The following is a 57231-nucleotide window of genomic DNA, read 5'->3' as shown; positions in this document are numbered from 1 at the left end:
CACGAAGCCGCCGGCATCGAGAATCAGCACCTGTTTCTGAACGTTGCCAGACGTTGGGATATTGAGTTTCTTGGTGACGCCGGCGCGGCCGAAGGCGACGTTGACGAAATATTCGCCGGGTACCAGATTGAAATGGGCCGAGCCGCCCTCGGAGCTTGCCAGCATCGGCAATTTGCCGTCAGCGCCGGGAATGGGGCTGAAAACGCGCCAGGACAGGCCTTCTTTCACCGCCTCGCCTTCGCTCGTCAGCTTGGCTTCCATGGCGATATCGCGGGCGGTGCTTGCGGGGGCATTGGGTGCGGAAGGGGCGGTGAAAGCGTTGAGTTTCGGCATTTTCGGCGTGCCGCCGAGTTGCTTGAAGTCTTTAAAGGCATCCTGCGAAAAAGCGGCCTGTGATAAAAGACCAAGCGCAGCACATGCAATGGCCAGACGTGCCGCGATTTTGATTGCCGACATTTTCGATACCGATTGACTTCTTGATTTTCCCGCATCACTTCAAAACCAATGCCATGGCTATTTCAAGGCCCATGTTTCGCGATGACAGCAGAATGGAAGATTTTTGATCATGACAAGTGATATCAAGCTCCTCGATTATCTCAAGGCTCGCCGCTCTACGCCGGCCCTGCAACTTGCCGAGCCGGGACCTTCGAAGGGGCAAATCGAGGAAATCCTGCGCCTTGCCGTGCGCGTGCCTGACCATGGCAAGCTCGCGCCGTGGCGTTTCGTGGTTTATCGCGGCGAGGAGCGTGTGCGTCTCGGTGAAACGGCGCTCAGGATCGCGCTTGAAAAGAACCCGGAACTGGACCTGCAACAGCAGGAAGCGGAGCGCACGCGCTTCACCCGCGCGCCCGTCGTTATCGCCGTCATCAGCACCGCCAAGCCGCATTTCAAGATCCCGGAATGGGAGCAGGTCATGTCCGCCGGCGCGGTGTGCCTCAACGTCATCTTCGCGGCCAATGCCAGCGGTTTTGCCGCGAACTGGCTGACGGAATGGCTTGCTTTCGATCCGGCATTCCTTGCTGAGACCGGCGTCGGCGGGGAAGAGAAGGTCGCGGGCTATATCCACATCGGCTCAACGACATTCCCGCCGGTGGAGCGGCCGCGGCCGGAGCTTGCCGATGTCGTCACCTGGGTCGGGGACGTCTGATGTTCTACACCACGGACACCAACCAGCATGGCCTGCCGCATGATCCGTTCAAGGCGATCGTCGCACCGCGGCCGATCGGCTGGATTGGCTCGAAGGGCAGGGACGGTTCCATGAACCTCTCGCCCTATTCCTTCTTCAACGCGATCTCGGACCGGCCGAAGCTGGTCATGTTCTCGTCCAGCGGCAGGAAGGACAGCCTGCGCAATGTCGAGGAAACCGGCGTCTTCACCGCCAATCTCGTCAGCCGCCACCTGGTGGACCGGATGAATGCGTCTTCTGCGCCTGTCGCTTATGACGTCGACGAATTCGCCCTTGCCGGCCTTACCGCCGTCGACGGGCGGGTGGTGGACGCGCCTTTCGTCGGCGAAGCCCTGGCTGTTCTGGAATGCCGGGTGACGCAGATACAGCAACTCGGGGATGTCGACGGCAAGCCGACGGATTCGTGGATGGTGATCGGGCAGGTCATGGCGATCCATATCGATGAAACGATCATTCGTGATGGTCGCATCGATATGGGGCTGTCGCGCCCCGTGGCGCGCATGGGCTATATGGATTACTGCGATGGCGGCAGCGATGTATTCCAGCTGCAGCGCCCCTCTACTGCGCCGTAAATATAGTCCTTCTTCGGATGCGGTTAATTTTTATGGTGAACCAAACGTAAACCATTTGCGCCTAGAGTTTTATACATGGTGGCGGCGATGATGCCGCCATCCATTGTATGAATGTGTTTCGAGGCTCAGGTGATCGTACAGGCATTTCTTCGCTGGTCTGAAAAGGCTGGATCGACCGAGCGGGCGAAAGCTGCCAATGCGCTCGGCCGTGCCTATCTGCAGTCCGACATGGCGCGGGAAAACCGCGATGCCGCCTATATGGCGATGACCTATCTTCTCGATGACCCTTCACCGCGTGTGCGGCTGGCGCTCGCCGAAGCGCTGGCGGATGCCCAAGACGCACCGCGCGCCATTCTCGTTTCACTTGCCGAAGACCAGCCGGAAATCGCCTGCACGGTGATTGCCCGCTCGCCGGTTCTCGGCGAGGCCGACCTGGTTGATCTCGCCGGGCGCGGCGAAAGCCTGACGCGCGCGCTCATTGCCGCAAGGCCCGGTCTGCCGCGCGGGGTCTGCGCCGCCCTTGCCGAAGTCGGCGATCTGCCTGAGACCATCATCCTGCTTGAAAACGACGATGCCTTCATCACGCCATTCTCGCTGCGGCGCATTGCCGAGCGCCATGGCTGCGACGCCGATATTCGCGACCTTCTGCTTCGCCGTGAGGCGCTGCCGGCCGATGCGCGCCACCTGTTGATGGGTCGCATCAGCGAGGCGCTCGCCGGCTCGGCGCTGGTTCACGCGATGATCGCGCGCAACCGCGCCGACAGTCTTTTTCGCGAGGCGGAAGATTCCGCCACCATTCTTATCGCATCAAGCGTTTCTTCGCCGGAACTGCCGGCGCTGGTGGAGCATCTGCGCCAGCGGCTGGAACTGACGCCGGCGCTGCTCATCCACGCCGTCTGTTCGGGCCGGCTGGAATTCTTCACGGCGGCGATGGTCAATCTCTCCGGTCTCGATGACCGCAAGGTGCGCGCCATTCTGGCGACGGGGCGGCCGCACGCGCTGAAGGCCCTGTTCCAGTCCGTCGGGCTTTTTGGCGATGTCGTTGACGTTTTCATCGAGGCGACGCTGATGTGGCGCCGTGCCGCCCGCTCGCAGCTTTCTGAGGCGGCGGCCTCCGTCTCGGCCGAGTTGCTGGCGCATTTCCGCGAGGTCAACGGTTCCGAGACATTGTTCGAACTGCTGCATGCCGTGCGCAAGCTGGCCATTGCCGAAGAACGGCAGAAGGCGCGGTATTATGCGGAAGCGCTGACGGTCGAGGCGGCGTAAGGTCCTGGGGGCCTCCAGACGCAATTGCTGCGTTCCCCGCAATTACTTGTCAAACCGCTTGGCGATCCACGAATAGCTGTTTTCGACCATCCTGACCGGCGTTCCCAGGAGGTGCTTTATGCCTTCTGTGGACGGCAGAATGCGGCTGACGCGGCCGATCGCCTGTTTGGTGAGGCTCTCTTCTTCCTTCGGCGTTACCTCTGCGGTCGCCTGCTGCGTTCCGGCAGGTGCCGCCGCGGCGGGAGGCTGCGCGCCGGGCGTATTGCTCGCCGTCTGCGGAGCCTGCTCGCCCGGTGTCTGGCACACGGCCACCACGACCGGGTAGGGCGCATTGGCGTAACGCTCCAGCTCCTTTTCCGACACGGCGTCACATAGCTCGATGCTCGTCCAGCGCTGCTGCGAGGTGGCGATGTAATGGCAATCGGTGGCGCTGTCGTCACAGCCAAGGAAGGTCATGAGAACGAGGGCTGTTTTCATGGGGTGTGTTGCCTCTGTCGGGAATAATGCTCTAGAAACTCATCTATCCCGATTGCAGTGACATTACGACGAAATACGCATTTTTATAGAGAAGGCAGGCATCGCATTGGCCACCGAAATCAAGCTTGAAACACCACGGCAGGACGCGGTTCTGCGCCTCATCGATCTCTCCAATACCTATATGGCGTCGCTTTATCCCGCCGAGAGCAATCATCTGGTCGATATCGGCCAGCTGGAAAAGGACAATGTCTCCTTTTTCGTGGTGCGACACGATGGCCGCGTGGTCGGCTGCGGCGCGCTGGTGGAGGCGGGTGATGGCACGGCGGAGGTCAAGCGCATGTTCGTTGATCCCGAGGCGAGGGGATTGCGGATCGGCAAGCTGATCATGGATACGCTTGTCGCGCGCGGTACCGAACTCGGCCTTTCCGCCATCCGGCTGGAAACCGGGATCAGCCAGCCGGAGGCGATCGGCCTTTACCGCAAGGCGGGGTTTGTGGAGATCGAGGCCTTTGCGCCTTATAAGCCTGACCCGCTCAGCCTGTTCATGGAAAAGGCGCTTTAAGGAGAAGGCACCGATCGGTCGGATGGGCTGGCGATGTGACTGTTTGAGGTATAGCCGCAGCATTCGCCCACGTCACCTCGGACTAGATGCGGGTCCAGCGCGATCAAGTCTTTGATCGCGGAAGACTCTTTCACTGCGCAGATGAGCCATGGCTGATGCCGGTATCCAAGCCCGGCATGACGAAAGAGAGGGAAGCGGCCTTGGCCTGTCGGCTGGCGCTCCACGTCATCGCCGCCCACCGCAGGCTTCACCAGTCAAAAAGCAGCTTTCCGAAATGCCGTCGTTTCCTCGCTATCCTCTTCGAGCGCGGCAACCTCATCAACGGGATCGTCCTCTGTTGGCGGCGGGGGCGGAGCCTCGGTGGTGGTGGCGGCGGACAGTTCCACCTCGCGCACCCATTCGCGCCAGATTGCCACCAGCAGCGCCATCAGCACCGGGCCGATGAAGAGGCCGAGGAAACCCATGGTCTTGACGCCGCCGACAAGGCCGAAAAAGGTGGGCAGGAACGGCAGCTTGATCGGTCCGCCGACGAGTTTCGGCCGGATGGTCTTGTCGACGATGAAGAGTTCGACCGAGCCCCAGACGAAGAGCGCCAGCCCGTGGGCGGGCGATCCACTGGCGACCAGATAGATCGACACCAGCGTAAACGAGAGCGGCGCGCCGCCGGGAATGAGCGCCATGACGCCGGTCAGCACGCCGAGCGTGACGGGCGAGGGCACGCCGGCGATCCAGTAGGCGATGCCGAGGATGATGCCTTCACCGATGGCGATCAGCGTCATGCCGGTTACGGTCGAGCTGATGGTGGCGGGCACGACCCTCGAAATGCGTTCCCACCGTGTCGGCAGGATGCGTTCGCCCACCAGATCGACCTGACGGGTGAAGCCTGCGCCGTTGCGGTAAACGAAGAACAGCGCGATCAGCATGAACAGCAGGGTCAGCACGAGATGGAACGCGCCGTTGCCGGCGGCGAGGATCGCCCGGTAGATATTACCGATATTGGCGCCGCTGACGAGCTGGATGAGCTCGCCGATGGCGCCCGGCGTGCCGATATATTTCACCCATTGTTCGCCGAGCCAGGGGCCGACGGCGGGAAGGGCGGCGATCCAGTCCGGCACGGGGGCGCCCGTCTTGTTGACGTGCACCGCCCAGCCGAACCATTCGCGGATTTCGGTTGCCGTATAGGAGGCGGCGATGAAGATCGGCACCACGAGGAAGGCAATGATGAGGATGATGGCGATGGTGGCACCGAGCGTCGTGTTGCCGCCCACCTGCCGCAGAAGCCGCGTATAGACCGGCCAGCTGGCGAAACCGATGACGAGCGCGGCGAGAACCGGAACCAGAAAGCCGTTGAAGAAATAGATGCCCGCAAGGACGACCAGAAGGAGCAGCCAGCGCGCAGCCGAAATAGGCGGGATCAGGGCGATCCGCGTCGGGCTGGCGGGACCAAGCCATCTCGGTTCGCCACTGGGCTTACGGCTGTCAATGTTACTCACGGCAGGCTCTTTCTCGCATTCTCCCCGCAAGGGGTGCATTCACTCTGTCACACCGATACATATAAGTGCAATATAACCCGATCACATTACCGTTGTGTGTTTATTGCTGAACCTATTGAACGATTTTGGTAAAAATAGAACATCGGTCTTGGCGCGCGCATTGAAATATGACAATTAAACTCCGTTTTTATTGCGGCGTAAGGTTGCCGCGCCCGATCTCCAGGTCATGCCATGCTGCGCCGTTTCTTCGCCTATTACCGTCCCTATCGCGGTCTGTTCATTCTCGATTTTTCCTGCGCGGTTTTGTCGGGCGTACTCGAACTTGGCTTTCCGATGGCCGTGAAGACCTTTGTGGACGTGCTGCTGCCGGGCGGTGAATGGGCCATCATTCTCGCCGCTTCGGTCGGGCTGCTCGTCATCTATGTGCTGAATACCGGGCTGATGGCGACCGTCACCTATTGGGGGCACATGCTCGGCATCAATATCGAGACCGACATGCGGCGTCTGGCCTTTGACCATCTGCAAAAGCTTTCCTTCCGTTATTTCGACAACCAGAAAACAGGCCATCTGGTCGGGCGGCTGACGAAGGATCTGGAAGAGATCGGCGAGGTGGCCCATCACGGCCCCGAAGACCTGTTCATCGCCATCATGACCTTCATCGGCGCCTTCCTGCTGATGCTGTCGGTGAATGTGCCGCTGGCGCTCATTACCGCCGCCGTCGTGCCCGTCACCGCCTGGGTGACCAGCCGTTACGGCGGCCGCATGACGCAGAATTTCCGCGCGCTTTATGGCCGCGTGGGGGATTTCAACGCCCGTATCGAGGAAAATGTCGGCGGCATGCGGGTGGTGCAGGCCTTTGCCAACGAGGACCACGAGCGCGCGCTGTTCGAGAAGGACAACCAGAAATACCGCCGCACGAAGCTCGATGCCTACAAGATCATGGCGGCCAGCACCTCGCTGAGCTACATGAGCATGCGGCTGACGCAGATGATCGTGATGATCTGCGGCGCATGGTTCGTGCTGACGGGCGGTCTCACGGAAGGCGGCTTCGTTGGCTTCCTGCTGCTGGTCGGCGTGTTTTTCCGCCCGGTGGAAAAGATCAATTCGGTCATCGAGACTTATCCGAAGGGCATTGCCGGTTTCCGCCGCTTCACCGAACTTCTCGACACAGCGCCTGACATTGTCGATGCGCCTGATGCGGTGGACGCGCCGCTGCTGCGCGGCGATATCGAATATCGTCATGTCGGTTTCGGTTATGCCGAGGGCAAGCAGGTTCTCACCAATATCGACCTGAAGATCAGCGCCGGCGAGACGGTGGCCTTCGTTGGTCCTTCGGGCGCGGGCAAGACCACGCTCTGCTCGCTTCTGCCGCGATTTTATGACGTTACCAGCGGCGCGATCACCATTGACGGCATCGATATCCGACAAATGAAACTCGCTTCGCTGCGCAACCAGATCGGCATCGTGCAGCAGGATGTCTTCCTGTTCGGCGGCACGATCCGCGAGAACATCGAATATGGACGGCTTGGCGCTTCGGATGCGGACATCATGGAGGCGGCGCGGCGCGCCCGTCTCGATGGCGTCATCGAGGCCATGCCGCTCGGGCTCGACACCGTCATCGGTGAACGCGGCGTCAAATTGTCCGGCGGCCAGAAACAGCGTCTCGCCATTGCCCGAATGTTCCTCAAGAACCCGCCGATCCTCATTCTCGACGAGGCGACCTCCGCGCTCGACACGGAAACCGAGCGCGCCATCCAGCAATCGCTGACCGAGCTTGCCAAGGGGCGCACCACGCTCGTCATCGCCCACCGGCTGGCGACGATCCGCGATGCCTCGCGCATCGTGGTGGTGGACCAGACCGGCATTGCCGAAACCGGCGCCCACGCCGAGCTGCTGGCCGCCAAGGGCCATTACAGCCGCCTGCATGAGGCGCAGTTTAGCGGCCATCTTGCGGGCTTGAGCTGAGAGCGGCGCGTTTGCGCCGCAGCTTACCCGCCGTTCTCCGCTGCCTGTTCCTCCACGATGCCGGGGTTTGGCTCCGGCTTGCCGGGATGGCTGGTGACGAGATAACCCATGGCAACCGCGGCGGCGACGATGAACAGCAGCACGATGCCGCTGATCGTCATCAGCCAGTCGCGCGGCCTTCGATACGCCATGATATATTTCGGCCATCGGCTCGGATGGTTCACCAGGCTGAATTTATGGCCATGTCGCATGAACTTCCCCGGTATTAGAGTGTTCCTGAAATATAAACGCAGACAAGTGCGGCGCTGTTCCGCAAGGGCGGAGCAGGGGCGATGACAAGGCCGTGAGCCCGGCTGGCTGTAGCTCCGTCGTCTACACCTGTCGGCATGGCGGTTTCCGTATTTGCTACCACCCTTTCTCATCCGACCTCCGTCATTCCGGCCCTGAGCCGAATTCAGCAGAGGCGCGTCTGCGCGGCAAGACGAGTCTTTTTAACGGCAGGAACTGGGCTGGGCACTGGCAAGGGTCGGAAGGACGGGAAGGAGGGGTGTCGGCCCCCCAACGGGAACGTGGAGGTGCGCCGGATTGCGTTCAAACCGTACAGGTTCCCCCGGCACCGTCTGCATGGCTGCAAAAACTCCCCTTGTCAGCCGCTATTGCTTATGCGAATGATTTGCAACTGCACCAATTCAACCTTCCCTTTGAAAGCGCATAAAATGGACAAGCCAGTCTTTGGATGGCGACGAAACGGCGACGACCTCTCGTTATCCGACGTTCACAGTTCGATCAGGATCAATCCGAATGCCGGCACGTTTCGCCGGGCGATGGCGTTTTTCGGCCCCGGATATCTCGTTGCCGTCGGTTATATGGATCCCGGGAACTGGGCGACGTCGCTCGCCGGCGGATCCAAATTCGGTTACACGCTGCTGACGGTTGCGCTGGTCTCGAACATCATGGCGATTGTGCTGCAATCGCTCTGCGCGCGTCTTGCGATCGCATCCGGCCGTGATCTTGCACAGGCCTGCCGTGACGCCTATCCGAAACCGGTGGCAATGGTGCTCTGGCTGCTCGCGGAAATCGCCATTATCGCCACCGATATTGCCGAGGTCATCGGCACGGCCATCGGCCTCAACCTCATCTTCGGCATTCCGCTCGAACTCGGCGTCCTCATCACCGCGCTCGATGTGTTTCTGATCCTCTATCTGCAGAAGCTCGGCTTCCGCTGGGTGGAGGCGCTGGTCATCACGCTGCTTGGCGTCATCGCCGTATGTTTCGCCATTCAGGTGGCGCTGGCTGATCCCGACTGGGGGCAGGTGATTCTCGGTTTTGCGCCGACGACTGAGATCGTCACCAATCCTGATATGCTCTATCTGGCGCTCGGTATTCTCGGCGCCACCGTCATGCCGCATAATCTCTATCTGCATTCGGGCATCGTGCAGACCCGCGAAATCGGCGAGACAGTTGCCGAAAAACGCGAGGCGCTGAAATTCGCCACCCTCGATTCCACCATCGCGCTGATGTTCGCCCTGCTCATCAACGCCTCGATCCTCATCCTCGCAGCGGCGACCTTCAACAAGACCGGGCAGACGAATGTCGCCGAACTCGGTGAGGCGCATAATCTGCTCGCGCCGCTGCTCGGCCTTGCCATTGCGCCGACGCTGTTCGGCGTGGCGCTCTTATGCTGCGGCATCAATTCCACCGTCACGGCAACACTCGCCGGCCAGATCGTGATGGAGGGTTTCCTCAAGATGCGGCTCGCCCCCTGGCTGCGCCGCCTCATCACCCGCGCCATCGCCATCATCCCTGCCGCCGGCGTCACCATCTTCTATGGCGACAGCGGCACGGCCGAACTCTTGATCCTGACGCAGGTGGTGCTCAGCCTGCAACTCTCCTTCGCCGTCTTCCCGCTCGTCATGTTCACCGCCGACCGGACGAAGATGGGCGAGCTGCGCTCGCCGCTCTGGCTTTCGGCCTTCGCCTGGCTGATCGCGGTGGTGATTGCGGCGCTGAATGTGAAGCTGCTGTTGGATTTTATGGGATGATAGAGGGGGGCGGGCCGCGCCTTTTCGAGGCGCGGCTGCCACATCCCGTACGACGTTACATAATCGTCTTGTCGGCCTCGATAATCTGCGTTATCCATCGATACAATAATTCAAGGATTGTTGAAATATGGATGAGCGTCAGGCCCTGCTGTCATTTTCGGCTCTCTCTCAGGAGACCCGTCTGTCCATCGTGCGAGCACTTGTTATCGCGGGACCTGAAGGATTGGCCGCGGGCGTGATCGCCGAGCGCATGGGCGTCTCGGCAACGAATGTGTCGTTCCATCTCAAAGAGCTGGAACGGTCTGGTTTGATCTCACAGCGACGCCTGTCGCGATCGATCCTCTATAGCGCGAGCTACGATACTCTGGCGTCCCTCGTGAAATTCCTGATGGAAGACTGCTGCGCCGGGCATCCGGCCGTCCGGGAGGATGTCGAGCGTGGCAACAGCTGCCACCCTGCCGATGGCCGTGCTGAAGAGGGCAACATCGTTGCGTGATTTCAGGGCGTCTGCGGCCACCGTTTCTGCGCTCGGCCTTACACAGATCGTGGGTTATGGCACCCTCTATTATAGTTTCAGCATCCTTGCGCCCGGCATGGCGAAAGATCTGGGCCTGACGCTTTCTCAGGTTTTTGCGGTTTTTTCGGTGTCCCTTTTTATCGGCGGTCTTTCGGCAACCTATATCGGTAGGCAGATGGACCGGATCGGCGCCGCAACCATGATGACAATCGGTTCGTTTCTTGCGGCATTGACACTGGCGCTCTGCGCTTTATCGCCCTCGGTTGCGATCTTTGCCGCTGCGGTCATCCTGCTCGAAATATCCTCCGGTATGGTGCAATATCAGGCGGCGTTTGCGGCTCTGGTGGAAAACAATCCTCGTTCGGCGTCCCGAAACATCACCTATCTCACTCTCATCGGTGGTTTCGCATCGACCATTTTCTGGCCGATCTCGGCTGCGTTAGCCGTCCACCTCGATTGGCGGGAGATCTATCTCGTCTTCGCGGGACTTAATCTTTTTCTTTGTATGCCGCTTCACTTCTGGATTATGCGCGCAGGAAAGACGGGATCGAGTGCCGACACGACGAGCCGCGCGCGCGAGACCGTCGTGGGTGCGCTCCCTTCGCATACGAGACGCCGTGGGATGATCTTGGTCTCCTTCGCTTTCGCGATACTGGGTTTTACTCTCTCCGCCATCCTCGCCCATATGGTGCCGATGCTTGGAACCGTGGGGCTGGGAGCGGCAGCTGTCGTGATCGGCTCTCTTTTCGGTCCGGCCCAGGTTCTCAGTCGCTTGATCAACATGATCTTCGGCAAGAGCCTCCCGCCGCCAGCACTTGCGGTGCTTTCCGCTGTTTTAATCGTGCTGGGCATATTGATCCTGCTGGTGACAGCCAGCTGGCTACCGGGGGCGGTTGCCTTCGCCATCTGCCTTGGTCTGGGCTCAGGCATCAACAGCATCGCACAGGGAAACCTGCCGCTCTATCTATTCGGATCCGAAGGCTATGGGGCAATTACAGGAAAGATGGCAGCCGCTCGGCTTGCGGTGGGTGCCGGCGCGCCGTTCGTCTTTGCGGCGCTTACGGAGAATCTTGGCTTGAGCTTCGCACTGACGCTTAACGCGTGTCTCGGGCTGGTCAGTATTGCCGCATTCGTTGCGGTTGCGGTTTATGCGAAGGCATCTGGAACGCCAACTATTTGATCCAATCGATGTCAGACTAATGGCGCTTCAAGGCCCGTTGCTTCTTAGCCGCTCCGGTGTAGCGGGTCGCAGGTGGCAGGTCATGGTCATTCTAAAAGAAAAATCCGGGCACTTTTCAGTGTCCGGATTTCCATCATTTGCGCGATTGGCCAATTTCAGGTGCCGAGAAACCTTGTTGCCCCTGCTTAGCTGCAACCACTCGTCGCACCGCAGGTATCGCACTTCTCGCAAGTGCCGTTCCGCACCATCGTGAAGTTCTGGCATTCCGAGCACATGTTGCCCGTATAACCCTGTGCAATGGACCGCATGCGGCGTTCGTTTTCCTTCTTCTTGGCTTCCGCCTTGGCCGATGCCGCGTCGGCGGCGGCCTTGTCGGAGAAGAGGGCGGTGGCGGTCTGCTTGGCTTCCTGAACCACGTCGTCGATTACCTCTTCGGCAATCTCTTCCGCCAGTTCCTTGGCGCGTTCTTCATAATCGCGCTTGAAGGAGACGATTTCCGAGGTGGAGATCGCGACTGTCGGTTCCAGCTTGCGGGCGGCTGAGCCTGCAAAGGAAGTGACGTTGGCCGAGGCGCGGGCGGGGGCTGCCGTTGCCGAGCCCTTGGGTTCGGAAGCAGCACGTTCGCCTTCGTTGTTGGAAACCAGCGTCGGCTTGTAACCGCGTGTCCAGCCGGTGGAGAGCAGATTGGTCTTGCCTTCCTGGATACCCTTGCCGAGTGCCGTATTGGAGAAGTCAGACGTATCGACATGAGCGAGGTCGTGGCGGCCGAGATAGGATACGGCGAGTTCGCGGAACACGTAGTCGAGGATCGACGTGGCGTTCTTTATCGCGTCGTTGCCCTGCACCATGCCGGCCGGCTCGAACTTGGTGAAGGTGAAGGCCTCCACATATTCTTCCAGCGGCACGCCATATTGCAGGCCAAGCGAAATGGCGATGGCGAAGTTGTTCATCATCGCACGGAAGGCAGCGCCTTCCTTGTGCATGTCGATGAAGATTTCGCCGATGCGGCCGTCACCGAATTCACCGGTGCGCAGATAGACCTTGTGACCGCCCACCGTTGCCTTCTGGGTGTAACCCTGACGGCGGTTCGGCAGCTTTTCACGCTCGCGCGATACCCGCTCGATGACGCGCTCGACGATCTTTTCGGTGATCGTCACGGCCTGCTGGGCGAGCGGCTGCTGGACCAGTTCCTCGACGAAATCTTCGTCGTCCTCGTCTTCCACCAGCGAGGCGTTGAGCGGCTGGGAAAGCTTGGAACCATCGCGGTAAAGGGCGTTGGCCTTCAGCGCCAGCTTCCAGGACAGCATGTAGGCTGCGCCGCAATCTTCCACCGTCGCGTCATTCGGCATGTTGATCGTCTTGGAGATTGCACCCGAGATGAAGGGCTGTGCCGCCGCCATCATGCGGATGTGCGATTCGACCGAGAGGTAACGCTTGCCGATCTTGCCGCAGGGGTTGGCGCAATCGAAGACCGGCAGGTGCTCGTTCTTCAGGAACGGTGCGCCTTCCAGCGTCATCGCGCCGCAGACGTGAACGTTCGCCGCTTCGATGTCCTTCTTGGCAAAGCCGAGATGCTCCAGCAGGTTGAAGCTCATGTCGGAGAGCTGCTCGTCGGAAACCTTGAGCGTCTCCTTGAGGAAGTCAGCGCCGAGCGTCCACTGGTTGAAGACGAACTTGATGTCGAAGGCGCTCTTCAGCGCAGCGTTGACGGCTTCGATCTTCTCATCGGTGAAGCCCTTGGCCTTCAGCGTGGAGGGGTTGATGGCCGGCGCCTGGTTGAGATTGCCATGGCCGACGGCATAGGCCTCGATCTCGGCGATCTGGCTTTCGGAATAACCGAGCGAACGCAGGGCATCCGGAACCGCGCGGTTGATGATCTTGAAGTAACCGCCGCCGGCGAGCTTCTTGAACTTCACCAGCGCGAAGTCGGGCTCGATGCCGGTCGTGTCGCAATCCATCACGAGGCCGATCGTGCCGGTCGGCGCGATAACTGTCGTCTGGGCGTTGCGGTAGCCGTTCTTTTCGCCAAGTTCCAGCGCCTTGTCCCAGGCGGCTGTCGCATGGGCGATAAGGTCCTGATCCGTGCAATCGGCGTGGATGAGTGCAACCGGGTTGACCGAAAGGCCCTCATAACCATCCGACAGGCCATGGGCGGCGCGGCGGTGGTTGCGAATGACGCGCAGCATGTTGTCGCGGTTCGGCGCAAAGCTCGGGAAGGGGCCAAGCTCGCCGGCCATTTCAGCCGAAGTTGCGTAGGAGACACCGGTCATGATCGCGGTCAGTGCACCGGCAATGGCGCGGCCCTCATCGCTGTCATAGGGAATGCCCGACGACATCAGCAGGCCGCCGATATTGGCGTAACCGAGACCAAGCGTGCGGTATTCATAGGAGCGTTCGGCAATCTGGCGCGACGGGAACTGCGCCATCATCACGGAAACTTCGAGCACAACGGTCCACAGGCGGACGGCATGTTCATAGTCGGCGATGTCGATGCGCTTCGTCGCCTGATCCTTGAACTGCAAGAGGTTCAGCGAGGCAAGGTTGCAGGCCGTGTCGTCGAGGAACATGTATTCCGAGCACGGGTTCGAAGCGCGGATCGGGCCTTCGGCCGGCGAGGTGTGCCAGTCGTTCATGGTGGTGTTGAAGTGCAGGCCGGGATCGGCCGACGCCCAGGCGGCGTGGGAAATCTTTTCCCAGAGGTCGCGGGCCTTCAGCGTCTTCATCACCTTGCCGTCCTTGCGGGCGGTGAGGTTCCAGTCACCGTCATTCTCGACAGCGCGCAGGAAGTCATCCTTCAGCGAGACGGAGTTGTTGGAGTTCTGGCCTGAAACCGTGAGGTAGGCTTCTGAATCCCAATCCGTGTCATAGGTCTTGAACTGGATGTCCTTGTAACCCTGTTCGGCGAACTGGATGACGCGCTTGACGTAGTTTTCCGGCACCATGTCCTTCTTGGCAGCGCGGATCTCACGCTTCAGGGCAGGGTTCTTGGCCGGGTCGAAGCAGTCACCATTGTCAGCTTCGCAATTGACGCAGGCCTTCATGATCGCCTTCAGGTGCTTGGCGACGATCTTGGAGCCGGTGACGAGCGCGGCAACCTTCTGCTCCTCGTTCACCTTCCAGTCGATATAGGCTTCGATATCGGGATGGTCGGCATCAACAACCACCATCTTGGCGGCGCGGCGGGTGGTGCCGCCGGACTTGATGGCGCCGGCTGCGCGATCGCCGATCTTGAGGAAGCTCATCAGGCCGGAGGAGCGGCCGCCGCCGGAAAGCTTTTCGCCTTCGCCGCGCAGATAGGAGAAGTTGGAGCCGGTGCCGGAACCATATTTGAACAGGCGCGCTTCCCGCACCCACAGGTCCATGATGCCGCCTTCGTTGACGAGGTCGTCTTCGACGGACTGGATGAAGCAGGCATGCGGCTGCGGATGTTCGTAAGCGGACTTGGACTTGGTCAGCTTGCCGGTGAAGGGATCGACATAGAAATGGCCCTGGCCGGGGCCATCAATGCCATAGGCCCAGTGCAGGCCGGTGTTGAACCATTGCGGGGAATTCGGCGCAACGCGCTGGGTGGCGAGCATATAGGCAAGCTCGTCGCGGAAGGCGAGGGCATCTTCTTCGGACGAGAAATATTTGCCCTTCCAGCCCCAATAGGCCCAGGTGCCGGCCAGACGGTCGAAAACCTGACGCGCATCGGTCTCGGAGCCGAAACGTTCGGCTTCCGGAACGTCCTTCAACGCCTTTTCATCGGGAACGGAGCGCCACAGGAAGGAAGGAACGTCGTTTTCCTCGACCTTCTTCAGGAACTTCGGCACGCCGGCCTTGCGGAAATATTTCTGCGCCAGAACGTCGGTGGCAACCTGGGAAAACTGCGCGGGAACGTCGATGTCAGCCAGACGGAACACGATCGATCCATCCGGGTTCTTGATTTCACTGACGGCCTTGCGGAAGTCGATTTCCGCGTAAGGCGATTGGCCGGGCTTCGTGAAGCGGCGTTCAATGCGCATGGTTTCTGTCCTCGTCCATTGGGCGCCCGGTGAAGGGCGCAAAAATCCGGTCCAGCCGTGCGATGCCTTCGCGCAGCCGGTTGTTGCCGATCTGTAAGGGATGTTCATCCTTGGATGTCATCCCTGTATCTCGTGGCTTATTCGGCTGCAAGCATGTCATGGAATACTAAATATAGTATCAACAGCTTCCTGCCGCCAGTCCCCGCGTCATGTTTTTGGCGGTTTCCGAAAGGCGCGCAAAAGCCTGCGGCGAACCGCCCCCTCATGGTCGGGACCGCCGTTTGGACATGCGCGCTGAAGATGGAGAGGAACCGGCCTCGTTACTTTCCGGTCCGTTGCCGCCGCAACATAAGTGTCACTTTCCTCTCGCGGCACAGATTCGTCAAGCCATAGATTGAAACCCATTTTTAACCACAAGATATTGTGTGAAGTGCCTGTGGAAAACGGGGATAGGAAAAGCGATTAGAAAAATCAGTGACTTGGCGGGAAAATTTGAAGCTTGCGCGAGACTGGTTTCCGCAACGGAAAGACAAAACCCCGCATTTCCGGGGTGAGGCATAATGGCGACACTGCGGTTTTTCCGTGTTTTTCCGCCGTCATCAAAGAAGGATTTTCTCCCAAAAAAACCGCCCTCGGCGGGGCGGTTTTTCCTGTCCGATTTTTTAATGACGGCCGGCAATCAGCCGCGCGATCCCTTGGCGATCGGCTCCTGATAGGTGAAGCCCATGTCCCAGGGAAAATAAATCCAGGTATCCTGGCTGACTTCGGTGACGAAGGTGTCAATGGTCGGCACGCCCTTCGGCTTGGCGTAAACACAGGCAAAATGCGCCTTCGGCAGCATTTCACGCACTTCCAGCGCCGTCTTGCCGGTGTCGGTCAGATCGTCGACGACGAGCACGCCTTCGCCGCTGTCGGACATCAGCTCCGGCGCTACGCCCTTCAGCAGAACCGTATCGCCCTGGTTGACGTAATCGTGGCGGGTGGCGATGCACACCGTGTCGATCATGCGGATGTTGAGTTCGCGCGAGATGATCGCCGCCGGAACGAGGCCGCCGCGGGTGATGCAGACGATTGCCCGGAACTCTTTGTCGAGACCGGCAAGACGCCAGGCAAGCGCACGGGCGTCGCGGTGGAACTGGTCCCAGGAAACGGGAAAGGCTTTATCGGGAAGGGACATGTCGTCTACCATCTGGTCAAAATTGTCGATGGCTTTGGCTAATAGCCGCAAGACCGGCAAAAAGGCAAGCTTTCCGCATAACAGGCGTTGTTTTGATTGCGAGATCGCGCCTTGTTTCTTCTCCCCGCCGGGAAAAGGTGGCCCGATGGGGGGAACGTTGACTAATATCTCTACCCTTGCCACCTCATCCCGCTGCCGCGGACTTCTCCCCGGCGGGGAGAAGAAACAAGCGGTAGTCGCTCGCTCCATGCGGGATGCCGAGGGAGCTTGCGGCGCTGTTTGCGCCGCATCCATTTTTAACGAGACAGCAGCGTCATCGCCGTCATGGAATCGAGCAGGGTGCGCGTCACGCCGCCGAACAGCAGCTCCCACCAGCGGGAATGGCCATAAGCGCCCATGACCAGAAGGTCGATGCTGTTGTCCGACAGGCGGTTCTCGATGGCGGCCTGCGGCGAGATCCCTGCGATCTTTTCCTGCGAGGTGACGGTGACATTGACGCCGTGGCGGGCGAGGGTGGCGGCCAATTCCGCGCCGGCAAGGCCGGAAGACTGGGTTTCGCTTTCGGCCTGATCGACGGAGAAAATCTCGACACTGTCTGCGGCCTTCAGGAAGGGCAGGGCGTCGAAGGTGGCGCGGGTCGCCTCGCGGGAGCCGTTCCATGCGATCAGGACGCGCTTGATGGGTTTCGCAACGGTCAGCACATGCGGCACGAGGAGAACGGGGCGGCCGCTTTCATAAAGGAAACCGTCAATATCTGAGCGGCTGTCTGAAAGTGCAGAGGAGTTGCTCTGGCGGGCGACGATGAGATCGGCGCAGCGCGCGCTGTCGATCGCCGATGCGGAGGCGTAACCCACCGAGGTGACGAAGCTGCGCCATTCATGCGAGATGCCATTGGCGGACAGGGTGTGCTCGAAAGCGGTTCCCACGTCGGTGGTTTCCTTGTGCGCCACATCCTGCAGCGCCTGCACGGTGGCGGGATCGGGAATTTCCATCGGAGCGACAAGCGGAACGGCGGCCAGCGTTTCCATGTGCAGGCCAATCACATGCGAGGAAAACTGGTCGGCAAGGCTCACCACGAATTCGCCGAGCTTTTGCGTGTTCGCAACATTGTCGACCACTGCCAATATCGTTTTGTAACCCATTTCTCTCTCCTCGGTGACATCTAGTTTCTAGGGGGAGAGTGGCCGTCTTCGCCGATGGCCACCTTGATTTTGGTCAAACCTTTTCGTCTCAGGCCTTTTCCGTTTCAGGCGGTTGCGTCGCCCTGGCTTGCCGCCAGTCTTTTTTCCTGGCCGATGGTTTCGATCATGGCCGCAACCGCTTCGGTTGCCGCCTTCAGCACGCCGGCGTCGCGGGCGCGCACGACGATCTCGGTCGAAAAACGCTGCCCGTCATATTTCGGATAGGAGCCGATGCTGGTTTCGGGATGGGCTTTCTGGATGGCTGTCAGCGGCGTGCCGATATCACCTTCGCCATAGGGCGAACGCACCGCCTGCGACATGACTTTCGCGCCGGTGCGCAGCGTCGGCATGACATTGTCGAGCATGGCCTGGAACACCTGCGGCACGCCGGCCATGACGTGGACATTGCCGATGACGAAGCCGGGGGCGACGGAAACGGGATTGGCGATGTGGGCGGCGCCTCTCGGCATGCGCGCCATGCGCTTGCGCGCCTCGGTGAATTCCATCTCGCGGACGCGATACATGTCACCGAGCAGGCGCAGCGCCTCGGCGTCGTGTTCGCAGGGCAGGCCGAATGCCGCAGATACCGCATCCGCTGTGATGTCGTCATGGGTCGGGCCGATGCCGCCCGAGGTGAAGACATAATCGTAACGGCTGCGCAGCGCGTTCAGCGCTTCCACGATCGCTTCCTCCTCGTCGGCGACGATGCGCACTTCCTTCAGGTCAATTCCGGACATGGTGAGCACATCCGCGAGGTGCCCGATATTCTTGTCCTTGGTGCGGCCCGAAAGCAGTTCGTCGCCGATCGCAAGCATGGCGGCGGTAACAACGGAGGAGGTGGAGGAGGGGTTGGACATGGGTGCACTCGTCATCTGTTTTGTCAGACGTTAACGCCGCGCCAGTGCGAATGCAAAGCGGTTTTAAAGAAACGCAAAACGGGGATTGGTTGACGATGGCATCGAGTGTTCACTCATCGTGAACAGTGCGTATGCCAATCCCCGGCTGGCGAGAGACCGATCCGTCCGCTACGTTTTTGTCATACGGTTTTTACAGGTCAACGCCGATGATCATCGAGTTTTTAAAGAAGCTTGTCGCCGGTACGCCGGAAACAGTTCCAGCAAAGGAAACGAAGAGAATGACGAAGGTTTTGGTACTTTATTACTCCTCTTACGGCCATATCGAGAAAATGGCCTATGCGGTTGCCGAGGGCGTGAAGTCCACCGGCGCGGAAGCCGTGGTCAAGCGCGTTCCCGAACTCGTTCCGGAAGAGGTTGCCAAGTCCTCCCACTTCAAGCTGGACCAGCCGGCTCCGGTGGCGACGGTGGACGAACTGGCGGATTACGATGCGATCATCGTCGGCGCCGGCACGCGTTTCGGCACGGTGGCGTCGCAGATGCGCAATTTCTGGGACCAGACCGGTGGCCTGTGGTTCAGTGGCAAGCTGGTCGGCAAGGTCGGCTCGGCCTTCACCTCGTCCGCCACCCAGCATGGCGGTCAAGAATCCACCATTCTCGGCTTCATCCCCACCTTCCTGCACCACGGCATGGCCGTTGTCGGCCTGCCCTATGCTTTCCAGGGCCAGATGGGCGTTGATGAAATCAAGGGCGGTTCGCCCTATGGCGCCTCCACCATCACCGATGGCGATGGTTCGCGTCAGCCTTCCGAAATCGAGCTGGAAGCCGCTCGTTATCAGGGCGCCCATGTCGCCAAGCTGGCCGCCAAGCTTTCTGCCTGATGTGATGATTTGTTGAAACAGAAATGCGGCCCAAAAGGCCGCATTTTTTATGCCGGAACGTCAAGTCGCCGGTTCTGTCGGAGATAGATTTTTGAGGTGGGTCAAATCGGCAGGTTGACCATGAAAAGGCAGCTTGCGACCACGAAGCCGATCATCGAGATTTCGAGAAAACCGTTCAATCCGTCACGCATTCCAACCCTCCTCCTGTTGAGTGAAAAGAGAACGGTCAAAGTTTATCGCGGTTCCATAACGAAAGAATGAAATTCAGGAAATTCTAAAATCCAGCCTCTCCGCCTTTCGACGGAGGGCGTTTTCACGCTTCAGCCTGTGACGACGAAGGCGACCACGAGGTGGCCGAGAAGGCCGATCGCCAGGCAGGAGAGGAGAAAAATGAACAGGGCTTTTTTCATGTTTCCGGAAGCTTCCATCTGTTGCGATCCATCGAACCTGTCTTGTTGAAAACGTAGCGCTGCAGGCGGCATTTATAGTCTGCGGCCCCAGTTATTGCGCCATCAGGCCTTGATATCGAGGCCCGCTTCGATTGCGGCTGCGATGAAGGCCTTGCGCGCGTCCTCGGGCTTTTTCCGGCCTGCATCGACGGCGGCGCAGATCAGCAGCGCCTTGTCCAGCGCATCACCGTCTTCTATCGGCCAGTCCTCGATCAGCGCCCAGGAGGCGGCCTGCGTGGTTTCGATGCTCGTGTAATCGCCCGGCGTTTCGAAGGCGATCAGGACGGGTTTTTGCCAGCGCGTATTCATCGCCTATCCATCTTGGTTGTTGCGCCCGGCTCTAAACGAACCGGTCAGGATGCGCAATCCCGTTGCGGATGCGTTTCTGCCGGTTGCGGTGCGGTCAGTCGTCGCGCCCGAACAGCCAGTCGCGAATGATGCGCCGGTCGATGAGTTCCAGCGAGCGGTCGGGCGCAATGCGATAGGTTTCCACCGCCCTTGTGCTGCCGTCGATGCGGAATTCATGGCTGAAGGTACTGCCGATCGGCGATTTCGTCAGCTTGGTGCGCGGCTGGCCCCTGTAGATGATGCTGCCGGGGATGGGTTCGACATAGGGCGCGGGGCCTACATAAGCGGTCGGGCCGGCGGTGCATCCGGCAAGTGCCAGTGCAAGCGCGATAGTGGCCGATGATGCGAGCGTTTTCATCCTGTCCTCCGAAGTGCGTCTGTGAAAACGAGATGGAGGCGCGGCGGTTCCCGGCGGGCAAGGGGCCGGAGAGGATTTCCCCGACTATTTGCTTTTCGGATTCTGAATGTCGCGCGCGACCCAGCGAAAGAAAAAGTAGACGAGCAGGCCAAAGATGAAAAGCGGGATGAGGTTCGCAAAACCGGACATATGATTCTCGTTTCTCCCTCCCTGCACGGGGTCTAACCGGACTGAAACCGGCAAGGCAAGGCAAAGGCGTGACACGACCGGTAAAATATCCGTGTGCCTGCAAAGGAGAATTTGAGGGCCTTGGGGAGGGGCGGGAGAGATCTGGCGCACTGCCAGTGATGCCAGATCTCTCTGTCTCCCGCCAGTTTCAGGGTACGGGGGACTGGCCCTTAATATGACGGACAACTGCCGATAGACATAGGCCGAGAAATTACCACGAATAAATCGCTGGTTTGGTGGGTCCGCGTGAAGGCTGGCCTGTCATTCGCATCCCGAGCTTCCCGCCGCGATATAATTAGCCAGAGAATTACTTCAGGAGAGGAGAGAATGGGCCGTATCCTTGAATTGCCGGTGTAACCCGTTGAAACGGAACAGGATGCCCATCTGCAATTATGGTGCCGGACCCGCAGGAAAGGGAACTTTTTGCGCGTTTCATCATTCAATCAGGCAGACACATGCCAACAGCGGAGGGTTAAACATGCTCGGCACCATCCTCGTCATCCTGCTCATTCTTTTCCTGATCGGCGCGCTGCCCAGCTGGGGTTACCATAATTACGGCTACGGCCCCTCAGGTGGTCTCGGACTGGTTCTGGTCATCGTCTTGATCCTGGTCCTGCTTGGACGGATCTGACCGATCGGCATATAAGATGCAGTATTGCCCGCGACGGCGCAAACGCGCCGGATGCGGGCTTTGTTTTCTTCCGAGATATGAAGCAGATACAAAAAGCTTCGGAATCTTAAGCGCTTAGGTGACCCACCTTTGCTGCGTGCCGGTCCTATCCGAAAAAACACTACATTCGGAACGAACCCTCTTGCGCCCATAATGGATTCGTTCTAAATGCCCGCCATCGCTTGATTGATGAGCGTGTGAGGCCTCGTGGCGGAGTGGTGACGCAGAGGACTGCAAATCCTTGTACCCCGGTTCAATTCCGGGCGAGGCCTCCAAATTTCTCCACCATCGGCCTTACATCAGATCTGCGACCCGTAGATGACGCGCATGCGCGCTGTTTTTTTGGCCAGAATGCAGGAGAAGAGCGTGGATCAGGATCGGCAGGACAAGGCGGGCAACGGCGGGAAGCGAAGGCTCTGGCCATGGCTGCTCCTCGGTGTCGTGACTGTCTTGGCGATCTATGCCTATGTGACGACGATCCAGATGATCGAGGACCTGACGCAGCTTTGGAGCGATCTCGTTCAGCTTTTCTGGTGGATCATGCCGGATATTCCTGCTTCCTGACGATGCGATTCATGCCAATCGCGGGAAATTTGCATCACCCTCCGGTGCTTTTTAGGACCGCAGCCAATGAGCGCGCTTGAAAGCGCAGCCTCTGGCAATTATGAGATTGTTTTAACGGTCGGCTGCATCTTCCGACTTGGGCTGGTTTTTGGCCCCTATCCGTGAAATTGAGGCGATAAGAACATGATGGATTTCGAAACCGCACGCGCCAATATGGTCGACAGCCAGTTGCGCACGACCGACGTGACGTCGCATTCCGTGCTGAAGGCGTTTTTGAGCGTGCCGCGCGAGGCTTTCGTGCCGGCGGGCGTGCGGCAGATTGCCTATGTGGACGAGGATCTGCAGATCTGTCCCGCCCGCGATGGCCGCCCGGCCCGTTATGTCATGAAGACTTCGCCGCTGGCGAAGCTGCTGCAGCTTTCGGCCGTATCGAAGGAAGACGTCGTCCTGGAAGTCGGCGGTGGTGCAGGTTATGCGGCTGCCATTCTTTCCCAGCTTGCCGGTTCGGTGGTCTCGCTCGAAAGCGATGAGGCCCTGGCCGCGCAGGCGACCGAGACGCTGGTTTCGCTCGGATATGACAATGTCGCCGTCGTGACCGGCGATCTCGAAAAGGGCTATGCGGGCGAAGCGCCCTATGACCTCATTTTCATCAATGGCTCGGTGGAAGAAGTGCCGGCGGCGTTGACCGACCAGCTGCGTGACGGCGGACGTCTGGTTGTCGTTGTCGGATATGGCGGAGCCGCGAAGGCCACCGTCTATCGCCGCGATGGCAACGGCACATCGGCCGCTACCTTCTTCAATGCGTCGGTCAAGCCGCTGCCGGGTTTTGCCAAGGCGGCTGAATTCGTTTTCTGATCGGCAAACGATCATTGTCTTTTTGACGCCGGGGTGGACTTTCCGCCCCGGCGTTTTTGCGTTTGGTTTGCCGGAAGAGCGCTTCCTTCCGGCCGCTCTCACAAAGCTGTGCATCATCACGAAACTTGTCGAATCAGTGATTTAGTTCCTCGCTATGCTGACCTAAACTAAGGGTGATTCGGGGTGTGCGTATTTCTGCCCCGCATGATCCTGCGACTAGGACGGCAAAATTGCTCAAGCGCTTTGGCCGACCATGTTTCAGAACATCGGTTTGACGATCGATTTTGGTTGTCTGAAACGCGATGTGCGAATTGAACAGGTCAAGGAGCGCTTTATCCGATGTCCGTGGGATGCGGTAGGGCGCTCGAAGAGTGGAAACCGGGGATTGATATGGCTCAGCCAAGCGTAGCGCGTGAACCGTCCATGGAAGAGATTCTGGCGTCTATCCGCCGGATCATCGAAAGCAACGAGACCGGACCCACCGGCGCGTTTTCCGGGCAGTTGCCGCCGGTCTATGACGATGAAGACGAGGCTGCAAGCGAAGCGGCTTTCGTGGCGGAGCCCATCAGCCCGCCGGCACGCGTCCCCCCCGCCGCAAACCAGGCTTTTGGCGCACGGCCTGCGCAGGATTTTTCGCCGATTTCTGAAGGGCCCATGGTTGAACGGCAGGAAAGCTCTGCCGAAAAGACCATGTCGCTTGCCGATGTCGCCGCCCGCGTGCGTGCCGCCGCCGACCGTAACGCCGCCATGGGACCGCAGGCTTTCGCCGCGCAGGCGCAGCGTGGCGCGGCTGAGACCGCGTTGCCGGCCGCAGCCGCCCCGAATGTATCGCAGCCTTCGTCGGTATCGTCTTCCGACCGCGCCGCGCCGCAGCGCCCGACGGATGTTCGGCCGCTGATGGCAGCCGTGGCGGCCGCAGGTGTGAACGAGCAGCCGGCGTCTTTTGCCGCTGAGGATCGCGCCGCCGCTGCCGCCGTCGAAAGCGCGCCTTCGGCCGAAAGCCGCTTCGATCAGCTTACGCTGCGCGGCGCCATTGAAACGCCGCTGACAGCGGAGCGTTTCGACATCGCGGTGCTGAACCCTGTCGGTGAGACGCCGACATTCGATCTGGCCGAGGTGCAGGCAAAAGACGAGGCGGATGTTGAGGGCGGCCTGTCGCTCAATCTGCTTTCCGCCGCTGCCGGTGCGCAGATCGCCCGTTCCTTCAACGAGCTGGCGGAGGTTTTTGACGGTGTCGAGCGGCGCTCGATCGAGGATATGGCCGCCGAGATGCTGCGCCCGATGCTGCAGGACTGGCTGGAAGACAATCTGCCGACGCTGGTGGAGCGTCTCGTGCGCGAGGAAATCGAGCGCGTGGCGCGCGGTTCGCGCCGCTAAGTCCCGCTCTTGTCGCATCTGCAATTGCTGATGATGCGATGAAACAGCGGCCGCTCCGGCAACGGGGCGGCTTTTTTGTTGAAGATGAAGGTGTTATGGGGTCATAGTCACCCGTGGGTCCGCTCAATGGTTGGCTCGCGGGCGGGTTTCTGTTGACTCTCTCCCGTCCATCCTTATTTAAAAAAATCCACACAAGAACTCTAAAATTCAGGTCAGGAAATGCTCGAAAAGACCTACGATTCCGCATCCGTCGAACCGAAGATCGCCAAAGCCTGGGACGAGGCTAATGCTTTTCGTGCCGGCGCCAACGCCAAGCCGGGCGCGGAAACCTTCACCATCGTCATCCCGCCGCCGAATGTGACCGGCTCCCTGCATATGGGCCACGCGCTCAACAACACGCTGCAGGATATTCTGGTCCGCTTCGAGCGTATGCGCGGCAAGGACGTGCTGTGGCAGCCGGGCATGGACCATGCCGGCATCGCCACGCAGATGGTCGTCGAGCGCAAGCTGATGGAAAGCCAGCTTCCGGGCCGCCGCGAGATGGGCCGCGAGGCTTTCGTGGAGAAGGTCTGGGAATGGAAGGCTGAATCAGGTGGCCTGATCTTCAACCAGCTGAAACGCCTTGGCGCATCCTGCGACTGGTCGCGTGAGCGCTTCACCATGGATGAAGGTCTCTCCGAAGCTGTACTCGAAGTTTTCGTCACGCTCTACAAGCAGGGCCTGATCTATAAGGACAAGCGTCTGGTCAACTGGGACCCGAAGCTGCTGACCGCGATTTCCGACATGGAAGTCGAGCAGATCGAGGTCAAGGGCAATCTCTGGCACCTGCGCTACCCGCTCGAAAAGGGCGTTACCTATCAGTATCCGATCGCTTTCGATGAGGAGGGCAAGCCCACCGAGTTCGAGACCCGCGATTATATCGTCGTCGCCACGACGCGTCCGGAAACGATGCTCGGCGATACCGGCATTGCGGTGAACCCTGAGGATGAGCGTTACAAGGGCATTGTCGGCAAGCATGTCATCCTGCCGATCGTCGGCCGCAAGGTCCCGATCGTTGCCGATGACTATGCCGATCCGACCGCTGGCACGGGCGCCGTGAAGATCACGCCTGCGCATGACTTCAACGATTTCGAAGTCGGCAAGCGCTGCAGCCTGCGCGCCATCAATGTCATGAATATCGACGGCACGATCACCATCAAGGAGAACGAGGATTTCCTCGAAGGTCTCAGCCATCCCGCTGCGCTGCACGGCGCATGGGATCGTCTGGAAGGACAGGATCGCTTTACCGCGCGCAAGATCATCGTTGAAATCTTCGAAGAGGCCGGGCTGCTCGACAAGATCGAGCCGCACAAGCATGTGGTGCCGCATGGCGACCGCGGCGGCGTGCCGATCGAGCCGCGCCTGACCGACCAGTGGTGGGTGGACAACAAGACGCTGGCGCAGCCGGCGATTGCCTCGGTTCGCGAAGGCCGCACCAATTTTGTGCCGAAGAACTGGGAAAACACTTACTTCCAGTGGATGGAGAATATCCAGCCGTGGTGCATCTCGCGGCAATTGTGGTGGGGACACCAGATTCCCGCATGGTATGGCCCGGACGGGCAGGTCTTTGTTGAGAAGACCGAAGAAGAGGCCCTGCAGGCCGCCATCCAGCACTATATCGCCCATGAAGGTCCGTGGAAGGCCTGGGTCGAGGAGAAGCTCGAGAACTTCGCGCCGGGCGAAATCCTGACGCGCGACGAAGACGTGCTCGACACCTGGTTCTCGTCGGCGCTCTGGCCGTTCTCGACACTCGGCTGGCCCGAACAGACGCCGGAACTGGCGCGTTATTACCCGACCAACGTGCTGGTCACCGGTTTCGACATCATCCCCTTCTGGGTGGTGCGGATGATGCAGATGGGCCTGCATTTCATGAAGGACGACGCCGGCAATCCGGTTGAGCCCTTCAGCACGGTCTATATCCACGCGCTGGTTCGCGACAAGAACGGCCAGAAGATGTCGAAGTCCAAGGGCAACGTCATCGACCCGCTGGAACTGATCGACGAATACGGCGCGGATGCGCTGCGTTTCACGCTGGCCATCATGGCGGCGCAGGGTCGCGACGTGAAGCTCGATCCGGCACGTATCGCCGGTTACCGCAACTTCGGCACCAAGCTTTGGAACGCTACGCGCTTTGCCGAGATGAATGGCGTCAAGCGCGATCCGCACTTTTTGGCTGAAACCGCGTCGCTGACCATCAACCGCTGGATCCTGACCGAGCTTGCCAATACGGCGCGCGACGTGACGGCGGCGCTTGAGAATTTCCGCTTCAACGATGCGTCAGGCATTCTCTATCGCTTCGTCTGGAACCAGTTCTGTGACTGGTATCTGGAACTGCTGAAGCCTGTCTTCAGTGGCGAAGACGAAAAGGCGAAGCGGGAATCCCAGGCCTGTGCGGCCTATGTTCTGGAAGAAATCTACAAGCTCCTGCATCCCTTCATGCCCTTCATGACCGAAGAGCTGTGGGCGCACACGGCGGGCGAGGGCGAGGAGCGGGATGATCTGCTGTGCCTCACCGACTGGCCGACGCCGGAGTTTCGCGATGATGCCGCAGCTGCGGAAATCAACTGGCTGATCGATCTCGTCTCCGGCATCCGCTCCGCGCGCGCCGAAATGAACGTGCCGCCGGGCGCCACCGCGTCGCTTGTGGTCGTCGGTGCCAATACCTCCACCGAAGCACGGCTCGACCGCCACGCCGCCGCCATCCGGCGTCTGGCGCGGGCGGATGAAATCCGTGCCGCCGAGGTTGCGCCGAAGGGTTCCGCGCAGATCATCGTCGGCGAGGCGACGGTATGCCTGCCGCTCGGCAACCTCGTTGATCTCGCGGCTGAGCAGACCCGTCTCGAAAAGGCGATCGGCAAGGTGGATGCGGAAATGGAACGCATCGACAAAAAGCTGTCGAACGAAAAATTCGTGGCCAATGCCGATCCGGAAGTGGTTGCTGCCGAGCGCGAGCGCAAGGCCGAGCTGGAAGTGCAGCTTGCAAGCCTGAGAACGGCGCTCACACGGGTCAGCGAAGCGGGGTAATACCGCTTACGGCTTTGGAGAAACAAAAACGCCCCGTTTGAAACGGGGCGTTTTTTTGCTTTGGCGTAACAAGTCGTCTCGATTGATTGCTGCACTGCAATGGCGAATCATGTGCGCTCGAATGAGCGATTATTTCACGCCATTTTCAGCAAGAAACTGTCCGAACAGTTAAAAAAGCCAACAAAAACGGCCTGATAAGCGCGTTTCCTCGGGAAACCCGTGAGTGTGGTTATTTGGAGACAATTCCTGTCTCAAGTGGGAATTTGTTTCATTTTATGTCGGATTGCTTCAATTGGATTAGAAAAATAACCTAAAATGACTATGCAAGGGGATCGACATCAAATTCTTACGTAAAAAATGGAGAAGTGTCGCAGAACTGTGCCAGTGTGCGGCAGATTGTCATTTGCTGCGAAGCGCTTCACTCTTTTGATGATCACATTGCCTTGATTGGGGAGAGAGATGGCAAAAACTGCAATTTTTCGCGGCGCGGTATGTTTCGCAGTCAGCATCGCGGCGGTAACGCCTTCACTGGCGGGTGGCCTTGAGCGCGGTGGTTACAATATCGACCTGCTGTTCGATCCGTCCGATTATGTTCTCGACAGTTCCGCGACCTTTGTCGCGCCGCAGCGCAAGGTGGAGAATGCGCGTGACAATCCGCTGAAGAGCGGTCCTTTGCCTGCGGCCTGGTCAAGAAGCGCAGATGACTCTGAAAACTTCTGGTCGACCCGCGTCGGCGCCAAGGCGGCAATCGGCGATTTCGGCGACTGCATGTTCGACTATTCGCAGCCATGGGGCGCGCATCTCAATCCCGGCATCTGGCAGGGATCGAGCTACAATATCGAAACCAAGGTCAAGTCGCACAATTACGCCACCACCTGCCGGGTGAAGTTCGATCTTGGCAAGGGTGACTTCTCGATCATCGGCGGCGGCTTCTATCAGGAATTGAGCGGTTATAAATACCGTCAGGTTCTCGGCCCGGCCGTTCTGGGCCTCAATCCGGCCTGGTCCAGCTTCAGCGGCGTCGGCAAACTTGAGATGGAAGGTGACGGCTGGGGCTGGCGCGCCGGCATGGCCTATGAGATTCCCGAGATCGCGTTCCGTGCGAGCCTCGTTTATAACAGCGCTGTCGATCACGATTTGACCGGCTTCGCCGATGTGAGAGCGATCCCACAGACACCGCCGTCCATATCTCCGACGCTTGCAAAATACGGCGGCAAGCTCGTGCCGATCTATGGCTCTGTTTCCATGCCAGACAGTATCGAACTCAAGCTGCAATCCGGTATTGCGCCGGACTGGCTTGCTTTCGGTTCGGTCAAGTGGACGGACTGGAGCCAGATTCAGGTCATTCCTTTCTGCGCGGTCGGCACGTCGCCCTGCGTTCCGAGTGGCGCAGACACGCTGAATACGCTCGACCTGTTCTATCGCGACGGCTGGACGATTTCCGGCGGCGTTGGTCACAAGTTCAACGAACAGTGGAGCGGTGCTGTGAGCCTGACCTGGGATCGCGGTACATCGACCGTCATCGGTACCCAGACCGACACCTGGACGCTGGGTACGCAGATCGTCTACTCCCCGAACAAGAACATCGAGTTCAAGATTGCCGGTGCTCTCGGCCTTCTCACCTCGGGTAGCTCGTCCATCAATGGCGGACCGTGCGGCGCAGGCTTCACCTGCGGCAACGAGGCGGGCTACGACTTCGGTAACGACCTCGTCGCAGCAATCTCGACCGGCGTGAAGGTCAAGTTCTGATACCATCCTTCCGCAGATGCTAAAATAAAGGTCCGGTTTACCAACCGGGCCTTTTTTTATGCGCGACTATGATTCTTGCTCGATAAAATTTTCTAGCCCGAAAGTTTTGTGACGATTTGGCAACACTTTTCTGCAAGCGTGTGGTCGCGTTGGAATGTGAGCATATCTGTCCATTTCCCGCCACAAACAGGGTGCTTGGCTTATGTTTAGGGACGCGGGAATGAAAGAACATGCAGGCGTTTGATGTGGTGGTGCGCAAGGCCGGAAAGTGAAAACGGGTTTGGATTCAGGGTTTAAGCAAGTAATACGGGAATTTGGTCCGGCTTTCTTGCTTGGCGCTGACCGGTGGACGGTGAAATGCCGTTATATTGCCGGAAATTATGCCTATATCTGTCTCACTGGAAAATGAGGGCAATTGCCGCAGATGACCACCGGTGGTGCGCTGGAAAGTGCTGCCGGAAAGACGCAGTGTGTTCGAAAAATCGCGACCCGGCGGAGTTCGTATTCCGCAAGTATTGGCTATATGCCGGGAAGAGTGAGAGAAGTTCGCTGAAATGCTGAAATGTGAAGCCAACGTTTTAAAGCCGCTCCTCATGGGCATGTTGCTTGCGTCGCTCGCAATGCCTGCTGCGGCTTTTGACATCAATGCGGGCGTGACCAAGGAATCCGGCCCCTTCGACCTGTTCAAGTTCGGCTTCAAAGCCTACAAGAACGGTAACAAGGGTGAAGCCGTCGAGGCCTATCGCTACGCGGCTGAAAAGGGTCATACCGGCTCGCGCTGGGCGCTGGCCAATATGTATGCCTATGGCGACGGCGTCGCCAAGAACGACTTCGAAGCTTTCAAGATCTACAGCGAAATCGCCAATCAGGGCGTCGAGCCGGGTTCGGAAGATACCGGCTTCTTCGTCAATGCGCTGCTTTCTCTCGCCGATTATTACCGTCACGGCATTCCCGGCAGCCCTGTCAAAATGGACCTTTCGCAGGCCCGACAGCTTTATTTCCAGGTGGCCTCCACCTTTGGTGTTGCTGAAGCGCAGTTCCGTCTGGCGGAGATGATTCTCGCCGGCGAGGGCGGCCGTGCTGACGTGCAGCAGGCCAAGAAGTGGCTCAATCAGGCCCGCAAGCACGGCCATGCCGGCGCCATGTCGATCTTTGGCAACCTGATCTTCCAGGAAGGCCAGACGACGCAGGGGCTGGCCTTCATGACGGCCGCGCTCGACAAATGCACGGCGGCGGACTGCACCTGGATACAGAACCTGCAGGAGCAGGCTTTTTCGCTCGCCGGCGAGAATGATCGCCGCGCGGCAATCGCCATGGCGCAGAACATGCAGTTCAACGATCCGGATTGAGAATCGCGATCAGGGCGGCTTTTTCCGCCTGAAGAGGGCCGGTCGTCAGCCGGCAGGACTGAACGCGAAATAACCGCAGACCGGCACATGGTCGGACGGTTTTTCCCAGGCCCGCACATGTTTTTCGATGCTGACGGATTGCAGCCTGTCGGCAGCTTCCGCCGACAACATCAGATGATCGATGCGGATGCCGTTGTTTTTCGGCCATGCGCCGGCCTGATAATCCCAGAAGGAATAAAGTCCTGCTTCATCCGTCGTCGCCCGCGCGGCATCGGTGAAGCCCAGATTCTCCAGCTTGCGGAAGGCTGCGCGGGTCTTTGGCAGGAACAATGCGTCGCCTTCCCACACGCGTGGGTCGTGGCAATCGAAGGGCTCGGGAATGACGTTGTAGTCGCCGGCCAGAATGAGAGGTTCCTCGAGCGCGAGGCGATCTTCGGCAAAACGCCGCAGCCGCTCCATCCAGGCAAGCTTGTAGGGATATTTGACCGGATCGTCAGGCGGATTGCCGTTCGGCAGATAGAGCGAGCAGACGCGGATCGCGCCGCCTTCCACGGAAAACACGCCTTCGATGAAACGCGCCTGTTCATCGGCATCGTCACCCGGCAGGCCGCGATTGACCTCGTCGGGCTTTACCTTCGAGAGCAGCGCGACGCCATTGAAGCCCTTCTGGCCGTGAGTCTCGACGTGATAGCCGAGCGCTTCCAGCTCAAGCCGGGGAAAACCCTCATCGACCGATTTGATTTCCTGAAGGCAGACGATGTCAGGCGATGAATCCTTCAGCCACTGGCAGAGGTTTTCGATACGCGCCTTGACGCCATTGATGTTCCAGGTGGCAATCTTCATCGGAGTTTCCCTTTTGTGAGGGTACTTTTACCCGATGCAAAATCGATTGCCACCGTTTTTGGGAAATGGCCGTGCGGATGTGGTGGAAAGACGCCGGGCGGGCGGCATCGCTGCGTTTTTTCCTCCCTCATTCCTGTGCTTGGCACAGGAATCCAGCCAATCCAAGTCCTTGGGGTGAAGGACACTTCCCGCCGCACAGACGTGCGTCGACCGGCCTCCTGCGACAGGCACAGGAATGAGGGGAGGAGAGAGATGCGAGTTATTTCAAAGCTTGGTGGCTGGCGTGCGGATTGCGCGCCGGTATTTCCCACTCAAATCGAGAAGCTCGTGCCACAGCCGCAGCTTGCTACGGCATTGGGGTTCTTGATCTGGAAGGATTGGCCGAGCAGATTATCCACAAAGTCGATTTCGGAGCCGGCCATATAGACAACCGACAGGCTGTCGATCAGCACCTTGGCGTCGCCGCGCGCAATCACGATGTCGTCATCGGCTTTGTCTTCGGCCAGATCGAACTTGTAGGAGAAGCCCGAGCAGCCGCCGCCTTCCACCGAAACGCGCAGCGCCTGTTTGCCGGCGTCGGCCGCGACGATCTGGGCGATTCGCTTCGCCGCTGCTTCCGAAAGGGTAATGTCGCTGTTTTCCATGTCGTTTCTCCTGCCGGGGTCAAGAACCGGAGAGCAATAATCTCGTTGTCACCATTATAAACCGGTCAAATTACCGGTCTATAGCCTGTGTGAAGGCGGTCAGCGCGGCGATGATGCTTTGCGCTGACCTCTGCGATAGGTATGAAGGGTGAATGAAAAGGTCAATGGCCGAGACCAAAGGAAGTGCCGGCCAGAGAAGACAACAGGTGGATGCATGATCATAGACCAGCGCGCATTGGGTTTCGGAAGCGGCGAGAGGGCGGTTTTCGCCTCTGATCCATGGACCACGCGCGGACGTCTTTTTCCGGAAGAGGGAAGCCTGACGCGTTCCGAATTCCAGCGCGACCGTGACCGCATCGTCCACACGACAGCTTTTCGCCGCCTGAAGCACAAGACGCAGGTCTTCATCAGCCCTGACGGCGACCATTATCGCACGCGTCTCACCCACACCATCGAAGTCGCGCAGATTGCGCGAGCGCTTGCCCGCGCGCTGAAGCTGGACGAGGATCTGGCTGAGGGCGTGGCGCTGGTGCATGATTTCGGCCACACGCCTTTCGGTCATACCGGCGAAGACGCGCTGGATGCCGTGCTGTTGCCCTATGGCGGTTTCGACCACAATGCGCAATCGCTGCGCATCGTCACCAAGCTGGAGCGCCGCTACGCCGAATATGACGGTATCAACCTCACATGGGAAACGCTCGAGGGTCTCGTCAAGCACAACGGCCCGCTGGTCAATGCCAAGGGCGAGGGGATCAAGGGACCGGTTCCGCTGCCCATCCTCGAATATTGCGAGCTGCAGGATCTGGAAATCGGCAGCTATGCCAGCCTCGAGGCGCAGGTCGCGGCGATTGCCGATGATATCGCCTATAATACCCACGACATCGATGACGGCCTGCGCGCCGGTTATCTCACCTTCGAGATGCTGGAGGAGGTGCCTTTCCTCAGTGGACTGATGGCGCAGGTGCGGGCGAAATATCCCGTGCTCGACAAGGAGCGTTTCGCCAATGAGATCATGCGCCGGCAGATCACCCACATGGTCGAAGATGTGATCGGTGTGGCGCAGCAGAATCTTGCCCGCCTGAAACCGCGAAGCGCCGCCGATATCCGCGCTGCCGATTTCACCGTCGCGACCTTCTCGCCTGAAATGGCCGAAACCGACCGGCAGATCAAGAAGCTACTGTTTGGCCATATCTACCGGCATCCGGAAATCATGCGCATCCGCGCCGGTGCGACACAGATCGTTACCGATCTTTTCCACCGTTATATGGAAACGCCGGCGGAAATGCAGAGCCACTACTGGGTGGACAGCATTTCCGGCATGAGCGTGGCCGCAAAAGCCCGGCATGTGGGCGACTATCTGGCCGGGATGACCGACAGTTATGCACTGCGCGCCCACCAGCGCCTGTTTGACCACACCCCCGATTTGAGATAGGGCAGCGGGCAATCGCGGAGCCGACCCGGTTATGATGGCCGGACATAAACAGAAGCCCTTCGCGCAGGTTGGAACGATGAACATTTTTGCTGATTTCGATACCAGGATCAAAAACGCGCTCGAGACCCTCGATCTCGTGAAAGAGAACCGCGAAAAGGTCGATTTCAGTCGAGTTACGGTCGAATCCCCGCGTGATCTGAGCCACGGCGATGTAGCAACCAATGCCGCCATGGTGCTGGCGAAGCCGCTCGGCACCAATCCGCGCGCGCTTGCCGAACTCATCGTGCCCGCACTTCAGGCGGATGGCGATGTCGACAGCGTCAATGTCGCCGGTCCGGGCTTCATCAATCTCAAGGTTTCGGTCGGTTACTGGCAGCGTCTTCTGGCCGATATGATCAGTCAGGGCATCGATTTCGGCCGCTCCACCGTCGGTGCTGGCCAGAAGATCAACGTCGAATATGTCTCCGCCAACCCGACCGGCCCGATGCATGTCGGCCATTGCCGTGGCGCCGTTGTCGGCGACACGCTGGCGAACCTGCTCGCTTTTGCGGGTTACGGCGTTACCAAGGAATATTACATCAACGATGCCGGCTCGCAGATCGATGTGCTGGCCCGTTCGGTGTTCCTGCGTTACCGCGAGGCGCTTGGTGAAGATATCGGCACCATTCCGTCCGGTCTCTACCCCGGTGACTATCTCGTTCCCGTTGGCCAGACGCTGGCGGATGAATATGGCATCAAGCTGCGCGCCATGCCCGAGGAAAAATGGCTGCCGATCGTAAAGGACAAGGCGATCGACGCGATGATGGTGATGATCCGCGAGGATCTGGCCCTGCTCAACGTCAGGCACGATGTGTTCTTCTCGGAGCGCACGCTGCATGAGGGCAATGGCGGTCCGATCCTCTCGGCCATCAACGACCTCACCTTCAAGGGCCATGTCTACAAGGGCACCCTGCCGCCGCCGAAGGGCGAATTGCCTGAGGACTGGGAAGACCGCGAACAGACGCTGTTCCGCTCCACGGAAGTGGGCGACGATATGGACCGCGCGCTGATGAAGTCGGACGGTTCCTACACCTATTTTGCCGCCGACGTTGCCTATTTCAAGAACAAGTTCGATCGCGGTTTCTCCGAGATGATCTATGTGCTCGGCGCTGACCATGGCGGTTACGTCAAGCGTCTTGAAGCCGTTGCGCGCGCCGTCTCCGAGGGCAAGTCGAAGCTGACGGTTCTTCTGTGCCAGCTCGTCAAGCTGTTCCGTGACGGCGAGCCGGTGAAGATGTCGAAACGCTCCGGCGACTTCGTCACGCTGCGCGATGTTGTCGATGAAGTGGGTCGCGATCCCGTGCGATTCATGATGCTTTATCGGAAGAATTCCGAGCCGCTGGACTTCGATTTCGCGAAAGTGACCGAACAATCGAAGGATAATCCGGTTTTTTACGTGCAATATGCGCACGCCCGCTCAATGTCGATCTTCCGGCAGGCGCAGGAAGCGTTTCCGGGGCTTGCTCCCTCTGCGGAAGAGATGGCGGCATCTGTCACTTTGATCAGTGATATCAATGAGTTGCAGCTGGTTGCAAAGCTCGCCGAATATCCGCGCCTGATCGAATCCGCAGCCCTTTCGCATGAGCCGCACCGGCTTGCTTTTTACCTCTATGATCTCGCCAGTTCCTTCCATGGACACTGGAACAAGGGTAAAGACCAGCCGGAATTACGTTTTATTAACGATAAAAACCGAGAATTGAGCATTGCCAGACTTGGGCTGGTGAATGCTGTCGCAAATGTTTTGAGGTCCGGCCTTACGCTTTTAGGAGCGGACGCACCTGCTGAAATGCGATAACATATCACCATTATTTGCTCACAATACGCTGGCAAGAGCTGCAATGCGTAGATGGTGGAACACGTAATGGTCGAAAAAAATGTCGCGTATAACCGGGACACCCGGTCCGAAGGCTTCGCTGACAACGATCCTCTGGCAGAGCTGGCACGTATCGTCGGCTTCGAAGATCGTCCTTCGCATGCGGGTTCCGAAGCTGCGCCACGCGCTGCCTCACCGGCAACCCGCCGCGAACCCGAATTCAACCTCGAAGACGAGCTGCTTCGGGAGTTCGAGGTTTACGATGCGCCGCACGCCGATCCGGTCGTTCTTGATCCGGCAAACGATGTCCGTGCGGGCATCCATCCCAACGATTTCATGCAGCGTGTCGAATCCGTTTTCGCCCGCCGCGAGCCGGAGCTTGCGCCGGTGGCCGAACCCGTGGCCGCGTCTGCGCCAGAGGTGAGGGAAGAGCCGCTTCCGGAAATCGATCAGGCCTATATTCACAACTACGTCGAAACGACCACCCAGGATATTCGCGCGGATTTCCGTGATGATGCCGGCGCGGTGGCCGAAGTTTTCGATGTGCATTCGCGCCAGTCGCGTCCCGCCGAGCCGATGGTTTATCAGCCGGCCGCCCAGCAAGTGGCATGGGAAGAGCCGCAGGCCGCTGAGCCCGTGCAGCCCGAATGGCACGCCATGCCGGAGCTCCCGGCCGATGTTTCGAGCAATGTTCAGACCTATGCGCCGGAGCCGCAGGCTTTCGATCTCGCCGATGAGGTGGAAATAGCTGTCGCCGAGGAAGCGCCCGCACCGATTTCCGTGCGTCCGCCGTCGCATGGCGGCCGGTCTTCGCTGGAATTCTCCAGCCTGCGGCTGCCGCTTGCCAATTTCGGCGCGCGCCGGGATGTTTCGGCTGTCGATCCGAAGCGGGTTGAGCCGCGCTCCGAGCAGCAGCCTGCCGCGGCCCGTATCGAGCCGCAGGTCGAAGCCGCTCCCGCACCTGCCTTCGTTCAGGCGGAAGACACCGCTCCGTCCTTTGCACCGCCGGTTGCCGAGACCTTCACGCCTGCCGTGGAGCCTCTGGCGTTTGAGGTTGCCGAGAAGCCGGCATCGAAACATCTCTCGCCGATGGACGAGCTGATTTACGACGTCGCGAAATATTCCATTCCCGGTCGCGGTGAAACACCGCTCGTGCAGGACGTTCCCGCTGCGCAGGCTGCGGAAGTGGAGCTGCCCGTGGTCGCCGCCGCGCCGGTGAAGGCAGCGCCGATTGTCGCTGCTGCGCCCGCAGCACCCGTCGAAGAGTTGGATTTCACGGATTTCGCTGGCTTCAACGATGATGATTTCGAGCTCGCGCTCGACGATCTCGATCTTGATCTGGATTTGTCTGAAATCGTCGAGGCGGAGGTTGCACCTGCGCCCGCGCCGCAACCCGTTCGCCAGCAGCCGGCCGCTCCGGTTGCCGTTGCTGCCGTCGCGCCGCAGCCCGTGAGAGAACAGCCCGCGCCGCAGCCGCGCCCGGCTCCCGTTGCCGCACCGGTCGCTGCTGCTGTTCAGCCGCGTCCCGCTGCTGCAGCACCGCAGCCGGCACCACAGACGCTGGAAAGCCTGCCTTTCGATCCTTCGCAGATCGGCGAGACGGAAGAACATCCGGAAACCATCGTCGAAATGGATGTGCCGGAACTGCCGGTCGGGGTTTTTGAACCCAAGCCGGCCGCGCGCCGTCACGAAGAAGATCTCGATATCGATACCGAGCTTGCGACGCTGTTTGCGCCTGCTGTCGCCGGTGGTCTCGACCGTCACAAACATGCGGAAAATCGCGGCGCCGCCCAGGCGCGTCCTGTTCAGGCTCCGGAAGAGGCCGATGAATTCGAACGGGCGCTGGAAGAGGATTTCCGTCGTTCCATGCAGGAGGCTGCGGCGTCCCGTGGCAACGCGTCCCGCGACGCCGAGAATACCTATGTGGAGCATCCGGCGGCTTATCGTGACGAGGATGAACGCGGCGGTCGCCGCTGGATCATGCCGGTTGCAGCCGCAATCGGTCTGGTGCTGATCGGTGGCGGCGTTTACGCGCTGGTTTCCGGCGGCTCGTCCAGCACGGGCTCCAATGGCGCACCTGTCATCATCTCCGCCGACAATGACCCGATGAAGGTCGTGCCGGAAAATCCGGGCGGTCGCGTCGTGCCAAATCAGGACAAGGCGGTTTATGACCGCGTGGCTGGCGGCAGCGCTGCCGATCCGAAGCAGCCGGCGCTGATTTCCAGCAACGAGCAGCCGGTGGATGTGGTTCAGCGCACGCTGATCCCCGAACAATTGCCGCTTGAAGGCGAAAACGACGCGGATATGGAAGCCGCCGGCACGCCGGTTGGCGAGACCGAGGATCCGCGTCTGCTTTCGCCGGAAGAAAAGGCCGCACAGAACGAAGGTTCGGCTGCAACCGGCGTTTCGCCGCGCAAGGTCCGCACCATGATCGTCAAGCCTGATGGCACGCTGGTTGCCCAGGAGGTCGAGGTACCTGCAGCCCAGCCGCCGAAGGCCGACAAGGTCGAGGAGCTTGCAGCGCCGCAGACCGCGAAGCCCGGTGAGGGCGCTCCCGCCGTCATCGCCGCATCGCGGGTTCCGGTCGCGCCGGAGCAGGCTCAGCCGCAGGCCAACACACCTGCCGCCGCCGCCAAGCCGGCAGCGCAGTCGGCAGCACCGCTTCCAGCGGCACGTCCGTCCTCGCAGCCTGCCAATGTGGTGGCAACGGTGACCAACCAGGGCAATGTGCGCCCCGCGACCGCTCCGGCACAGCCGCAGGCCGCGCAGCAGCAGGCGGCAGCCGCGACCCCGGCAGCGACCAGCACGCCTTCTGCCGGTGGCTACTACATCCAGATCGCCTCGCTGCCGAGCCAGGCGGAAGCCCAGAAGTCCTACCAGAACATGTCGGCCAAGTTCGGCTCGGTCATCGGTGGACGTGGCGTCGACATCAAGGCCGCCGAAATCGCCGGCAAGGGCACGTTCTACCGCGTCCGCATCCCGGCGGGTGACAAGAACGAAGCTGTGGCGCTGTGCGAAAAGTTCCGCTCAGCCGGCGGCAGCTGCCTGGTAGCGCGCTGATAGAGGCTGATCCGGCGTAGAAAGATTGGGGCTGCCGCATGAGGCAGCCCTTAGAGTATTTGGACCTTCCATCACACTCTGCATCATCCTCGGGCTTGTCCCGAGGAACCACAACCCGGAGCGATGAATCCTCGGATCAAGCCCGAGGATGACGGCGGAGAGGTTATCGGACGATTTTCGCAGTCCCGATGGCGCAGTCTCCTTACCCTTACCCCTATCTTCCCTGAGAGCGTGACATCATGACTGATTGCAAAGCTATGATCCTCGGATGCAGCGGGCTTTCGCTGACCGCCGACGAGATTGCCCTTTACCGCGATGAACAGCCCTGGGGCTTCATCCTGTTCGGGCGCAATATCGGCGAGCCGCAGCAGATCACCGATCTCGTCGCCGCCATGCGCGACGCCGTCGGGCGGCCAGACGCGCCGGTTCTGATCGATCAGGAGGGTGGGCGTGTTCAGCGCATCAAGCCGCCGATCCTGCAGGCCTATCCGAATGCCCGCATTCTCGGTGAAATCTATGAGCGCGACCGGGGGGCGGGTCTGCGTGCCGCCTGGCTGATGTCGCGCCTGCATGCCTTCGACCTCATGAAATTCGGTATCAATGTCGATTGCCTGCCGGTGCTTGACGTGCCGGTGGAAGGCGCCAGCAACGTCATCGGCAACCGCGCCTATGGCTACACGCCGACCATGGTGGCCGAGATGGGGCAGGCGGCCGCCGATGGCCTGAAGGCGGGCGGCATGCTGCCTGTCATGAAACATATGCCGGGTCACGGTCGCGGCATGGTGGATTCGCATCATGAACTGCCTGTCGTCGACGTACCGCTCGATGAGCTGGACGCCCATGATTTTGTGCCGTTCCGGGCGCTGAACCACGAATTGATGGCGATGAGCGCGCATCTGGTATTCAATGCCGTCGACCGCGAACGGCCTGCTACGACCTCGCCGAAGGTCATCGAGGAGATCATTCGCGGTCGTATCGGCTTTGATGGCCTGCTGATGTCCGACGACAGTTCCATGAACGCGTTGAAGGGTACGCTGGGCGAGCGGGCTGCGAATATTGTTGCGGGTGGCTGCGATATAGTCTTGCATTGCAACGGCGTGATGGGTGAAATGCTTGAAGTCGTGAAGGAGGTTCCCGTTCTTTCCGGCCGCTCGCTGGAGCGGGTGCGGGCAGTTGAAGCGGGTTTCCCGACTGCGGACCCGTCCGACGAAGCGGAACTGAGAGCCGAATTCAACGCCATGTGGGCCGTTTCCTGACGATCTTGGGGGCGGCCGCTCACTCGGGATCAAGGCCGGACGCCCGGCGGATGGAACAATGGCCGCAGACAAGTCTCGCAATTCAACGCCGATGGACAAGCTCTGGCAGGATGTGACGCCGGAGCGGTTGACGGGTGAGGCCGGGCTGGTCATCGATGTCGCGGGTTTTGAAGGCCCGCTCGATCTTCTCCTGCATCTTGCCCGCACGCAGAAGGTCGATCTGTCGCGCATTTCGGTGCTGGCGCTCGCCGAACAATATCTGCAATTCGTGGAAAGTGCGCGCCGCGTGCGCATCGAGCTGGCGGCCGATTATCTCGTGATGGCGGCGTGGCTCGCCTTCCTCAAATCCAAGCTCCTCATTCCGCAGCAATCCAAAGATGAAGGCCCCTCGGGCGAGGAAATGGCCGCGACGCTGGCCTTCCGGCTGAAACGCCTGGAGGCGATGCGCGAGGCGGCGGAACGCCTCGTCAACCGCGCCCAGCTCGGCCGCGATGTTTTTGCCCGTGGCGCGCCGGAGCATATTCCGCATATCAACCGCTCGGCCTATGAGGCCAATCTTTACGATCTGCTCAGCGCCTATGCCAATCTGCGGCAGCGTCAGGCGATTACCCAGGTCACGATTGAAAAACGGCAGGTCTGGTCGCTTGTCGAGGCGCGCGAGCTTCTGACCCACCTCCTTGGCGATGTCGGGGAATGGACCGTGCTCGATCAATATCTGCTGCAATATGTGCCCGATCCGGCCATGCGCGTGACGGCGATTGCCAGCGCCTTTGCCGCTTCGCTGGAGCTGGTGCGCGAGGGCTCGCTGCAAATCCGGCAGGACGGTGCTTTCCAGCCCATCTATATGCGCCGCGGCGCAAGGGACGACCGTGCCGTGAATGCCGAAAGGACTGATAATGATGAATGACGATGAGACCGCCGAGGCCACCATTGCGGCAGATGGGGCCGAGCCCGAACAGACGGTGTTTTCCGAACGGCAGGTGAAGGAGGCCGAGCGGATCGCCGAGGCTTTGGTCTTCGCCTCGTCCGAGCCGGTTTCTGTCGGTTTCATCGCCGAGCGCCTGCCGCGCGGCATGGATGTCGTCGCCATTCTGCAGCGTCTCAAGGTTCTCTATGCGGAGCGGGGCGTCAATCTCGTGCAGGTGGGCGGGCAATGGGCTTTTCGCACCGCCGGTGATCTTTCTTTCGTCATCCGCGCCGAGGAGAAGGAGCCGAAGAAGCTGTCGCGCGCGGCGCTGGAAGTTCTTGCGATTATCGCATATCATCAACCGGTGACACGCGCCGAAATCGAGGAAATCCGCGGTGTTCAGACCTCGCGCGGCACGCTTGATGTGCTGATGGAGGCGGGCTGGGTCAGGTTCCGTGGCCGCAGGCGTACACCCGGCCGGCCCGTGACGATCGGCACCACGGTGGAGTTTCTCGACCATTTCGGCCTTGAGGAACTGCGCGATCTGCCGGGCCTTGAGGAATTGAAGGGCGCAGGGCTGCTTTCCGGCCGCATTCCCTCCAATTTCGGCGTGCCTCTGCCGATGATGAGCGACGAATTGCGTGAGGACGAAGACCCGATCACGCAGCTTGATCTTGAGGAACTGGGCCTGCTTGCGCCTGGCGGCGGCGATGGCGACGATTGATATCGCCATCCTGTTGGCGCGGCCACGAAAACTTTATGCGCACTCGCTGTTGAAGCGACGATTTGTCGTTTGAAAAAGCCTTTCAAACGTCTTACATCGTCTGAAAGCGAAATTCAGGAGTTTCAGTTATGGGTTCTTTTAGTGTGTGGCATTGGCTCATCGTGCTGGTGATCGTTCTCGTCCTCTTCGGACGCGGCAAGATTCCGGAATTGATGGGTGATGTTGCAAAGGGCATCAAGAGCTTCAAGAAGGGCATGGCTGACGAAGACCAGACGCCGCCGCCGGCCGATGCCAACACGAAGACCGTCGACCACAAGGCTGACGAGATCAAGTAAGCGGCCTTGCCGCTTGGTGTGAGACTGACGGGCGTTAGGGTCTCGGGAGCATTTTGATGTTTGATATCGGCTGGAGCGAGCTTCTGGTGATTGCGGTCGTTTTGATCGTGGTCGTCGGACCGAAAGACTTGCCGCCCATGATCCGCGCCTTCGGCAAAACGATGGCCGGCCTTCGCAAGATGGCGGGGGACTTCCGCACGCAGTTCGATGAGGCGCTCAAAGAGGCCGACATGGACGATGTGCGCCAGACGATCTCCGATGTCCGCAATCTCAACCCCACCAACTCGCTGCGCGATGCGATGAACCCGCTTCGCCAGCTCGGCAACGAGATCAAGTCCGATCTTCAGAAGGCGACGGCTGCGCCGGATGGCCTTTCGTCCACGCCGGCGCCGGCGACAAGCGAGCCGGTCGCGCCGCTGGTCAGCGTGCCTGAGCCTGAAATGAAGCTGCCGGATGCGCCGCCTGTTGTAGCCGCACCCGCTGCGCCGGTTGCCGCGGCCCTCGCTGCGGAGGAGAAGCCGAAGCGCGCGCGGGCGAAATCTATTGCTACTGTTGAGGCCGAAGCGGTTGCCGCCAAGCCGAAACGTGCAGCCCGGAGCAAGGTTGCCGCAGCGCCCGAAACCGCCGTCACCGCGAAAACCAGTGAGCCCGCCGCCTCGAAGCCCGCCGTGAAGACCGTCGCCAAAAAGGCGGCCGTCCGGAAGTCTTCCGCAGACAAGGCGGCGGTGGCCGATGCCAAGCCGGCGAAGACGGCAAAAACCAAGGCTGCAAAGCCCACAAAGGATGAAGTATGAGCGGGGATATCGAGGATAAGCCGCAGCCGCTTATTGAGCATCTCATGGAGTTGCGCACGCGGCTGATCTGGGCGCTCGGCGCGTTCTTCATTGCCTTCATCGGCTGCTTCGCCGTTGCCAAACATCTCTTCAACCTGCTTGTCATTCCCTATAAATGGGCAGTGCTCTGGGCGGGGCTGGATGTGACGAAATCGTCACTGATCTATACTGCGCCGCAGGAATTCTTCTTCACGCAGATCAAGGTTGCGATGTTCGGCGCCATGGTGATCTCCTTCCCGGTGATCGCCTCGCAGCTTTACAAATTCGTGGCGCCCGGTCTCTACAAGAACGAGCGCGCCGCCTTCCTGCCATTCCTCATCGCTTCCCCGATCCTGTTCCTTATCGGTGCGGCGCTCGTCTATTTCTTCTTCACGCCTATGGTCATGTGGTTCTTCCTCGCCATGCAGCAATTGCCGGAAGATGGCGAAGTCGCGATTTCACTGATGCCGAAGGTGTCGGAATATCTGAGCCTCATCATGACGCTGGTGCTGTCCTTCGGTCTGGTGTTCCAGCTGCCCGTCGTCACCACGCTTCTGGCGCGCGTCGGTCTTCTGACCAGCGACTGGCTCAGGGAAAAGCGCAAGTTCGCCATCGTCATGGCCTTTGTGGTTGCCGCCGTGCTGACGCCGCCCGATCCCATGTCCCAGATCGGTCTTGCACTGCCTGCGATCATTCTCTACGAGATTTCCATCTACATGGCTCGACTCGTGGAGAGGAAGCGCGCTGCGGAATCCGCAAGCACGGAGCTGGAGGAGACCTGATTTTCCTGAAGGTCTCGCCGCTCTGAAAATCTCCTCGCGCCGGGTTCATGCCCGGCGTTTTGCTGTAAAACACGGGCAATGCAACAACGGTCTGGAACGACGATGCACGACATTAAATGGATACGCGAAAACCCCGAAGCCTTTGATGCGGCGCTTGCGCGCCGCGGCGCGGAGCCTGCCGCCAGCGGCCTGATCGCGCTCGATGAAAAGCGCCGTTCCGTCATCCAGTCCCTGCAGGACATGCAGTCGCGCCGCAATGCCGCCTCCAAGGAGATCGGCGCCGCCATGGCGCAGAAGAACATGGAGCTTGCTGACAAGCTCAAGGCCGAAGTCGCCGACCTCAAGGACAACATGCCGCGCGCCGAGGAGGAGGACCGTCAGGTCACCGCCGAGCTGAACGACGCGCTGTCGCGCCTGCCCAACATGCCTTTCGACGATGTGCCCGACGGCAAGGACGAGCATGACAATGTGGTCGCCCGTGTGGTCGGCCAGAAGCCCGGCTGGAACCATGAGGCAAAGGAGCACTTCGAGATTGGCGAAGCGCTCGGCTATATGGATTTCGAGCGTGCCGCCAAGCTTTCCGGCGCACGTTTCACCGTGCTGACCAGCCAGTTGGCGCGTCTGGAGCGAGCGCTCGGCCAGTTCATGATCGACCTGCACACCAGCGAACATGGCTATACCGAAGTCTCCTCGCCGCTGATGGTGCGCGACGAGGCGATGTTCGGCACCGGGCAATTGCCTAAATTCTCCGAGGACCTGTTCAAGACCACGGATGGCCGCTGGCTGATCCCGACGGCGGAGGTGACGCTGACCAACCTCGTGTCCGGCGAAATTCTCGATCAGGAGAAGCTGCCGCTGCGCTTCACCGCGCTGACACCGTCCTTCCGTTCGGAAGCGGGCTCGGCCGGTCGCGACACGCGCGGCATGCTGCGCCAGCACCAGTTCTGGAAATGTGAGCTCGTCTCCATCACCGATGCGGAAAGCGCCGTTGCCGAGCATGAGCGCATGACGGCCTGCGCCGAGGAAGTGCTGAAGCGTCTTGGCCTGCATTTCCGCACCATGACGCTCTGCACGGGCGATATGGGCTTCAGCGCCCGCAAGACCTACGATCTGGAAGTGTGGCTGCCCGGCCAGAATACCTATCGCGAAATTTCGTCCTGCTCGGTCTGCGGCGATTTCCAGGCGCGGCGCATGAATGCGCGTTATCGCGGCAAGGACGACAAGGCGACGAAGTTCGTTCATACGCTGAACGGTTCCGGCACCGCCGTCGGCCGCTGCCTGATCGCCGTTCTCGAAAATTATCTGAACGACGATGGTTCCGTCACAATTCCGGACGTGCTGCTGCCCTATATGGGCGGGCTGACGCGGATCGAGAAGGCGGCCTGATTGGCCGTCTGTTAATCGGCCGTCCTACCGGCCTTGCGCCGGTATCCAGCCAGCCCAAGTCATTGGGCTGAAGAGACTCTTCCCGCCGCGCGGATGCGCGTCGACTGGATTCCGGCTCAAGACCGGAATGACGGGTATGGGGGGTGCTTCTGTGAGAGAAATCATTGTGTCCTCATAGCGGGATACAGCAGCGGAGGAAAACATGCGGATTTTGCTGACGAATGACGACGGTATTCACGCCGAAGGTCTGGCCGTGCTGGAGCGTATCGCCCGCACGTTGTCGGATGATGTCTGGATCGTTGCGCCGGAAACCGACCAGAGCGGGCTTGCCCATTCGCTGACGCTTTCCGAACCGCTGCGTCTGCGTAAGGTTTCCGACAAACATTTCGCGCTGCGCGGCACGCCCACCGATTGCGTTATCATGGGCATTCGCGAGGTTCTGCCGGAAAAACCCGATCTCGTCCTCTCAGGCGTCAATGCCGGCGCCAACATGGCCGATGATGTCACCTATTCCGGCACCATTGCCGGCGCCATCGAAGGCACGCTGCAGGGCGTGCGCTCCTTTGCGCTGAGCCAGGCGTTCAGCCACGCCGAAGGCCGCGTCGTGCCTTGGGAAGTCGCTGAAACCTATGCGCCCGATCTCATTCGCAAGCTCATTGATGTCGATCTGCCTGACGGCACCTTCCTCAACCTCAATTTCCCCAATTGTGCGCCAAAGGATGTGCAGGGCGTGTCCGTCACCGGGCAGGGCAAGCTCGATTTCGGCCTGACGGTGGAGGAGCGGCAGGATGGTCGCGGTCTTCCTTATTATTGGCTGCGCTTCGGCGAGCGCCTCGGCACCTTCCGCGAGGGCACGGATATTCACGCCTTGAAGCACGGCAAGATTTCGGTCACACCGCTTAAGCTTGACCTGACGGACTACACGGTGAAGGATCGGGTTGCGCAAGCACTTGGATTCGGAGTCGCCGATTGAAATCCGCAATGGTCGAAAAGGAAGGTTTTGCCGCTCTCGTTCTCCGCTTAAGGGGCGAGGGGATTTCCGACCTTGACCTTCTGACGGCGGTTGAGCAGACGCCGCGTTCCAAATTCGTGCCGCCGCAATTTGCGGCTGACGCCTATTCCAGCCGTACCATTCCGATCGACTGCGGCGCCTTCATGGAAGGCGCTGACATGGCGGTGAAGATTCTCGCCCGCCTGCAGCTGAAACCCGGCCAGCGCGTGCTGGAAATCGGCACGGGCAGCGGTTTCATGACGGCGATCATTGCACGCCGGGTGGAGCGCGTCTTTTCGCTGGAGCGCTACAAGACGCTGGTGCAGCAGGCGCAGAACTGTCTCGATGATCTCTCCATCCGCAATGTCGTCATCCGCCAGGCGGATGGCAGCAATGGTCTGGTGGGCGAGGGAACCTTCGATCGTATCGTCTCCACCGCCGCCTTTACCACCATGCCCCGCTTCTTTGCCGAGCAGATCGTTTCGGGCGGCATGATGATCGCGCCGATCATTCTTGAAGGCGACCGTTGCGTGATGACGCGTTTCTCCAAGACCGGCAGCCGCTTCGAGAAGGAAGAGCTGTTCGAGGCGCCTTATCTGCCGCTCAGCACCCATATTGCGCGTCATTTGTGACAAAATGAAAATTTTGGAGACATTCTATTTTTGTCTCCTAATGTTCTGAATTTTCGCAACTATCTGATTTTTAATATCATTATTGTCTCAACATGACGCATCTGGTTTCCGTCATGGTTATCGAAGTGTCAAAAAAGCACTGAGCGGCTTAACGTTTTAACGGCGTGGTAACACTAACGCGCTTTAATCATAAACATCGACGCATGGTTTTCCCCACCTCGGGAAATGGGCCTTGCAAGAAGTGAAATTTGTGCCGGATCGCATCTAGATGCGGCGGGTTGGCGTCAGTGTAGATCGAGTCATGCGTATGAGACATTCGTCTAAAATCGGAAAATCAGTCGCAAAAATGTTCGCAGCGGCATTGCTGGCAAGCGTCGCAACGGGCTGTAGCTCGGATGCAACGCGGTTCAGTGGCCTCTTTTCCAGTGGACCGGATCGGATGACAACGGCGTCAATTCCTGCCCGTCAGGGCGGCGGTGCTTACGGGCAGGTCCCGGTCCCGCAGGGCGACATGAATGGCGGTTACGCCTCTGCCGCGCCGCAGGGTGGTTACGCCAACCAGAACATGGCCGGCAACTCCTATCCGCAGTCCGGTGGCTATGGCGGGGTTCAGCCTTCCACGGCCCGCGCGTCGGCCTCGCCGGTGCAGCGTTCCGAGCTTTCGGCCCCAACCGCCGTGGCAAGCCGCGATCCGTCGACCCGCAACGAAGCCATGGCCCAGCCTTTCCCGTCCGCTCAGCCCAAGGCCGCGCCGTCGCTTGCTGCGCCCGCCCAGCAGGCTGCTGCTCCCGTCGCCGACAACCTGACCACGGCAACTGTTCGTTCCGACAAGAATGGCTGGCACACCGATGGCGCTTCCTCCGTGACCCTGCGTCCCGGCGAAAGCATCGCGACACTCTCCAACCGTTACGGCGTTCCGGAAAAGGAACTGCTGCGCGTCAACGGTCTGAAGACCGCATCCTCGGCGCAGGCCGGCCAGTCGATCCTCATTCCGAAATTCGGCCAGGCCCGCAATGCCGCCAAGGATGCTGCCGGCAATATCGCTCTCAACCGCAATGGCGACCAGCCGACCCCGCTGCGCGGCCCCGAGGGGAACGTAGCCGTGCTGCCGTCGCAGACCGCCGTGCGTGACAAGGTTTCCTCCGAAGCCGGCAAGCTGACGCCTCCGGGCGGTAAGCCGTTGCCGCCGACCGGTGGTTACAAGGTTCAGCCGGGCGACAGCCTGGCGAAGATCGCCCGCGAAAACGGCGTATCGGTTGCTGCCTTGAAGGCCGCGAACGGTCTCGGCAATGAAAGCATCCGCGTCGGCCAGACGCTCAACATGCCGGGCGCTTCGACGGATGCCATCAAGACAGCTTCCGTTCCCGCCAAGGAAGCGGCGAAGGCGGTCGAAACCGCATCGGTCAAGCCTGAGCCCTACAAGGCTCCCGCTGCTGCCGCCGCTCCGACTGCGCCTGCCACACCAGCCACGGCAAGTGTCAGCGATATCGAGAAGAAGGCCGACATGGCCTCCATCGCACCGGAATCCACCGGTATCGGCAAATATCGCTGGCCGGTACGCGGTGCGGTCATCAACAATTTCGGCGACAATGTCGAAGGCAGCCGCAACGATGGCATCAACATCTCCGTTCCCGAGGGCACGCCGATCAAGGCCGCCGAAAACGGCGTGGTCATCTATGCGGGCAACGGCCTGAAGCAGCTCGGCAACACGGTTCTCGTCCGTCACGACGACGGTAAGGTCACGGTTTACGGCAACGCCGCCAATCTCGACGTACAGCGCGGCCAGAAGGTCCAGCGCGGCCAGACCATCGCCACCTCAGGCATGACCGGCAGCGCCAAGCGTCCGCAGGTTCACTTCGAAGTCCGCAAGGATGCGACGCCGGTGAACCCCTCCAGTTTCCTTGAATAGGTATTGCGTCTCAAGGAATGATGAAGCCGGGTGAAGAACCCGGCTTTTTCATTTTTGGGGTGGTGCGTGCGGAGAAGGTGCTGGAATGGGTGCCACGGGCTTAGTGGGTGTTGGTTTCCTCGCGGTTTTCTCCTCCGTCATGCCGGACCCGATCCGGCATCCAGTCGACGCGCGTCTGCGCGGCGGAATGAGTCTCCTCAGCCCAAGGACTTGGGCTGGCTGGATACCGGCTCAAGGTCGGTATGACGGATGTGGGGATGCAGCCCAAGTCACGTCGATCCGCTACATGTCTAGCCCCTGACCAGCCCCACCGTCTTCTCGATGAAGTCTGCGATCGTGGCGGTATCGTCGAGATCGAAGACGGGAAGGGTGGCGTCCGCCACCTCATGATCGGCGGCAATCGCGACGATATGCGGATCGAGCGGCGCAAGCGGTTCGGTCTTGGCGGCCTCCAGCCGGCGCGCCTCGATCTTCGGCACCGGCTCATATTTGTAACCTTCGATCAGCACCAGATCGCAGGGGGCGAGGCGGGAGAGAATATCCTCGAAGGAGGGTTCCGGTTCGCCGCGCAGTTCATGCATGATGGCGAAACGGGTGCCGGAAACGATGGTAACCTCGTGCGCGCCGGCCTGCCGGTGACGCCAGCTATCTGCGCCGACCTTGTCGATGTCGAAATCATGATGGGCGTGCTTGATGGTGGAGACGCGGTAGCCGCGCGCCGTCAGTTCGGTGACGATGCGCACCGCAAGGCCTGTTTTGCCCGAGTTCTTCCAGCCGGCAATGCCGAAGACCTTTTGTGCCGTCATGGTTCCATGCTCTCCAGATAGCTGCGCGCCAGCGCCAGTTCATCCGGCGTGTTGATGTTGAAGAACGGATCGAGGCTGCCCTTTGCCGTTTCCAGCGGCGGGAAAGCCACGCCGATGGTGACATGCCGGGCAAGATAGGCGCGGATGCGCCGGTTCGCATCGTTCTTCAGCCACGCCTCGAGATCATCGGCGAGGGCCACCGGCCACAGCGCAAAAACCGGGTGAAGCTGGCCGCTGGAGGCGGCGATGACGATCGCATGATCTGACACGTGCTCGCAAAGGCGCGCCACAAGGTCGTCAGGAAAAAATGGGCTGTCGGCGGGCGCGGTCAGGAAGTGGCTAGCCGCTTTTTCGCGGTGCTGGAAATGGCGCATGCCAGCCAGAATACCCGCGAGCGGCCCAGCATGGCCGTTCAGTGTATCGGGCAGCAGCGGCAGGCCGAAACTCTCCGCCCAGCCATTGGCAGCATTGATGGTGACATCGCAGACCTGCGGCGTGATGCGGCTGATGACATGAGAAATGAGGGGGCGATCGCCCAGCTGCACCATCGCCTTGTTGCTGCCCATGCGCCGCGAAAGCCCGCCGGCGAGCACGAGACCGGGTATTTCAAAAGGGGCCGTCATTCCCGCTTTTCCTGCAGCCTTACGATATAGGTGGTGAGGAGGGCGACAAGGCCGGTCGCCAGCATCACGAGAAGAAGAGGCCAGGTTCCATCCTCTTTGGACAGGACCGAGGAGGCAAGCACTGACAATGCCGCGCCGCCGCCAATGGTCATCGCGCCGCCAAGACCGGAGGCGGAACCGGCCAGATGCGGCTGGACGCTGACCATGCCGGCATTGGCGCTGGGCAGCGTTACGCCGTTGCCGACGCCGATCAGGGCAAGCGGCACGAAAAACGCATAGGCGCTTTCCGCCCCGGCCGAGATCAACACCATGGTCGTGACGATGCCCGCAATGGCGATGACATTGCCCGACAGCATCATGCGGGTGATGCCGATTTCGCTGGCATAACGGCCGGAGATGAAGTTGCCGAGCATATAGCCGCTGGCCATGAGGAAGAATTGCAGGCCGAGCATGGCCGGTGCAAGCCCGTAAAGCACGCTGCCGACGAAGGGCGCGCCGCCGAGGAAGGAGAAGAACATGCCTGAGGAGAAGGTCGAGGTCAGCGCATAACCCCAGAAGAGCGGCGAGCGCAGCAGCTCCGGCCAGGCGTGAAACTGCTGGGAAAAACTCGCCGATTTGTTGTGGTTGGTTTCTCCGAGATCGAACCAGGCGAGCACCAGAATGCCGATGCCGAGCAGGCAGAGGAGGGCAAAGCTCGACTGCCAGCCGGAGATGTCGTTGAGCAGGCCGCCAACCGTCGGCCCCACCATCGGCACCACGGACATGCCCATGGTCACGTAGCCGATCATCGAGGCCGCCTGTTCCATCGGCACCATGTCACGCACGATGGCGCGCGCCAGCACGAAGCCCGAAACGACGGCCGCCTGCGCCACGCGCCCGATCATGAAAACGGTGATGTTGGGTGCGAGCATGCAGACGAGCGTTGCGACGATCATGATGGCGATGCTGACGAGCATCACCGGCCGGCGTCCGAAGAGATCGGAGAGCGGGCCGATGACGAGCTGCAGGCAGGCGGTGGCGGCAAGATAGCCCGAAACGGCAAATTGCATCACGGCATAATCGGTCTCGAAATAAAGCGCCATGGCCGCAAGCGAGGGCAGGAATACGTTCATGCAAAGCGCTGCGACACCGGCGATGACGACTAGCGTGATGATGTGGGGCGGGGTGGTCCTGTCGAGGAAACGGCCGCTGTTCATCTCATTCTCCCGCTTCTTCCGTTACGGTAGTTTTCGTTACGGAAGCCGGCCGCACCGTGGTTGCGGCGGTGGGTGTCGCAGCCGAGCGCTTGGCCATCTGCGAACGCTTGCGCAGGCTTTCGCGATAGAAGGTATAGAGGCCCGAACCGATGACGATCATGGCGCCAACGATGGTGTAGCTGTCGATTTTCTCGTTGAAGAAGAACACGCCAATCATGAAACCCCAGAGCAGGCTGGTGTAACGGAATGGCGCGACAAAGGAGATTTCGCCTGATCTCATCGCGAGAATGATCGCCTGATAGCCCACCAGCACCAGGATCGCGGAACCGGCGAGATGCGAGAGAATCATGAAATTCATCGGCTGCCAGCCGCCGAAGGGCACGATCAACAGGCCGCCCACGGCCATGTTGACGAAAGCGGTGATGACGGTGATGGCGAGTGAGGGCACATCCGCATACATCTTCCGGGTCAGCAGGTCACGCGCGGCGGTGACCGCAAGCGATGCGACGACGAGCAGCGCCCCCGGCGTGAAGCCTTCAGGGCCCGGGCGAATGATGATCAGCACGCCGATGAAACCGGTGATGATGGCCGCCCAGCGCCGCCAGCCCACGGGTTCGCGCAGGAAAAGGGCAGCCCCCAGCGTCACCACCAGCGGCAGGGATTGCAATATGGCCGAGGCATTGGAAAACTCGATGAGGCCGAGCGCCGTCAGATAAAGCACGGCGGCTGTCACCTCGCAGAGACAGCGCAGGATGATGATGGGCCGCAGCAGGGTTTTGAGCGGCCGGAGCGCGCCGAAATGGCGTGCGGCGATATAGATCAGCACCACGGTCATGATGCCGCGGACGAACATGATCTGGCCGGTGTTGATATAGGGAGTGACGGACTTCGTCAGCGCATCATTGGCCGTGAAGCTTGCCATTGCGAGCGCCATGAAAAGTGCGCCGCGCGTATTGTCCGTCAATGCCATTCCCAAATATCCCAGACCATGCGCGGTTTACTCCGTCCGCCCTTGCGGGCGATCTGGAGCCGCCGTTCCGGCGCAACCACGCATTCCTCCATGCAAAGAGACGTGGCACGGCACAGCCGGTATTTCAACCGCTTATATGGGCGGGTGGACGAGAAAGAGGCTCAGCCGCCGGTCACGCTCATGTGGCGGGAGACGGTGGGGCGGTTATGGGTCCGGTCGATGATGAAATCATGCCCCTTCGGCTTGCGCAGCAGGGCTTCATCGATAGCGCTCGAGAGATAGGCGTCGCTGTCGGAGGCGCGCAGCGCCGTGCGCAGATCGGCGGCGTCGTCCTGGCCGAGACACATATAAAGCGTGCCGGTGCAGGTGAGGCGCACGCGATTGCAGCTTTCGCAGAAATTATGCGTCATCGGGGTGATGAAGCCCATCCGGCCGCCGGTTTCCTTCACCGTCACGTAACGGGCGGGGCCGCCGGTCTGGTAATCGCTGTCGATGAGCGTGAAGCTCTTTTCGAGATCGGCGCGCAGCTGCGAAAGCGGCAGGTAGCGGTCAGTGCGATCTTCCTCGATCTCGCCCATCGGCATGGTTTCGATGACAGTCAGGTCCATGCCGCGGCCATGGGCGAAACGCATCAGATCGGGAATCTCGGCGTCGTTGAAGTCCTTCAGCGCCACGGCGTTGAGCTTGACCTTGATGCCCGAGGCCTGGGCGGCATCCAGCCCTTCCATCACCCGGTCGATATCGCCCCAGCGGGTGATATGGCGGAATTTATCGCGGTCGAGCGTATCGAGCGAGACATTGATGCGGCGCACGCCGCAATCGGCAAGTTCGGCGGCGAATTTCGCAAGCTGCGAGCCGTTGGTGGTCAGCGTCAGTTCGTCGAGCGCGCCTGTGTGCACATGCCGGCCGAGGTTCCTTACCAACGACATGATGTTCTTGCGAACCAGCGGCTCGCCGCCGGTCAGCCTCAGCTTGCGCACGCCGCGCGCGATGAAGACGGAACAGAGCCGGTCAAGTTCTTCGAGCGTCAGAAGGTCCTTCTTCGGCAGGAAGGTCATGTGCTCGGACATGCAATAGGTGCAGCGGAAGTCGCAGCGGTCGGTCACGGAAACCCGTAGATAGGTGATGGCGCGGCCGAAAGGGTCCACCATCGGTGTGCTGTTTTCCGTCAGGGTTTTCGCTTTTTCAAGCGAGCCGGGGAAACTGTTCACGTCTCCATCCTCATTGCGCCTTGCGCCGGGCACACATGCCTGATGTGTGCTCTATTAGGTGATGTAGTGGCTTGCCTATCGTGAGGCAAGTCCGTAATTCTGACGCATGTGACGAGCTTGCGGAAGTGAAAAATGAGTGATGCCTGGCCGACCGAGCTGCTTGTGTCGAAAGACCGGCGCGAATTGACTGTTTCCTTTGATGATGGAAGCGTTTACCGGCTTGGCGCCGAGATGCTGCGCGTGCTTTCGCCCTCGGCGGAAGTGCAGGGCCACGGGCCGGGACAAAAGGTCACGGTGCCCGGCAAACGCAATGTCGCCATCCGTTCCATGGTCGCGACCGGCAATTATGCGGTTCGCATCGTTTTCGACGATGGCCACGATAGCGGCATCTACACGTGGAAATATCTGAAGGAATTGGGTGAGACCGGGGATGCGCTGTTTGCCGATTATGAACGGCAGCTCGCCGAAAAGGGCTTGAGCAGGGAACCGCGATTCCGGTAGGCGCTTACTTCCCTCATTCCGGTGACAAGCACAGGAATGAGGGTGGGAGCAAAGGACATCTGAAGCACCATGTCCCGGCAGCAAATAACCCGTTGAATCTGCGCGCCGTCCGTCAGTAAAATCGTTTTCGCTTTTCCCGTCGATGCGCTAGGAAGTGAGGGAGGGAACACCCTCGTCTTATTGATTTTCAGCGGGGTGGCGTGTGGCTGTAGAAGCGAACGGAAATGATCTGGCCCAGGTGGTCGTATTGTTGGCGGCAGGCGTTGTCGCCGCGCCGATCTTCAAGCGCATCGGCCTCGGCTCGGTGCTCGGTTATCTGGCCGCCGGCCTTGTGATCGGGCCTTATGGTCTCGGTTTCTTTTCCGATTCGCAGGCCATTCTGCATATAGCGGAACTCGGCGTGGTGATGTTCCTGTTCATCATCGGCCTTGAAATGCAGCCCTCGCGGCTGTGGTCGATGCGGCAGGATATTTTCGGGCTGGGTGCTTTGCAGGTGCTGGTCTGTATGGCGGGTCTGACGCTGGTGGGCGTCAGCCTCGGCTTTCCCGTCATCATGTCCTTCGTCGCCGGCACCGGTTTCGTGCTGACCTCGACGGCGATCGTCATGCAGATGCTGCAGGAACGCAACAGCATGTCGAGCCTTAAAGGCCAGCGCATCATAGCGATCCTGCTGTTTGAGGATCTGGCCATCGTGCCGCTGCTGGCGCTTGTCGCCTTCCTCGGTGCGGGCGGCGAACATGTGACGGCGTCGGAGCGCTGGGTCTCCGTCGGCATCGCGCTTGCCGCCGTCGGCGCGCTCATTCTTGCCGGGCGTTATCTTCTCAACCCGTTTTTCCGCCTGCTCGCCGCTTCCGGCGCGCGTGAGGTGATGACGGCCGCGGCGCTGCTGGTGGTGCTCGGTTCGGCGCTTCTGATGCAGGTCAGCGGTCTTTCGATGGCCATGGGCGCTTTCCTTGCCGGCGTGCTTCTGTCGGAATCCTCTTTCCGCCACCAGCTTGAGGCGGATATCGAGCCGTTTCGCGGTATTCTGCTCGGGCTGTTCTTCCTCGGCGTCGGCATGGCGATCGACCTTGCCGTCATTGCCTCCAACTGGCAGCTCGTGCTGGTTAGCGTCGTCGCCTACATGCTGCTCAAGGCCTTCCTGATCTATGGCGTGGCGCGGGCGCTTGGCACTACCAGGCGCGAAAGCCTGGAACGGGCGGTACTGATGGCGCAGGGCGGTGAATTCGCCTTCGTGCTTTATTCGGCCGCCGTCAGCGCTGGTATTCTCGACCGGGAGGCGAACGCCATCCTGACGGCGACCATTATCATCTCCATGGTGCTGACGCCGCTAATGGTCATCCTGCATGACCGGCTGGTGCCGGCGGCGGTTCCCAATACCGACGATCTCGACGTGCCCGAGAATGTCGAGGGCAGCATTCTCCTGATCGGCTTCGGGCGTTTCGGCCAGATCGTCAGCCAGCCGCTTCTGGCGCGGGGCTATACGCTGTCGCTCATCGACAAGGATGCCGAGTTCGTGCGCGATGCGGCGGAATTCGGCTTCAAGGTCTATTATGGTGATGGTTCGCGGGCGGAAATCCTGCATGCGGCCGGCGCCAGCACGGCGCGCGCGGTTCTCATCTGCGTCGATGACAAGGAGGCGGCGGTCAGGATCGCGGAGATCGTCAAGCACGAATTCCCGCTGGTGCCCGTCCTTGCCCGTGCTTACGACCGTGGCCATGCCATCGATCTGCTCAAGGCGGGTGTCGACTACCAGATCCGCGAGACGCTGGAATCGGCGCTGAATTTCAGCGAGGAAGTGCTTGGCGCCATGGGCGAGGAGCGGGAAGACGCCGCCCGTCTGGTGGAGGAATTCCGAGACCGCGACGAGGAACGTTTCGCCATGGAAGTCGTCGGCGGCATCTATGCCGGCCGGTCGCTGATCCGCGGCAACGCCCAGCCGGCCGATCTGGTTGCCGCCCGCACGGCGCGCGAGCGGGCCGAGCGGGAAAAGGCGGAAGCGGCAGAGGAATAGGACGCGCCGATCTTTCGATGTCGGCAAAGGGAATTCGTATGGATAGGAACGGATATGACGATCATTCGCACGGTTGAGGAATTGAGGGCCATCTATGACGGCACGAGCGAGGCATCGATCGCCAAGGTGACAGCCACGCTGACGGCCGAATACAGGCTGATGATCGAGACTTCGCCGTTCCTCGCGCTGGCGACGGTCGGGCCGGAGGGCATGGACTGTTCACCGCGCGGCGACAAGGGCGGCGTGGTCAGGGTGGCTGATGACAGGACGGTGCTTCTGCCGGACTGGCGCGGCAATAACCGCGTGGATTCGCTTTTGAACATCGTGCGCGATCCGCGCGTGGCGCTGATGTTCCTGATCCCCGGCTCGAACACGACGATGCGCATCAACGGCCGCGCCGTGGTCTCCGTCGCTCCCGATCTGCTGGAGAGCTTCGAGATGGATGGCAAACATCCGCGCACGGTTATCGTGGTGACGATCGACGAAGTCTATTTCCAGTGCGCCCGGGCGCTGATGCGCTCCGAGCTGTGGAACCCCGATAATTTCGTCGATCCGGCGGCGCTCCCGACACCCGGTCTTCTGCTCAAGGCGGCGAAGGCGGAGTTCGATCAGGAAACCTATGACCGCGAATGGGCGGCGCGGGCGGCGAAGACCATGTGGTGAGGCGCAATAAAGACGCGACCGTCGGGCCGCTGAGGCAAGCCTCGCAAGGCTTACGCCATTGGCGAAAGCGGAGTGTCTCACTCCGTCACCCCGGACTGGTCCGGGGTCTAGCGCGATCAAGTCCTTGATCGCCAGAGACTCTTTTCACGGCGCAGACGCGCCGTGACTGGATGCCGGATCAAGTCCGGCATGACGGGGGAGATAGTGGCGCGTACGCCAACATCCTCAAGTCCGATAAATCAGCCAGTTCTTCCCGACATAGTTCTTCTGCATGCCGTCCTCATAATAGACGGAGCGGTTCCGGCCGGTTTCCTTGGCATGGTAGAGCGCCGTATCGGCATGGCCGTAAAGCTCGCTCGGATTGGTGGCCTGTGCGGCGGAGGCGAAGCCGATGGAAATCGTCACCGTGCCATAGTCGGCGCCTGATCTCGAATTGCGGAACGGCGTGCTTTCCAGCGACAGGCGGATGCGCTCGCACGTCACCATCACCTCTTCGGGCGTGTTGCCATCCAGAATGATGGCGAATTCCTCGCCGCCGCTTCTGGCGACAAAACCATCCTTGCGGACATTGGCGCGGATGACCGAGGCGACGGTGGCGAGAATCTTGTCGCCGACCGGATGGCCGAATGTGTCGTTGACCCGCTTGAAGTGATCGATATCGAGCAGAACCAGCGTGGTATATTGCAGGCCGATGGAGCTGTCATAAACCGATGCCAGCCGGTCGTCGAAGGCGCGCCGGTTGGAGAGGCGCGTCAGCGAGTCGGTATTGGCGATGCGCTTGTATTCGTCCAGTTCGAGGCGCACCTGATGCATTTCCTCGGCATGGCGATTGACGTCATTGAACGCCTTTTCGCCGTCGATGATTTTCGAGCCGGTGGCTTCGGCCAGCAATGAGATTGCATTCCTCAGAATATTGCTGCTGGCGGCGTTCTTGTCGTCGATGCGCTGGCGCGTTTCGCCGAGAATCCTGTTGTAGTTTTCGATGGAGGATTGTTCGCGCCTCAGCGTTCCCAGCAGACCCTCCAGTTCACGCCGCAGCTTGTCATGCGCATCGTCGATCGACCGTGCGGGATTACCTTCGCCGTAGCGTGAGGACAGCTCGTCCAGATCTTCCTGCGTCACCCGGTTGCCGAGCGCGGCCAGATCCTTCGTCAGGGCAGGGTTCGAACCGATATAGGCTTCGTAAAACAGGCTGTAGTTACGCGGGATCGGCGAAACACCCATGCTCCGCATGGCATAGGCAATCTGCCCGGCAATGTCGGGCCCCGTGGTTTTGGGCGTGGATGCCGTGTTCATCAAGAAACTCCAGTGAGTC

General features: G+C 60.2%; 52 protein-coding genes and 1 tRNA gene (1 of these 53 cut by a window edge). 33 read left to right on the top strand and 20 right to left on the bottom strand.

Going from position 1 to position 57231, the window contains the following annotated elements:
• A protein-coding gene (locus AC5I5B_RS08695; RefSeq protein WP_003508068.1) for an RgsD C-terminal domain-containing protein crosses the window boundary here: on the bottom strand, positions 1-456 show its 5' end (the start). Its footprint begins 525 nt before the window's first position; the window shows 456 of its 981 coding nt (coding positions 1-456); it begins with the start codon at positions 454-456; the stop codon falls past the left edge of the window.
• A gap of 109 nt (positions 457-565) precedes the next feature.
• Between AC5I5B_RS08695 and AC5I5B_RS08690 the strand changes: the two genes are divergently transcribed.
• The 3 genes from AC5I5B_RS08690 to AC5I5B_RS08680 all read left to right on the top strand — a co-directional run bounded on the left by AC5I5B_RS08690 (position 566) and on the right by AC5I5B_RS08680 (position 3024).
• The gene (locus AC5I5B_RS08690) at positions 566-1147 is read left to right on the top strand and encodes a nitroreductase family protein (protein ID WP_060724317.1); all 582 of its coding nucleotides are present in this window, start codon (positions 566-568) and stop codon (positions 1145-1147) included.
• The gene (locus tag AC5I5B_RS08685; RefSeq protein ID WP_020809325.1) at positions 1147-1758 is read left to right on the top strand and encodes a flavin reductase family protein; all 612 of its coding nucleotides are present in this window, start codon (positions 1147-1149) and stop codon (positions 1756-1758) included. The genes AC5I5B_RS08690 and AC5I5B_RS08685 overlap by 1 nt, the downstream gene beginning before the upstream one ends.
• A 111-nt stretch (positions 1759-1869) precedes the next feature.
• Complete coding sequence (locus AC5I5B_RS08680; RefSeq protein WP_111792197.1) at positions 1870-3024, top strand: DUF2336 domain-containing protein; 1155 nt, start codon at positions 1870-1872, stop codon at positions 3022-3024.
• Positions 3025-3066: 42 nt separating this feature from the next.
• On the opposite strand, the gene AC5I5B_RS08675 is transcribed toward AC5I5B_RS08680, so the two are convergent.
• Positions 3067-3501 (bottom strand): hypothetical protein, encoded by a 435-nt coding sequence (locus tag AC5I5B_RS08675; protein WP_111784313.1) that lies wholly within the window; start codon positions 3499-3501, stop codon positions 3067-3069.
• A 106-nt stretch (positions 3502-3607) separates the two neighbouring features.
• On the opposite strand from AC5I5B_RS08675, the gene AC5I5B_RS08670 reads away from it, so the two are divergent.
• Complete coding sequence (locus AC5I5B_RS08670; protein ID WP_080866211.1) at positions 3608-4063, top strand: GNAT family N-acetyltransferase; 456 nt, start codon at positions 3608-3610, stop codon at positions 4061-4063.
• Between the two features lie 254 nt (positions 4064-4317).
• Here AC5I5B_RS08670 and AC5I5B_RS08665 read toward each other — a convergent pair whose 3' ends face one another.
• A complete protein-coding gene (locus AC5I5B_RS08665) occupies positions 4318-5556 on the bottom strand; it encodes an AI-2E family transporter (RefSeq protein WP_080866210.1) in 1239 nt (412 codons plus the stop codon).
• A gap of 231 nt (positions 5557-5787) precedes the next feature.
• Here AC5I5B_RS08665 and AC5I5B_RS08660 point away from each other — a divergent pair, with 231 nt between their 5' ends.
• On the top strand, positions 5788-7521 hold the full coding sequence (locus AC5I5B_RS08660; protein ID WP_060724321.1) for an ABC transporter ATP-binding protein: 1734 nt from the start codon (positions 5788-5790) through the stop codon (positions 7519-7521).
• 23 nt (positions 7522-7544) lie between these two features.
• Here the strand turns inward: AC5I5B_RS08660 and AC5I5B_RS08655 are convergent, their stop codons facing one another.
• Positions 7545-7772, bottom strand: a complete 228-nt coding sequence (locus tag AC5I5B_RS08655) for a hypothetical protein (RefSeq protein ID WP_003508088.1) — start codon at positions 7770-7772, stop codon at positions 7545-7547.
• 465 nt (positions 7773-8237) lie between these two features.
• On the opposite strand from AC5I5B_RS08655, the gene AC5I5B_RS08650 reads away from it, so the two are divergent.
• The 3 genes from AC5I5B_RS08650 to arsK all read left to right on the top strand — a co-directional run bounded on the left by AC5I5B_RS08650 (position 8238) and on the right by arsK (position 11260).
• Positions 8238-9563 (top strand): Nramp family divalent metal transporter, encoded by a 1326-nt coding sequence (locus tag AC5I5B_RS08650; RefSeq protein WP_162695531.1) that lies wholly within the window; start codon positions 8238-8240, stop codon positions 9561-9563.
• Positions 9564-9690: 127 nt separating this feature from the next.
• Complete coding sequence (locus tag AC5I5B_RS08645) at positions 9691-10059, top strand: ArsR/SmtB family transcription factor (protein WP_020809330.1); 369 nt, start codon at positions 9691-9693, stop codon at positions 10057-10059.
• Positions 10025-11260, top strand: a complete 1236-nt coding sequence (arsK, locus tag AC5I5B_RS08640) for an arsenite efflux MFS transporter ArsK (protein ID WP_173992186.1) — start codon at positions 10025-10027, stop codon at positions 11258-11260. Before AC5I5B_RS08645 ends, arsK begins: the two co-directional genes overlap by 35 nt.
• Before the next feature lie 185 nt (positions 11261-11445).
• Here arsK and AC5I5B_RS08635 read toward each other — a convergent pair whose 3' ends face one another.
• The 6 genes from AC5I5B_RS08635 to AC5I5B_RS08610 form a co-directional block, all read right to left on the bottom strand.
• Positions 11446-15264, bottom strand: a complete 3819-nt coding sequence (locus tag AC5I5B_RS08635; protein WP_087744134.1) for a vitamin B12-dependent ribonucleotide reductase — start codon at positions 15262-15264, stop codon at positions 11446-11448.
• Positions 15254-15385 carry a hypothetical protein gene (locus tag AC5I5B_RS08630; RefSeq protein WP_262514456.1) on the bottom strand — a complete coding sequence of 44 codons (132 nt, stop codon included), beginning with the start codon at positions 15383-15385 and terminating at the stop codon, positions 15254-15256. The genes AC5I5B_RS08635 and AC5I5B_RS08630 overlap by 11 nt, the downstream gene beginning before the upstream one ends.
• A gap of 261 nt (positions 15386-15646) precedes the next feature.
• Entirely contained in the window at positions 15647-15943 is a 297-nt protein-coding gene (locus AC5I5B_RS08625) for a hypothetical protein (protein WP_162691787.1), read from the bottom strand.
• Positions 15944-16441 (bottom strand): xanthine phosphoribosyltransferase, encoded by a 498-nt coding sequence (gene gpt, locus AC5I5B_RS08620; protein ID WP_003508098.1) that lies wholly within the window; start codon positions 16439-16441, stop codon positions 15944-15946.
• A gap of 296 nt (positions 16442-16737) precedes the next feature.
• Entirely contained in the window at positions 16738-17583 is an 846-nt protein-coding gene (locus AC5I5B_RS08615) for a universal stress protein (protein ID WP_003509757.1), read from the bottom strand.
• Positions 17584-17687: 104 nt separating this feature from the next.
• A complete protein-coding gene (locus AC5I5B_RS08610; RefSeq protein WP_111834463.1) occupies positions 17688-18479 on the bottom strand; it encodes a competence/damage-inducible protein A in 792 nt (263 codons plus the stop codon).
• 278 nt (positions 18480-18757) lie between these two features.
• On the opposite strand from AC5I5B_RS08610, the gene wrbA reads away from it, so the two are divergent.
• Complete coding sequence (gene wrbA, locus AC5I5B_RS08605) at positions 18758-19357, top strand: NAD(P)H:quinone oxidoreductase type IV (protein WP_003509751.1); 600 nt, start codon at positions 18758-18760, stop codon at positions 19355-19357.
• 512 nt (positions 19358-19869) lie between these two features.
• Here the strand turns inward: wrbA and AC5I5B_RS08600 are convergent.
• Together AC5I5B_RS08600 and AC5I5B_RS08595 are read right to left on the bottom strand one after the other, a co-directional pair.
• Positions 19870-20115: a DUF982 domain-containing protein gene (locus AC5I5B_RS08600; protein ID WP_003509748.1), complete on the bottom strand. Its 246-nt coding sequence runs from the start codon at positions 20113-20115 to the stop codon at positions 19870-19872.
• A gap of 94 nt (positions 20116-20209) precedes the next feature.
• Positions 20210-20512, bottom strand: a complete 303-nt coding sequence (locus AC5I5B_RS08595) for a hypothetical protein (RefSeq protein ID WP_107675619.1) — start codon at positions 20510-20512, stop codon at positions 20210-20212.
• A gap of 706 nt (positions 20513-21218) precedes the next feature.
• Here AC5I5B_RS08595 and AC5I5B_RS08590 point away from each other — a divergent pair.
• From AC5I5B_RS08590 to exoR, 8 genes are all read left to right on the top strand, one after another.
• The gene (locus AC5I5B_RS08590) at positions 21219-21371 is read left to right on the top strand and encodes a DUF3309 family protein (RefSeq protein WP_003495626.1); all 153 of its coding nucleotides are present in this window, start codon (positions 21219-21221) and stop codon (positions 21369-21371) included.
• 240 nt (positions 21372-21611) lie between these two features.
• Positions 21612-21685, top strand: a tRNA-Cys gene (locus tag AC5I5B_RS08585).
• Between the two features lie 43 nt (positions 21686-21728).
• Positions 21729-21974, top strand: a complete 246-nt coding sequence (locus tag AC5I5B_RS08580) for a hypothetical protein (protein WP_162695530.1) — start codon at positions 21729-21731, stop codon at positions 21972-21974.
• A 183-nt stretch (positions 21975-22157) separates the two neighbouring features.
• Positions 22158-22829 (top strand): protein-L-isoaspartate O-methyltransferase family protein, encoded by a 672-nt coding sequence (locus tag AC5I5B_RS08575; protein ID WP_111797814.1) that lies wholly within the window; start codon positions 22158-22160, stop codon positions 22827-22829.
• Positions 22830-23219: 390 nt separating this feature from the next.
• Positions 23220-24206 (top strand): cell division protein PopZ, encoded by a 987-nt coding sequence (gene popZ, locus AC5I5B_RS08570; RefSeq protein WP_174054527.1) that lies wholly within the window; start codon positions 23220-23222, stop codon positions 24204-24206.
• Positions 24207-24425: 219 nt separating this feature from the next.
• On the top strand, positions 24426-27269 hold the full coding sequence (locus tag AC5I5B_RS08565) for a valine--tRNA ligase (RefSeq protein ID WP_111834461.1): 2844 nt from the start codon (positions 24426-24428) through the stop codon (positions 27267-27269).
• A gap of 459 nt (positions 27270-27728) precedes the next feature.
• Positions 27729-29018: an outer membrane protein transport protein gene (locus AC5I5B_RS08560; protein WP_111834460.1), complete on the top strand. Its 1290-nt coding sequence runs from the start codon at positions 27729-27731 to the stop codon at positions 29016-29018.
• A 554-nt stretch (positions 29019-29572) separates the two neighbouring features.
• Positions 29573-30367: an exopolysaccharide production regulator ExoR gene (gene exoR, locus AC5I5B_RS08555; protein WP_003509731.1), complete on the top strand. Its 795-nt coding sequence runs from the start codon at positions 29573-29575 to the stop codon at positions 30365-30367.
• A 45-nt stretch (positions 30368-30412) separates the two neighbouring features.
• On the opposite strand, the gene xth is transcribed toward exoR, so the two are convergent.
• Complete coding sequence (gene xth / locus AC5I5B_RS08550) at positions 30413-31210, bottom strand: exodeoxyribonuclease III (protein WP_020811523.1); 798 nt, start codon at positions 31208-31210, stop codon at positions 30413-30415.
• 311 nt (positions 31211-31521) lie between these two features.
• Positions 31522-31854, bottom strand: coding sequence for an iron-sulfur cluster insertion protein ErpA (erpA, locus tag AC5I5B_RS08545; RefSeq protein WP_003509729.1), 333 nt, complete (start codon positions 31852-31854; stop codon positions 31522-31524).
• A 214-nt stretch (positions 31855-32068) separates the two neighbouring features.
• On the opposite strand from erpA, the gene AC5I5B_RS08540 reads away from it, so the two are divergent.
• The 13 genes from AC5I5B_RS08540 to AC5I5B_RS08480 all read left to right on the top strand — a co-directional run bounded on the left by AC5I5B_RS08540 (position 32069) and on the right by AC5I5B_RS08480 (position 47932).
• Positions 32069-33286 carry a deoxyguanosinetriphosphate triphosphohydrolase gene (locus tag AC5I5B_RS08540; RefSeq protein ID WP_003509728.1) on the top strand — a complete coding sequence of 406 codons (1218 nt, stop codon included), beginning with the start codon at positions 32069-32071 and terminating at the stop codon, positions 33284-33286.
• A 76-nt stretch (positions 33287-33362) separates the two neighbouring features.
• Positions 33363-35120 carry an arginine--tRNA ligase gene (argS, locus tag AC5I5B_RS08535; RefSeq protein WP_111834539.1) on the top strand — a complete coding sequence of 586 codons (1758 nt, stop codon included), beginning with the start codon at positions 33363-33365 and terminating at the stop codon, positions 35118-35120.
• A 66-nt stretch (positions 35121-35186) separates the two neighbouring features.
• Entirely contained in the window at positions 35187-38198 is a 3012-nt protein-coding gene (locus tag AC5I5B_RS08530; protein ID WP_111834459.1) for an SPOR domain-containing protein, read from the top strand.
• Positions 38199-38437: 239 nt separating this feature from the next.
• Complete coding sequence (nagZ, locus tag AC5I5B_RS08525) at positions 38438-39454, top strand: beta-N-acetylhexosaminidase (protein ID WP_003509725.1); 1017 nt, start codon at positions 38438-38440, stop codon at positions 39452-39454.
• A 58-nt stretch (positions 39455-39512) separates the two neighbouring features.
• The gene (locus AC5I5B_RS08520; protein ID WP_003509724.1) at positions 39513-40361 is read left to right on the top strand and encodes a segregation and condensation protein A; all 849 of its coding nucleotides are present in this window, start codon (positions 39513-39515) and stop codon (positions 40359-40361) included.
• Positions 40351-41085 carry an SMC-Scp complex subunit ScpB gene (gene scpB / locus AC5I5B_RS08515; RefSeq protein ID WP_099085363.1) on the top strand — a complete coding sequence of 245 codons (735 nt, stop codon included), beginning with the start codon at positions 40351-40353 and terminating at the stop codon, positions 41083-41085. The genes AC5I5B_RS08520 and scpB overlap by 11 nt, the downstream gene beginning before the upstream one ends.
• Positions 41086-41213: 128 nt before the next feature.
• Positions 41214-41420, top strand: a complete 207-nt coding sequence (locus tag AC5I5B_RS08510) for a twin-arginine translocase TatA/TatE family subunit (RefSeq protein ID WP_003509722.1) — start codon at positions 41214-41216, stop codon at positions 41418-41420.
• Positions 41421-41476: 56 nt separating this feature from the next.
• Positions 41477-42214, top strand: coding sequence for a Sec-independent protein translocase protein TatB (gene tatB / locus AC5I5B_RS08505; protein ID WP_087744120.1), 738 nt, complete (start codon positions 41477-41479; stop codon positions 42212-42214).
• Complete coding sequence (tatC, locus tag AC5I5B_RS08500; protein WP_003509720.1) at positions 42211-43014, top strand: twin-arginine translocase subunit TatC; 804 nt, start codon at positions 42211-42213, stop codon at positions 43012-43014. Before tatB ends, tatC begins: the two co-directional genes overlap by 4 nt.
• A 102-nt stretch (positions 43015-43116) precedes the next feature.
• Positions 43117-44400 (top strand): serine--tRNA ligase, encoded by a 1284-nt coding sequence (gene serS / locus AC5I5B_RS08495; protein WP_111834458.1) that lies wholly within the window; start codon positions 43117-43119, stop codon positions 44398-44400.
• A gap of 202 nt (positions 44401-44602) precedes the next feature.
• A complete protein-coding gene (gene surE / locus AC5I5B_RS08490) occupies positions 44603-45373 on the top strand; it encodes a 5'/3'-nucleotidase SurE (RefSeq protein WP_003509717.1) in 771 nt (256 codons plus the stop codon).
• The gene (locus AC5I5B_RS08485; RefSeq protein ID WP_026364136.1) at positions 45370-46023 is read left to right on the top strand and encodes a protein-L-isoaspartate(D-aspartate) O-methyltransferase; all 654 of its coding nucleotides are present in this window, start codon (positions 45370-45372) and stop codon (positions 46021-46023) included. The genes surE and AC5I5B_RS08485 overlap by 4 nt, the downstream gene beginning before the upstream one ends.
• Before the next feature lie 346 nt (positions 46024-46369).
• On the top strand, positions 46370-47932 hold the full coding sequence (locus AC5I5B_RS08480) for a LysM peptidoglycan-binding domain-containing M23 family metallopeptidase (RefSeq protein WP_065695407.1): 1563 nt from the start codon (positions 46370-46372) through the stop codon (positions 47930-47932).
• A 290-nt stretch (positions 47933-48222) separates the two neighbouring features.
• Here AC5I5B_RS08480 and mobB read toward each other — a convergent pair whose 3' ends face one another.
• The 5 genes from mobB to moaA all read right to left on the bottom strand — a co-directional run bounded on the left by mobB (position 48223) and on the right by moaA (position 52738).
• Entirely contained in the window at positions 48223-48738 is a 516-nt protein-coding gene (gene mobB / locus AC5I5B_RS08475) for a molybdopterin-guanine dinucleotide biosynthesis protein B (protein WP_111794190.1), read from the bottom strand.
• On the bottom strand, positions 48735-49361 hold the full coding sequence (mobA, locus tag AC5I5B_RS08470) for a molybdenum cofactor guanylyltransferase MobA (RefSeq protein WP_111834457.1): 627 nt from the start codon (positions 49359-49361) through the stop codon (positions 48735-48737). Before mobA ends, mobB begins: the two co-directional genes overlap by 4 nt.
• The gene (locus AC5I5B_RS08465) at positions 49358-50557 is read right to left on the bottom strand and encodes a multidrug effflux MFS transporter (RefSeq protein WP_111834456.1); all 1200 of its coding nucleotides are present in this window, start codon (positions 50555-50557) and stop codon (positions 49358-49360) included. The genes mobA and AC5I5B_RS08465 overlap by 4 nt, the downstream gene beginning before the upstream one ends.
• Before the next feature lies 1 nt (position 50558).
• Positions 50559-51527, bottom strand: a complete 969-nt coding sequence (locus AC5I5B_RS08460; protein WP_060726306.1) for a DMT family transporter — start codon at positions 51525-51527, stop codon at positions 50559-50561.
• 161 nt (positions 51528-51688) lie between these two features.
• Positions 51689-52738 (bottom strand): GTP 3',8-cyclase MoaA, encoded by a 1050-nt coding sequence (moaA, locus tag AC5I5B_RS08455; protein ID WP_111834455.1) that lies wholly within the window; start codon positions 52736-52738, stop codon positions 51689-51691.
• A gap of 132 nt (positions 52739-52870) precedes the next feature.
• On the opposite strand from moaA, the gene AC5I5B_RS08450 reads away from it, so the two are divergent.
• The 3 genes from AC5I5B_RS08450 to AC5I5B_RS08440 all read left to right on the top strand — a co-directional run bounded on the left by AC5I5B_RS08450 (position 52871) and on the right by AC5I5B_RS08440 (position 55916).
• Positions 52871-53239 (top strand): gamma-butyrobetaine hydroxylase family protein, encoded by a 369-nt coding sequence (locus AC5I5B_RS08450; protein WP_003509699.1) that lies wholly within the window; start codon positions 52871-52873, stop codon positions 53237-53239.
• Between the two features lie 202 nt (positions 53240-53441).
• Positions 53442-55253 carry a monovalent cation:proton antiporter-2 (CPA2) family protein gene (locus tag AC5I5B_RS08445; RefSeq protein ID WP_035213526.1) on the top strand — a complete coding sequence of 604 codons (1812 nt, stop codon included), beginning with the start codon at positions 53442-53444 and terminating at the stop codon, positions 55251-55253.
• A gap of 54 nt (positions 55254-55307) precedes the next feature.
• Positions 55308-55916 carry a pyridoxamine 5'-phosphate oxidase family protein gene (locus AC5I5B_RS08440; protein ID WP_060725735.1) on the top strand — a complete coding sequence of 203 codons (609 nt, stop codon included), beginning with the start codon at positions 55308-55310 and terminating at the stop codon, positions 55914-55916.
• 225 nt (positions 55917-56141) lie between these two features.
• Here the strand turns inward: AC5I5B_RS08440 and AC5I5B_RS08435 are convergent, their stop codons facing one another.
• Complete coding sequence (locus tag AC5I5B_RS08435; protein ID WP_003509694.1) at positions 56142-57212, bottom strand: GGDEF domain-containing protein; 1071 nt, start codon at positions 57210-57212, stop codon at positions 56142-56144.
• Between the last annotated feature and the right edge of the window lie 19 nt (positions 57213-57231).

The sequence above is a fragment of the Agrobacterium sp. genome (genome assembly GCF_059499945.1).
The sequence above is the reverse complement of the archived record's forward strand: the minus strand, read 5'-3'. Positions and strand labels throughout refer to the sequence as shown.

Bases quoted from the DNA above. Each gene is read 5' to 3' on its own strand.
- erpA (WP_003509729.1), bottom strand. From the start codon at position 31,854: ATGGAAAACAGCGACATTACCCTTTCGGAAGCAGCGGCGAAGCGAATC.
- tatC (WP_003509720.1), top strand. From the start codon at position 42,211: ATGAGCGGGGATATCGAGGATAAGCCGCAGCCGCTTATTGAGCATCTC.
- AC5I5B_RS08635 (WP_087744134.1), bottom strand. From the start codon at position 15,264: ATGCGCATTGAACGCCGCTTCACGAAGCCCGGCCAATCGCCTTACGCG.
- AC5I5B_RS08600 (WP_003509748.1), bottom strand. From the start codon at position 20,115: ATGAATACGCGCTGGCAAAAACCCGTCCTGATCGCCTTCGAAACGCCG.
- xth (WP_020811523.1), bottom strand. From the start codon at position 31,210: ATGAAGATTGCCACCTGGAACATCAATGGCGTCAAGGCGCGTATCGAA.
- serS (WP_111834458.1), top strand. From the start codon at position 43,117: ATGCACGACATTAAATGGATACGCGAAAACCCCGAAGCCTTTGATGCG.
- AC5I5B_RS08595 (WP_107675619.1), bottom strand. From the start codon at position 20,512: ATGAAAACGCTCGCATCATCGGCCACTATCGCGCTTGCACTGGCACTT.
- AC5I5B_RS08540 (WP_003509728.1), top strand. From the start codon at position 32,069: ATGATCATAGACCAGCGCGCATTGGGTTTCGGAAGCGGCGAGAGGGCG.
- surE (WP_003509717.1), top strand. From the start codon at position 44,603: ATGCGGATTTTGCTGACGAATGACGACGGTATTCACGCCGAAGGTCTG.
- AC5I5B_RS08660 (WP_060724321.1), top strand. From the start codon at position 5,788: ATGCTGCGCCGTTTCTTCGCCTATTACCGTCCCTATCGCGGTCTGTTC.
- AC5I5B_RS08465 (WP_111834456.1), bottom strand. From the start codon at position 50,557: ATGAACAGCGGCCGTTTCCTCGACAGGACCACCCCGCCCCACATCATC.
- AC5I5B_RS08675 (WP_111784313.1), bottom strand. From the start codon at position 3,501: ATGAAAACAGCCCTCGTTCTCATGACCTTCCTTGGCTGTGACGACAGC.
- AC5I5B_RS08510 (WP_003509722.1), top strand. From the start codon at position 41,214: ATGGGTTCTTTTAGTGTGTGGCATTGGCTCATCGTGCTGGTGATCGTT.
- AC5I5B_RS08655 (WP_003508088.1), bottom strand. From the start codon at position 7,772: ATGCGACATGGCCATAAATTCAGCCTGGTGAACCATCCGAGCCGATGG.
- arsK (WP_173992186.1), top strand. From the start codon at position 10,025: ATGGCCGTGCTGAAGAGGGCAACATCGTTGCGTGATTTCAGGGCGTCT.
- AC5I5B_RS08645 (WP_020809330.1), top strand. From the start codon at position 9,691: ATGGATGAGCGTCAGGCCCTGCTGTCATTTTCGGCTCTCTCTCAGGAG.
- argS (WP_111834539.1), top strand. From the start codon at position 33,363: ATGAACATTTTTGCTGATTTCGATACCAGGATCAAAAACGCGCTCGAG.
- gpt (WP_003508098.1), bottom strand. From the start codon at position 16,441: ATGTCCCTTCCCGATAAAGCCTTTCCCGTTTCCTGGGACCAGTTCCAC.
- AC5I5B_RS08615 (WP_003509757.1), bottom strand. From the start codon at position 17,583: ATGGGTTACAAAACGATATTGGCAGTGGTCGACAATGTTGCGAACACG.
- AC5I5B_RS08450 (WP_003509699.1), top strand. From the start codon at position 52,871: ATGAGTGATGCCTGGCCGACCGAGCTGCTTGTGTCGAAAGACCGGCGC.
- exoR (WP_003509731.1), top strand. From the start codon at position 29,573: ATGCTGAAATGTGAAGCCAACGTTTTAAAGCCGCTCCTCATGGGCATG.
- popZ (WP_174054527.1), top strand. From the start codon at position 23,220: ATGGCTCAGCCAAGCGTAGCGCGTGAACCGTCCATGGAAGAGATTCTG.
- AC5I5B_RS08690 (WP_060724317.1), top strand. From the start codon at position 566: ATGACAAGTGATATCAAGCTCCTCGATTATCTCAAGGCTCGCCGCTCT.
- scpB (WP_099085363.1), top strand. From the start codon at position 40,351: ATGATGAATGACGATGAGACCGCCGAGGCCACCATTGCGGCAGATGGG.
- mobA (WP_111834457.1), bottom strand. From the start codon at position 49,361: ATGACGGCCCCTTTTGAAATACCCGGTCTCGTGCTCGCCGGCGGGCTT.
- AC5I5B_RS08460 (WP_060726306.1), bottom strand. From the start codon at position 51,527: ATGGCATTGACGGACAATACGCGCGGCGCACTTTTCATGGCGCTCGCA.
- AC5I5B_RS08590 (WP_003495626.1), top strand. From the start codon at position 21,219: ATGCTCGGCACCATCCTCGTCATCCTGCTCATTCTTTTCCTGATCGGC.
- AC5I5B_RS08520 (WP_003509724.1), top strand. From the start codon at position 39,513: ATGGCCGCAGACAAGTCTCGCAATTCAACGCCGATGGACAAGCTCTGG.
- mobB (WP_111794190.1), bottom strand. From the start codon at position 48,738: ATGACGGCACAAAAGGTCTTCGGCATTGCCGGCTGGAAGAACTCGGGC.
- AC5I5B_RS08530 (WP_111834459.1), top strand. From the start codon at position 35,187: ATGGTCGAAAAAAATGTCGCGTATAACCGGGACACCCGGTCCGAAGGC.
- nagZ (WP_003509725.1), top strand. From the start codon at position 38,438: ATGACTGATTGCAAAGCTATGATCCTCGGATGCAGCGGGCTTTCGCTG.
- AC5I5B_RS08610 (WP_111834463.1), bottom strand. From the start codon at position 18,479: ATGTCCAACCCCTCCTCCACCTCCTCCGTTGTTACCGCCGCCATGCTT.
- AC5I5B_RS08565 (WP_111834461.1), top strand. From the start codon at position 24,426: ATGCTCGAAAAGACCTACGATTCCGCATCCGTCGAACCGAAGATCGCC.
- AC5I5B_RS08630 (WP_262514456.1), bottom strand. From the start codon at position 15,385: ATGACATCCAAGGATGAACATCCCTTACAGATCGGCAACAACCGGCTG.
- wrbA (WP_003509751.1), top strand. From the start codon at position 18,758: ATGACGAAGGTTTTGGTACTTTATTACTCCTCTTACGGCCATATCGAG.
- AC5I5B_RS08575 (WP_111797814.1), top strand. From the start codon at position 22,158: ATGATGGATTTCGAAACCGCACGCGCCAATATGGTCGACAGCCAGTTG.
- AC5I5B_RS08435 (WP_003509694.1), bottom strand. From the start codon at position 57,212: ATGAACACGGCATCCACGCCCAAAACCACGGGGCCCGACATTGCCGGG.
- AC5I5B_RS08680 (WP_111792197.1), top strand. From the start codon at position 1,870: ATGTGTTTCGAGGCTCAGGTGATCGTACAGGCATTTCTTCGCTGGTCT.
- AC5I5B_RS08685 (WP_020809325.1), top strand. From the start codon at position 1,147: ATGTTCTACACCACGGACACCAACCAGCATGGCCTGCCGCATGATCCG.
- AC5I5B_RS08560 (WP_111834460.1), top strand. From the start codon at position 27,729: ATGGCAAAAACTGCAATTTTTCGCGGCGCGGTATGTTTCGCAGTCAGC.
- AC5I5B_RS08580 (WP_162695530.1), top strand. From the start codon at position 21,729: ATGACGCGCATGCGCGCTGTTTTTTTGGCCAGAATGCAGGAGAAGAGC.
- tatB (WP_087744120.1), top strand. From the start codon at position 41,477: ATGTTTGATATCGGCTGGAGCGAGCTTCTGGTGATTGCGGTCGTTTTG.
- AC5I5B_RS08480 (WP_065695407.1), top strand. From the start codon at position 46,370: ATGTTCGCAGCGGCATTGCTGGCAAGCGTCGCAACGGGCTGTAGCTCG.
- AC5I5B_RS08650 (WP_162695531.1), top strand. From the start codon at position 8,238: ATGGACAAGCCAGTCTTTGGATGGCGACGAAACGGCGACGACCTCTCG.
- AC5I5B_RS08440 (WP_060725735.1), top strand. From the start codon at position 55,308: ATGACGATCATTCGCACGGTTGAGGAATTGAGGGCCATCTATGACGGC.